Raw genomic sequence first — 57671 nt, forward strand, 5'->3', positions numbered from 1 at the left:
TGTCCTTGAGCCACTGCACGTAGCGTTCCCAGGCGCTCATCTGTGGGTCAAGTTTCAGTGAGGCAAAGTTTGCCTGAATCTGTTCCGGTGTAGGACGCGGAATTTTCTCCTGCTCAAGGAGAGCAGGGTTCATGGTCTGGACGGCGAGGAAGTAACCGGCGCTGGTGACCAAAAAGATCATGACCACGTAGGTCAGGGCGCGTTTGAGGATGTACTTAAACATGTACTTTCTCCTTCAAGCGCGAAGTATTCGTGTACTTTTGCATGTGTGTGATTACCTTTTCAGGTTCAGCCGAGCCACTGCTGTGACTCATGACACTTCGAAACTGGTTGGTCAAATCTTATAACCAATATGTAAGACATACCAAACCGGTTTTATCCCGTGAACACCGCGCAGTCATTCTTCTTCATGTCTAAAATTTCTGCTACATATTTCCTCGTCAGCTTGAAAATAAGCACAAAAATGGCTCTGTGCCGAGTACGGACAGAGCCATTATTGAATTACCGGGGGGTAAAAATGTTCTACTAATTCATCTTGTTACGGTACTCGCCGTGCCCTCCTGCAAAATCTTTCCGTAGCGCTTCAAGATTCTGAGCAATCAGAGATTCAGGGTCCACCGGTCGGCCACCGGCAGCATGAGGGGTAATCACCAGATTTTTCGTGCCCCATAAAGGATGATCGGCAGGCAAGGGCTCCTGCGAAACGACGTCGAGCGCCGCCCCAGCGAGGTTTCCACCGTTGAGAGCTTCCATCAAATCTGGCTCGTTCACGGTGCTCCCGCGCCCCACATTAATCACGAACGCGCGCGCAGGGAGCTGCTTCAACACCTCGGCGTTGAGCACCTGCTCCGTTTTATCGCTCGTCGGAAGAATCATCACCAAAACATCGGTTTCTGGCAAATACTCCCCCATCTGATCTTCGGTAATAACAGGGAAGCCATTTCGGTTGCCCTCGCTACGCGCCACACCGGTTACATGGGAACCAAATGCTTTGAACAGGCGGGCGGTTTCCTTACCAATAGAACCAAAACCCCAAATCAACACATTGGCATCGAGCAAAGTGGTCACCTTGCCCTCAGGATGAAGCTCCTGCGCACCACCCAACTCAGAAGCCCAATGAGAACGATCCTGTTCCTCTGCCAGGACCGGCAAGAAACGAATGAAATTCAAAGTCAACGCAAGAGCATGCTCAGCCACGGTCAGTGAATGAAGACCGCTACCAGAAGCAATAATCGCCTCTTCCCGGAACCCCGCAGCACGTGCCTGATCCGGCCCAGCCAACAATGCCTGCACCAACTTCACCTGATCAAGATGCGCGGCGGCATCTTTCAGCTGCTCATTAGTATTAGCCCAGGCAATCAGGACGTCGGCGTCATAGTGCTCTGGAGCCAGATTCTCCTGTGGGTCATAAGAAACGAGCTGGTCCTCATCCGTCAGCCCTAACTTAGATTCATCCAATGTGATGCTGGTGGGGGTCAAAATCTTCACGGCAGTCTCCTTGGAATATTGATAATCGTAAATTTCTATACCTACTGACTATCTTATGAAGACCCCGCACAGAGTGTAAGCCCCCCATCTCTCATAAGGTATGAAAACTTAGTCCTCGCGTAGCAAATCCCTAAACAAATCCACGCTCTCACGCACCACCTGGTCGCGGGCTTCACCCTCGGGCAAACCCTGCGAAAAATCCATATATCGCAAAATTGCAGAAGCAATGGTTACAGACGCGCGCGCTTTACCCCAGTACTCCTGGTTAACTTCGGCGCCTTCCTCCAAGAATCTAAACGGCCCCCGACGATTATTCGCAGCGAAATCCTGCCAATCAATCGTGCGCAGAAAATCCTCCACCACACGTTCGCACTTGAGCAAATACACCTTAAAACGGGTGCGGAACTCGGGGTACTTCTTGCCCAGCTCTCGATAACGTCGGTGTTCAGTGGCAGGGATTGACTCCACCACCACACCCAAAAGCAGGTGCACTACTCGGTCAAACACATAACTTTGCTGCCGGGCCTGATCCGCCTGAATCATCGCAGGCGTAATTTGCGGTTCCCGCAGGCCTAACACGGCGTCTTCTTTAGTCGCAAAATAGTTGAAAAAGGTACGCGAAGAAATACCCGCACGCTCAGCAATTTCATCGGTAGTTGTTTGCTTCAGACCGTTTTTCTTTACCAGCGCGACGGCAGCCTCATGGATAGCTTTCCACGTCCGCTCCCGGCGTCGCTCTCGAAGCGTAGGTTCACAATTTTGCACCCCTCTACTTTATGCAGTTCTGCAAAATTGCACAACTGCAACTACATACTGGGTCATAAATCACCCTCCGCTTCACCTGCAGACCTCTCAAATAAGCATCTCAGCAAGTCAGCTATGATAAAGAGGTGAACTTCATGAGTAACATGGTGGATTTAGCCAACCTCCCCACTTGGCTGGGTATTACGCTACTGGTCATCGACATTGCCGTGCGTATCATCGCCCTATGCTGGCTCCCCTACAACCGCAAACCCGTGGTCGCCCTCGGCTGGCTCATGGCAATCTTCCTGGTGCCCTACATCGGGTTCATCGCCTTTCTCTTTTTCGGTTCCTCCCACCTGCCCCGGCACCGCCGCGCCCGCCAGAGAGTCATGAACGAAATGATTCGCGAGCGCCTCGACAACGGCGACGGCGACGAGGTCAACCCCGTGCTAGGCACGCACGTCGCGCTACCCGAAAAAGCAAAAGTGGCAGCCCGGCTCAACTACCGGCTGGGTGCGCTCCCCATGGTAGGTGGTAACGAATTTCAGCTCCACACCGATAACCATGAAGCTATGCTGCACATGGCGGAGGAAATTGATAAAGCCACCGACTACGTTCACTTCGAGTTCTACATCACCGCCTACTCTGGTGCTTCGATTCCGCTTTGGGACGCACTCTTTCGCGCCCAGGAACGCGGCGTCAATGTTCGCGTGCTGATTGATCAGATTGGTTCGCGCAAATACCCCTCGTACAAGAGATTGCGCCGCATGTTGAACAAATCAGATATTCAGTGGCACCTGATGCTTCCCATCAATGTTTTTAAGGGCAAGTGGCAACGCCCCGACTTGCGTAACCACCGCAAAATCCTGGTCATTGATGGGCGTATCGCTTATTCCGGTTCACAAAATGCGATTGATGCTTGTTACGACCTCAAGAAGAACGAAAAGAGGGGCCTGCTGTGGAAGGATCTCACGTATTCCGCTAAGGGCCCTATTGTGGATGAGCTCAACGCGGTGTTCATGTCCGACTGGTATTCGGAAACTAAAGAACTACCTCTGGGCGAAATCAACTCGGATATTCAGACTATTAACGACGGTCAGCTAGCTCAGATTGTGCCCTCTGGCCCCGGTTTTGAAACCGAAAATAACCTGCGGCTCATCAACTACCTCATTAATAATGCTGAGGAACGCATCGTCATTTGTTCCCCTTACTTCGTACCCGAGTCAACATTGTTGCAGGCGCTTACCAGTGCCGCGCTCTCGCGAATCGACGTCGAACTTATTGTCTGCGAAAAGGGCGACCAGTTCCTGCCCAATATGGCGCAACGATCCTACTACGAAGAACTGCTCAAAGCTGGCGTGAAGATTCGCCAGTACCCCGGCCCCACCGTGTTGCACTCAAAGTACATGATTATTGACGACTGCTACACCTTCATCGGTTCTTCAAATATGGATCCGCGTTCGTTCGCGTTGAACCTGGAAGTTTCCACGTTCATTGTGAATAAGAAAATGGTGCGCGAACTAGACGACGTTTCGGATACCTATATTTCCCGGTGCAAGACGTTGCGCTATGACGAATGGGTCAACCGCCCCAACCGTGTGAAGATTTTAGAGAACATTTGCCGGTTGTCGTCATCGCTGCTGTAAGACGTCTGGGGTGGGGCGGGGCGGCTCGACCGGGTGATTCTTAACTGATCGCAAGAGTGGCGTTATGAGGTGTAAAACTGCGCCCCAGAACGCTATTTTGACTAGCACTTAATTTTGTAGCCTGTTTCACTTCGCCTCTTGACGGTAGGCTGGAACGATACGAAAAGTTTCGACTCGACGAGACGCCCCGCAAACTGAACTCAGCAAACGAGGTACCCATGTCCGATCCGTTTCCCACCACCCATTCCCCGGCGACCGTCGCTCTCATTCTCGCCGGCGGGAAAGGTAGCAGACTATCTCCGCTGACGGACGCGCGGTCCAAACCCTCGGTGCCTTTTGGCGGGGGTTACCAAATCATTGACGTGGTGCTCTCCAACTTGGCTCATTCACGAATTCGCGACGTATGGATAGCTGAACAGTATCGCCCGTTTACCCTCAATAAGCATCTCGCCGGTGGCCGACCCTGGGATTTAGACGGCACCCGCCACGGCTTGCAAATTCTTCCGCCTGTCGAAGGCCGCGCAGCGGATGGTTTCGCAGAAGGAAACGGGCACGCGCTCTACCAACAAGTTCCGCTCCTCCAATCATTTAGGGCAGATACCGTGGTGGTTCTCAGCGCAGACCATCTCTACCAGATGGACTTCCGGCTTGCCCTGGAACAGCACGAACGGCTGGGTTCAGACCTCACTATTATCACCACTGAAACGGATGAAGATCCATCACGTTTCGGCGTCGTGCAAACAGGAAAGAATCAGAAGGTTACCGGCTACGATTACAAACCCGAGAATCCTCAGGGCAATCTGGTTGCCACTGAAATCTTTATCTTCAAGGTAGAGGCGCTCAGCAAAGCAGTGGACCATCTGGTAAAAGAACTCGACGGATATGAAGACCACGATGAGCCTAAGGGCGCCTCTCTAGGGGATTACGGCGAGACGATTCTGCCCTACTTTGTGGAAAACAAGAAAGTACACGAGTTCCGTCATACCGGCTACTGGCGAGATATCGGGACCATTGATGCCTACTACAAAGCACATATGGAATTGCTGGAGGGCAAGGGCTTAAATCTAGACGACCCCGGCTGGGCAGTTATTACCCACCATGAGCCCCTTGCGCCGGCTCGCTCTTACCAGGATTCCCATGTGAGCCATTCAATGATTGCCCACGGCTGCCATATTCACGGAGATGTCAGCGGGAGCATCATCGGTCCCGGAGTGACCATTGAGGCGGACGCGAAAGTTTCTCGCTCTATTCTGCTCGGTGACCTCACAGTGCCCGCCGGCGCCGTCCTCGAATCCGTGATTGCAGATGTATTTGCAGAGATTCCCGTTGGCCAAACGGGCAAAACAAAGCCTGGCCCGGGAAATATCACCGTTTTGGTGCCCTCTCAACGCGGGGCAGACGTCAACGGACAAGACCAGACACTCGGTGAATAAGTGGGAGAAACATTAGACGCCAGAAATTTTTCCAGCGCCCGCCCTTCAAGTTTTATACCTGAACATTTACCGGTTTTTGTGTACGGAACTTTGCGTGTGGGAGGTTCCAACCATTTTTTGCTAGCTGGCAAAGATGAGCGGCAGGAACCGGCCACCCTGGAAGGCGCCGTGCTCGTCGATAACGGTCGATTCCCCTATTTACTTGATTCGCCAGAAGTCCTCGGTACCTTGGACGACGTCGGGGCGGTGCGTGGCGCGCTCGTTCATGTTGATGGCACAGATTGGGAACGGGTTTCTGCCGTTTTGGACGAGTTAGAAGGTTGCTCGACTGAACACCCCGTAGATAATCGAAACCTTTACAACCGCCTTCAGCGCGAAGTCACTACTGCCTCAGGCAAGCGCGAACTGGCATGGGTATATATCCCGCCGGTCGCGCGTCAAGCTGAATTAGCAGAACTATATCCGATGATCAAATCGGGAGATTGGATGGACCGTGCCTGAAAACATTAGCCTTGAGTCTCTCGAAGAGGGTCACTACGGATCCCCCGGTCCGTTGCGCGACAAACTAGTTGCGGCAATCCTAAGCGGGGAGAAAACCGGCACCTCGTCCCTGGTTCAGCAATATGAAATGGACGGTGATCCTTTACCAGCGGTAGGAGACCGAGAAGCGATTCTTGATTCCGACGGCAACCGAGTCTGCGCTACCGAGAATACGGAAGTCACCGTCGTCCCCTTTGGAGATATCACCCTTCAACAAGCGCTGGATGAAGGCGAAGGATTCGAGAGTATTTCCGATTGGCAGACGGCGCACCGCCAGTTCTGGGAATCGGAACAGTTCCGCGCATCAATGGGCGAAGACTACCGGGGCATCACCGCTGACACCCCCGTAGTCTACGTACGCTTCAAAGTCATCGCCCGAGCCTAAGACTCGCTCCCCCGCTGTACCGGGCTCGCTTGAACAGTTGCTCTTTAGAATTAGCCCTTGTGTGTGATCGATACGTTCTTGCCCATCAGACACCAAGCGATATGATGAGTGCGCCCGTTTAGATTTATGCGCCAAGGAGTGAGCCGTTGCAAGATTGGGATCCCAGCCTACTGTTTCGGATTGTCGACGTCGCGGCAGTTGTTGCCAACGGGCTCTTGGGCGGTGCAGTTGCCCGCGCTTTTCGCTTTGATGTTGTCGGTTTTATTCTTTTAGCCGCGCTCTCTGGCATGGGTGGCGGTTTGATTCGCGATACTCTGCTGGGTATTGGGTTTCCCGTTGCTCTCACCGATTCTGCGTATTGGGCAGGTGTGATTATTGCTTCTGCGCTGGCTTATTTCTTGGATTTGGGGTCACAGTGGGCATCGCGCGTTCTGGTGATTGTGGACTTTCTAGGAATGGGATGCTGGGTAGCCACCGGAACCATCAAGGCGTTGGGCGCTGGTTTAGAGTGGATTCCTGCTATTGCCTTGGGCGTGACGACGGCGGTGGGCGGCGGCGTCCTGCGCGATATTATGGTGAACCGTATTCCTTCTATCTTGGGCGGTAACTCGCTGTATGCCACGGTCGCTTTGGTGGGGGCTACGGAAACCGCTCTTTTGACCGAGGTTTTCCGCCGCCCTAACGTAGCAATGGCGGTTTCGATTGTTTCGTGCTTGGCAATTGGTTTGATTTCTCGTCGTAAGAATTGGAAACTCCCCGCACCCGTTAATTTGAAGGTGCCGCGACCGCAGCTCAAGTTCATTTCTCGTCGGACCGCTGTGGTGTTTGATGAGAATGAGGGATGGACGCCCGGCCAGCCTCTGACGGAGAATTTGCAGATTCTTACACCGGAGGAAATCCGAAAGTATCGCAAACGAGACAGGTTTAAAAATATTTCTAAATTTAGAAAGCGCTAGCCACACGTCAAATATGTATAAAAATACCCTCGAAGTATCATTTACGATACTTCGAGGGTATTTTATTTCTTGATCGGGTTCGCAATCTAATCAAGAGGACTGAATCCCCCAGTGGAGGTTCACTTTGCTAATAATGGCAGAACTAATGCGTTCGCGTATCTTCAACTGTACCAGCGTTATGAGCCTATTTTTCGCTTAATTTAGCCGGAGGAAAGCACTCCGAGATGATGAAAAAGTGCCTCCCCCTCCTGACATGCCCCGACGGCTAAAACCCGTTGCCGAAAACCTCTTTTGTGTTTCCAGCCACTATAATTGCAATAAACAACAAGGGGAATGAGTCTAAAACTCATTCCCCTTGTCAGAGCATTTTATTCATTTTTTAGTAAATATATGCACTCTTAGATTTTATAGGTCACCACGTTGCTCAACGCCAAACCACCACCGACGTCGTTACCGTGGTAGCGACCGAAGTGTACGTGAGGCCCACGGTAAGTAGCATCAGCCACAGGCTGTGAGCGAGTTCCGCCTGCTTCAAAAGTGATAGTGCCGGGGCGAACAATCAACTTGCAAGTAATATTCTGGTCTGCCACGATTTTCGTCTTGGGGACCACGGTTGCCAAAGGCGTGAGCGTAGCACTACCGGCATCGACGCGCAGCAACTGCACAAGGTCACCCTGGCGGTAAACACCCTTCTCATCAACCACAGAAGCGTGCGGGCGCACTGCCAAAATGTAGCCACCGCCGTTGGGGTTGGTGGTATCAAACTTTCCACCAATACCAAACGGCGAGTCATCAGCGCGACCAAATGCCATATATCCGTACTGCCAGTCAGTGTTAGGCAGACGACCTTCCCACTTCATGTCAAAGTACATCACCCAGTTGCCACCGGAGGTTTCCACGCGGTGAGAAATGGGGCCCAAGAGCATAGACTCGTCGTAAATCTCGCGATGGATCAGCGAGTTATTTTCCCACACGGGCATGTTACTGACGTCCTGCTGACCTGCCGGGAGCATACCGTCCAAACGGCGCGCCTGATCCAAGAACAAATCGGGGCTAGTTCCGCCACCTGAAAGCCAGTAGGGGTTAGGGGACATAAAGCCGCGCACGCCGAGAGTGGCGAAATAATCTCGTACAGACCGGCGGTGCACTTCCCAGACAATAACGGGCTTACCCAGTGCAACAATGCTGGTGATCTTCCAGTCGCTCATGGAAGTTGCAGCGCGACCGGTAACAGTCTCAAAGAAAGGCACACCCGCGAGATCCACATAGGGTGACTTCACCAAAGTGGTGATGTTCGCAAGCGAATCCCCAGCATCAAAGTAGCACCAGGTGCGGAAGCCCGCATTTTTGGCGATTTTTACAAAGCCAGATTCGGGGTCAAACCCACCTGCACCGTTGCGGTACATCTTGATAACAACCTGATTCTTCAGGCCGCGAGCCTCCAGCACCTGGAGAAGCTGCGCCTGAGCGCCGGCGTCTTTTACCTCGACGAAAAGTATTGCATTCGCGCCCACCGAGTTGAAAGCTCCGCCAGCGGGGGTTGCGGCAATAACGTCCAGCGCTTCTGCCAGAGTATTGATATTGCGCAGAGGCGTACCCGAACCAAGGAAGGGGCGCATATCCACCATTGCCTGTTTCAAATCAGCAAGGTAGGACGACGATACATACCCTTCAGACAGGGTGGTTGTGCGGCGCAGTGCGTTATCGTGCATGCACACGAGCTCGCCATCTAGCGTGGTGCGTACAGAAATCTCGACGGCGCGCGCGCCACGAATAATCGCCTGCTGGTAAGCGTAAGCGGTGTGCTCGGGATTTACGTCACCGGCACCACGGTGTGCAATAACGAATTGGAGCTGAGCAAGAAATTGGTCAACCAATGTTGCAGAAACGGGCTCAGCAGCCTGCGCTGTTGTTGTTCCACCGGCAAGCGACGCTGCACCCAGTACAGCTCTCCTGCACCGGTAAGTTGCAGAGCATTTCGGCGGTTTAAAACACCAAATGCGTTCTGGTGTTGAGAAATAGACATAAATCCCCTAGATCAGTTCTAAATAATTTTTTTACGTCCTATGTTTCCCCCGTAGGGCATTGGGATTACACACTAGTCATTTCTCAGGGTTATACAACTACGGGTACTTTTGTCGGTTTACTCCAAAGTGATGCAATTTTTCCCCACAAGGGGAAATACTATTTATTCTTTCGTTTTTGGGGGACAAACCGTGATACACATCTATGCTCAAGCTCACTTTTCGACACTCCAGAAAGACCTGAGAATTTGTTCTATCTCCGCATGTCAAACTCTTATTTCACCGCCGAAATAACCTTCTCCATGAGAAAGTGTTTGATTCGCAAAGTTTTCCTATCCACAAGCAGAGCCCGGGAATCGTGAGAAAAATTTTCTAAAAAATTTTTTGGTCCCCATCATGACCCAACAAATGATATTCGGAATGTCGAATAAAATAGGGGTGGCTTACATTTTCAACGCCACAGCAACCCCTTACCCAAGTCAGCCACAATTTTTTTTAAAAAATATTTTCTCCGTAAAGTGCCTTGAGGGGTCAAATTCCACGACACCTCCCCCACAGACTGATGCATAAATACGCCAGAATCCCCTGTCTCCGCCTATCGGATGAGGGCACTCATACTTATAGGTCATAGTGGCTGTCGAATTACTTCCTGTATAGTTCTAGAAGTCAGCCCGCAAGGGTGAGACACCCAGCAATGGGATCGAACGGTGAAAGCCGAGAGAACAGACTAGCCAAAGGTTCGCACCCAAGAGGCAACAGCAGATTGAATGCTGAGACAGTCTTTATGTACAGCGATTTTTTGGGGAAAGAATCGCGCTCTTGTAGCTCACGCGTTCGAATGCCAGCGCAGTTAGTATCTTGGGGAAGATAAAACTAGCTGCTCTGAAGTATGCAAGGCTCGCATCTTTCGGGGGAGAGATGCGAGCCTTTTACTTTAACTTTGCCTTTTCTCCCCGAGACTAAGCTTTTCTCCCATAGACTAAGAATGTGCATATCTAAGATGTAGCGAACTTATAGAGATATCTTCATCACTTACCAGCAGTATTATTTGATAAGACGGCATTCCAAAAGGTAAATTAAATTCAAATTTAAAAATATGGGATTGCTGGTTGCCCTACCCTAAAATTACTTTACGGTCGTCTGCAGACTTATCTACGCTCGGCATCTAATCCTGTGTACACGAGTAAAACTGGCAGCATGTTGGAAAGTAGCCGCCGGAGCTAATTATGAGGGAATTCAGATGATTATCGACGAAGTCAAAAAGCTCTACGCCAAGACTCCCGCCAAATTGCCCGCCTACCGCCGTATTCAGTTGATGATTACTTCGCAGCTTGAATCCGGAGATCTCAAGGCGGGCGATCCCATCCCTTCAGAAAATGATTTCGTCAACGCTCTGGGGATTTCCCGCATGACCGTCAACCGGGCCATGCGCGAGCTCAGCAACGAAGGTCTGCTCAAACGCACCCGCGGTATTGGCACGTTCGTCGCGGAAGAAAAATTTCCCGGTGACTTCATGAGCGTTCACAATATCGCCGATGAGATTAAAGAACGCGGTCATTCCCATTCTCAAAAGCTCCTCAAACTAGAGAAAATTAATAAGGAAGATGACCATGAGTTCTGGGATTCAGGGCAGATTCCGCCGGAAATGGGAGAGACCGCTTTCCATTCGGTGATTGTGCATTTCGATGACGGCGTACCTTTTCAAATTGAAGAACGCTTTGTCAACGACCGCATCGCACCTCGTTACCTGGAACAAAATTTCGAGAACCTCCCCCCCGCTTCCTACCTCAACTCCCTCATATCAGTCACTCATGGCATTCACAAGATTGATGCTATTCTTCCTAACAAGGATCAGCACGAGATACTAGAAATTGAATCGACTGAGCCCTGTCTTCGTATTGAACGTTTTTCTTATTCTGAAGAAGAACTTGTCTCCGCTGCGTGCCTGTTACACCCCGGATTTCGCATTGTGTTGGAGGGCGAGTTCGGAAAGTAGCCATGCCAGCTCCCGAGCTCATTGCAGAACGCTTTACGTTACGCCCTTTGCGCGAAGCTGATATTCCAGAACTCACTTCCGCCTGCCAAGATTCCGAAATTTTACGCTGGTGCATGGGTGTTCCCCTGAATTATTCCGAAGAGACCGCAAGAAACTACATCGAATTCAGTCACGACGCTGCCGATAATGGCAATGAGCTCATCTGGGGAATCGATCTTTCGGGTACTTTTGCTGGTATCGTCAGCCTCTACAACCTGACTGACACCTCAGCGGAGATAGGTTTTTGGCTTGCGCCTGTACTACGGGGTCAGGGTTTGCTCACCGATGCCGCGCGCGTCGTCTTAGGTTTTGCTTTTGACCCGCTGGGTATGGGGCTCGACGAAGTGACCTGGACAGCGATTGCCGGCAACGCCGCTTCCGAGCGGGTTGCTATCAAGCTTGGGTTTAGTGACATCCGGTGTGAAGAAAAGGGCACTCAGGGTCGCCCCACCGAAAACGGCACAGACACCCGTTTGGACGCCCGCACGGCGACCATGACGCGCAAACAGTTCTCGCATATCGGTTTAGATTAGGATATTCCCAGCTCTTTCACAGTGGTTTTAGGTAAAGTTCCAGGTATTTAGCTCTTTTGGCTATACAACTTGAACCATCAATTCGAACCCATATTTATCTGCGCTGTTATTTTATCTACACTGCAGCAGCCATGCGGGAAAGGAAACAATGTTCGATTCGATTATCAACTGGATTATCCACCTCATGGAGATTCTAGGAGCCCCCGGCGTGGGTGTAGCAGTTTTCTTGGAGAACGTGTTTCCGCCAATCCCTTCCGAGGTTGTTCTTCCGCTTGCAGGTTTTACGGCATCCCAAGGCAATATGAATCTCATCGCGGCGTTCCTGTGGGCTACAGCAGGATCAGTAGTCGGAGCGTACCTTCTTTACTGGTTAGGCGCAGTCATTGGTGCTAACCGTCTCCGCCGCATTGCGGATTGGATGTGGCTAGTGGAGGTAGAGGACGTTGATAAGTCCCTGCACTGGTTCGATAAATACGGCAAACTTTCCATTCTTTTTGGTCGTCTCATTCCCGGTGTGCGCTCCCTGATTTCAATTCCTGCGGGCATTGACCGCATGAACGTCCTGTCCTTCGGGCTCTTTACTTTGTTGGGTTCTGCCGTATGGAACGCGCTCCTCATCTACCTGGGCTTTATTCTGGGTGAGAATTGGAGCCAGGTCGCCGATGTGATCGGACAGTTCTCCACCGTTATCAAAATCGTTATTGCCGCCCTAATCATTTGGGTAATTATTAAGCTAATCCGTCGCCAAAAGAAGCGCCAGAAATAAAGCCACTCTCAGCGCTAAGTTAGGTAGACTAAGTTTTATCTAACGTTTCAGCTTGTGCTGACTTTTTGAATTGATAAAACATGACTACATTTTCTCGCCGTCACCTCTTTCTAGGGTCTGCAGCAACCTCTCTGGCGCTTGCGCTCTCTGCTTGTTCTTCAGATTCTCACCTCCAAGAAAGTGCCCAGAACCTTGCTTCTGCGCTGACTAATCTGGACATTTCAGGAATCCAGTTTGCCAACCGGGATGCTGCCCAGGCACAGAAGTCGCTGGAACATGCGTCTTACAATATGACCGGGGCAGAACCCACCGTGTCCGTGGCTGAAGTCAATCAAGGGGGCGACTCTCCCAGAGCCAAGCTCCACTGGGCATGGAAGATTCCCGGTTCTCCTCAGCCCTGGGAATACGATTCCTCGGTTACCTTTACCGCTGAAGGCGAGAATATGACCCCGCAGTGGTCGCCCACCGTCATCCACCCCGATGTGGAGGAATCCGCAGGGTTGCTTCTCGAATCAAAATCCGCCTCCCGAGGTGAGATTCTAGGGCAGGACGACGCCGCGATTGTCACCTCTCGTCCCGTGGTGCAGGTAGGCATCGACAAGACTAAAGTCTCTGGAAATGAAGCACAACAGAAATCTGCACGAGCCCTGGCGGAACTCGTAGATATTGATGCAGATGCTTTTGCGAAACAGGTAAAAAATGCTGGCGAAAGCCAGTTTGTTGAGGCTATCGTATTACGCCAAGAGGCTTTCAATAAGATTAATCAAAGCGACATCGAGAAAATTGAGGGGTTTTTCAGCACAGAAAGTACCCGCTCGCTGGCACCCAGCGCCGATTTTGCCCCGGATATTCTGGGCACGGTGAGCCCTGCGACATCCGACGACATCGAAAAATCTGAAGGAAAGCTTGTTTCAGGGCAGATGATCGGTCACGGCGGTCTGTCCGAACGGTTTGATGAGCATTTGCGAGGCACCGATGGCTACTCAATCTACAGCGTTCAAATCAAAGATGATGGTTCTGTAGATCCAGAACAATTCATTAATCGAGATAACCCTCTCCACCAGGTGGATGTCTCTAACGGCAAGAACCTCAACATTACCCTCGATTCTGCAGCGCAATCTCAAGCGGTAAAGATTCTTGAAGATCAAGATTCCCCCAGCGCTATTGTGGCTATGAGGGTATCCACCGGTGAAATCCTGGTTGCTGCCAACGGTAAGGCTTCTGAGGGGTTCTCTACCGCTCTAATGTCCCAGTACGCTCCCGGATCTACCTTCAAGATTCCTACCTCACTCAGCCTGCTTCGCAAGGGCATGAAGACCGACTCCATTGTCAACTGTTCGGAATCGGTTACCGTAGACGGTCAAACCTTCAAGAACGCTTCCACCTACCCCGCAGATGCTCTGGGCGAGCAAACTCTGGCTGTAGCGGTGGCGCAGTCGAGCAATACCGCTTTTATCAACGAACGCGATAAGGTGACGCAGGCAGATTTGCACGACGCCGCCGCTGCTTTAGGCATCGGTATAGAAGCTGACCTCGGCGTACCGGCATTCTTTGGCACGGTGCCCACCGATGCCAGCGAAGTAGAGCACGCCGCATCCATGATTGGTCAGGGAAAAATCTTGGTTTCACCGATTGCCATGGCAATCGTGGCAGCCAGCGCGTATAAAGGCGAAGTGGTCAAACCTGTTCTGGTGAAAGAGCAGCAGTTAGGCGAAACAAAAGTTTCTAACACCTCACTCACCCAAGACGAATCTAAACAACTCAAAACCCTGATGCGCGGCGTCGTTGCCGAAGGCGGACTACAAAACCTCAAAGAACTCACTCCCGATACCGCCGTGGGTAAAACGGGAACTGCCGAATACGGCAACGACAACCCGCCTAAAACCCACTCCTGGGTCATGGCAGTTCACGAAGATATTGCTGTGGCTCTTGTGGTGGAGGATGGCAATTTGGGTTCTATCACCGGCGCTCCCCTAGCCCTGGAGATGTTCCAGGAATTCAAGAACTAGGCACTAAAGCTTATTCATATAGTAGAGAGGACGCTCGGAACAGCATGAGGCAAGCTGGCTGGGTCTGGCGTGAATCGCTTCAATGAGCGCTAGCGAATCCAAGCGAGAGGGTTTGCTTGCCGATGGCTGTTCCGAGCGTCCGGCTCCATTACTTTATGAATAAGCGATACTACTCGCTAGCTACTGAAGCTGCGGCGTCCGTCGAGATGCCGCCCTCTTTTTCGAGGATTTTCTCCGCACGGTCAATACGAACCTGAGGAATAGGCATGGTTGAAGTATCCAGATTTTCGTTTTCCAACTGAGTTTCAACCAATTCGGCTGCTTCTTCTTCGGTTTCAACCGCAGGCATAGAACCCAGCAAGTTACGGCCAGCGGTCTCCTTGAGGAAGAACATGCCTACCAAACCAACCGCGCAGGCAATCATAATGTAGTAAGCACCTGCGTACTCTGTATTCCACCAAGATTCCAGAACGGTAACAACCGAACCTGTCGTCGATCCTAGAAGAGCCACAGCGATGTTGAACATAACGCCCATTGCAGTGTAACGACTAGCGGTGGGGAACAACGAGGGCAAAGTGGAGGGCTGAATCGCAGCCTGGAACATGAGCAAAATACCCATGAGCATCAAACCCAGGAAGGTTGCGACTGCGGTTCCACGCATCATGAGCCAGAAAGACGGCACGGCCAGAAGAATACCTAAAATAGCACCGGTAATCATCACAGGCTTACGTCCAGTCTTATCTGAAATCCAACCAAAAACTGGAAGAGCAAACGCAACGATGAGCAAAACGGGAATGAGCAAAGCGTTACCGTGAAGAGTGTCGTAACCCAGCGAATCAGTGAGGTAAGTGGGCATGAAGGTGGTCAGTGCATAACCAATCACCTGAGCGCACATCACTAGAGCTGAACCAATAAGAAGCTGAGGCCAAAAACCCTTGAAGATGCTCTTGAAAGAGTCCCATACGGAACGACCTTCGTCATTATTATCGCTATCCATTTCAGCTTCAAAAGCTGCTGACTCGTTGATGTGCGAGCGCATGTACATACCGATAAGGCCAAGAGGCAGCGCAACCCAGAAACAGATACGCCAGCCGAACGCGAGCATCTGTTCGGGAGTAAGCATGAGTTCAATAACGGTAGCTAACGCTGCCGCAGTAGCGAAACCAATGTAGGAACCCATATCCAAGAAGGATGCCCAAAAGCCGCGCTTACGGTCTGGAGCGTACTCGGCGATAAAGGTTGCAGCACCAGCATATTCGCCGCCGGTAGAGAAGCCCTGCACGAATTTCAGCAGAATAAGCGTTATGGGCGCTGCCATGCCCCAGGTGCTATAACCGGGAATGCAGCCAATCAAGAAGGTGCCAAAAGACATCATGATGATAGTGAAAGCTAGGATTTTCTTTCGCCCTAGCTTATCGCCGAGGGGGCCAAGAACAAGGCCGCCGATGGGGCGCACGATGAAAGTTGCAGCAAGCGCGCCGAAGAAAGCGAGCTTGGCCCAGGGATCGCCAAAGGGAAAGAAAACTGCGGTGATAGAGGCAGAGAGATAGGCATACACACCGACGTCAAACCATTCCATGAAATTTCCCAGAATGGTTGCTCGGAGAGCCTTTTTCATCTCTTGCGAGTCGACAACATGAATGTCGTCCTCTTTCAACAGAGGAAAGTTGTTGTGGATTTGCTCAACAGTAGCCATAAGTAAACTTTCTTTTTGCGTGACTTACAAACGATAACGCAGACAACTGGTAGAAACTCAGTGTTTATAGGGGTTGAGTGTAGTTTTAGTGAGCCATATCAAGGACTTAAAAGATGTATATCACTTAAAATTTGGATAGTTTCCCAGATTGCTCCTCCGCTTCTCTGCACTCTTACCCAGGGTCTACTGCTAAAAGATGCGTTAAAAACAAAAGACGCCACCTTGCGGTGGCGCCTTGAACCTGACCTAAGAGGCACTACTTACGACATCAAAGATGTTGAGGAACTGCCGGATGCGCGGCTGATCAGAAGCGAAGAAATCGCCGGCTGGACCGTCAAAAGCCACTCTTCCCTCATCCAAGAAAATAATCTTGTTGGCGACTTTCTGAGCAAACGCCATATTATGAGTCACCACGACCAGCGACCGGTTCTCCCGCGCCAAATCAATGAGCACTCGGATAACCTCTGCCTCAAGCTCTGGATCCAACGCAGAAGTCGGCTCGTCAAACAACAGATAATCGGGGCTCACTGCCAATGCCCGTGCGATAGCTACGCGTTGTTGCTGACCACCGGAGAGCAAATCAGGGTAAGAATCAATGCGGTGCTCCAAACCCACCTTCACCAGCAAGTCCCGTGCAAGTTGCTGGGACTCGCTCTTTGACAGCTTCCCGTTCAAGGTAGGCGCCAACGCCACGTTCTGCAATGCAGTGTAGTTGGGAAACAGATTGAACTGCTGAAACACCATTGCCGAATGCTGACGCATGGTACGCACCTGAGCATCTGACAGCTTCCCGCCGAACTGCAAACGGTCGCCCTCAATCGTCAGAGTACCCTGCTCGGGAGTTTCTAACAGATTGAGACAACGCAACAGAGTAGATTTGCCCGAGCCTGACGGACCCAAGATGACCGTCGTCTCGCCGTCGTTCAACTGAAGATTAATATCCTTCAGAATGTGCTGGTTGCCGAAGCTTTTGGAAAGGCCTTCAACGCTAAGCATGAACACTCCTCATGTATCGGTTGCTTCGTTTTTCCAGGTAGCTCTGAAGAATCGAAAGCACAGTGAAAATCACCAGGTAGACGGCGGCAACCTCTGCATACATCGCCAAAGGCTCGAAAGTTCGGGCAGCAATCTGCTTGCCCGCCTGGAAGAGGTCAATGAGCGAAATAGTGGAAACCAACGAGGTGCCTTTGACCAAGTCAATCAAATCATTACCCAAAGGAGGTAGCGCAATACGCACTGCCTGAGGTATCACCACGTGGCGCAACGTCTGCAACTTGGTGAAGTTCAAAGTCTGTGCAGCCTCAAACTGCCCTCGAGGAATCGAGGCAACCGCAGCACGGAAAGTCTCAGCCACGTATGCACCGGTGTTGAGCGAGAGCGCAACAATCGCCGCCGTCCAACCATCGAGAGTGATTCCTAGCTTAGGCAACCCGTAAAAAATCAAGAACAACTGCACCAGCAGCGGCGTTCCACGGAACAGCCACACATAGATATTCGAAACCCATTGAAGAGGTTTGAACCTACTCGAACGCAACCCCTGCGCCACAATGCCAATCACAATCGAAAGAATAAAAGCAATGATTGAGAGTGGAATAGTGATTTTCAGAGTTGCCATCAGAAGTTGCGGCAACGACTCAGCCCACAGGCTAAGATAACGATCCATCTTTTCGAAAAACCTATCTAGCTTTATGCCTTAGGAGTGAGGTCAAAGCCAACATACTTGGTGTAGATAGCCTTCAAATCACCGTTATCTATATGCTTCTTCAACGAATCATCAATGGCCTGCTTCAGCGATTCTGCGCCCTTAGGCATCAAGATAGCAGCCTCAGATGCCTCACCCAGTTCACCTTCGAGAAGGCGAATCTTAGCGTCGGGGTGCTCCTGTTTGTAAGCCTGGAAGGTCACAGCGTCGTTACCGCAGCAATCTACACGGCCCGAGAGAACCTGCTCGATTGCCTCATCAAAACCCGTAACGGTCACGATGGTTGCACCGTTCTCTTCCAGCAGGGTACGGAAGTTCGAGGTTTCAGAAGCAGCGGCAGTCTTACCGTTGATATCAGATACCTTCTTTAGATCGGACGAATCCAGTACGCCCACCTTGCCTTCAGAAGCTACATAAGTTATCGAGAAATCGTACTTCTGCTTGCGCTCATCCGTGGGCGCCACGTTGTTAATGACGATGTCGTAGCGATCAGCATCCACACCGGCAATCAGCGAATCCCACTGAGTTTCAATATATTCTGCTTCTACGCCCAGGTCCTTAGCAATGAAATCGCCAATTTCCTTCTCCATGCCCACGAGCTTGCCCGAGTCGTCATGGAAACCCCACGGCTTGAAGGTGCCCTCCATGCCGATGCGAATCTTGCCGGCGTCTTTAATTTTCTGCAGCTTATCAGCGTTGTCCTGGGATGAAGAGGACGACGACGAGCACGCAGCGAGGAAACCTGCCAAGCTAACAGCGCCGGTGAGCGCGATAGCGGATCGACGGGTGATAGAGGTGTTATTCATGGTGATGTCTTTCTTCCAAAAAGTAGCTAGGTCTATATCTTACGGTTAGGCGGCGTCTAGAGCGGTCGTGATGTCTTTTTCCAAGTCAGCAATATCTTCGATACCTACGGCAACACGGATAAGACCCTTTTCAACAGCAAATTCTTCCAGGTGCTCTGGAGTATAAGCGCCCTGAGTCATGGTGGCAGGCAGGCAAATCAGGGATTCGATGCCGCCCAGGCTCACGGCAAACCCGAAAACCTTGAGCGAGTCCAAGAATGCTTTGATGTTTTTGCCTTCTTTGAGTGTGAAGGAGAAGAGTGCGCCAATACCTTTTGCCTGGCGTGCCTGAATTTCGGCGTCGCTCTCATTGTAAGAGCCAGCGAAAAGTACCTTTTCTACGGAAGGGTGGTTCTGCACTACTTCAATGATGCGTCGAGCATTTTCTTGCTGGCGATCCATACGCAAAGCGAGAGTCTTGATGTCTTGTAGCAAGCGGTAGGAATCAATTGGTGAGAGCACTCCACCGGAGATAAGCTGCGCCTTCCATAACTGCTCTGCCAGCTCAGGGTTATTGGTGGATGCCACACCGCCCAGAAGATCCCCGTGGCCCGCCAGGTACTTCGTAGCGGACTGAACCGTAATATCTGCACCGAGTTCTAGAGGGCGCTGCAGGTAGGGAGTGAGAAAAGTATTATCTACAACGACGATGGCACCGTTCCGGTGGGCAATTTCGGAAATCTTAGCAATATCCGAGACCTTCAACGTGGGGTTAGCCGGGGTTTCCAAGAAGACCATGGTGGTCTTTTCGTCAAAGTCATCATCAGAAAGAGTAGAAAAATCTCCGATAAACTTTGCGCTTGCCCCACGCTTGGGCAGTTCGATGGTGGCGAAACGGTAATTACCACCGTAATTGGGCATGCCCAAAAGGATGTTCTCCCCTGCCTGGACAAGACCCATAGCTGCTTGGGTGGCAGCCATACCTGTGGCATAGACAAATGAGTGCTCTGCGCCCTCAATGTTCGCTAGGGTCTTCTCCACCTGAGTACGAGTGGGGTTACCTCCACGCTGGTATTCGAATTCTCCCTCGGTGCCGTCGGTCGGCTGGGTGAAAGTCGAGGCAAGGTAGATGGGAGGAACAATAGCGTTCTTCTCTACGTCTTCAATAGAGTGAATTGCAGTGGTGGTAAATCCTGACACTGATGTTTGCTCGCTTTCGAGTGGAGAAAATATCTTTAGAAAACGAGACTATACCCTGCTTTCTGTTTTGGACCCTCTTTTAATTGCTGATAGCGGTACGAGCGAGATTTCAGTAATGAAACGTCATAAACCTCTCTAAAAATACATTACATGTAAAGCAATTAAAGATATTTCCGCCACAGTGAAACTACTTTCTGACGGGGCGACGTCCCCCGCAGATGCAAAAATGGTAAACCAACCTTAGCGAGACACTAGAAAGTACACCGTTGCGGCAAAAATGCAACCTTAAACATGTATTTTTACCGCAACGGTGTACTTTTGTTGGAACCGCTTCACGGCGCCTCAATTTCGCTCCTACAAGATCTAGAGCAAACAAAAAGGGCGCCACCGGTTGGTGACGCCCTCGCCCGCTATACGGGAAGAAATCTATTTAGCCGTTGTATACGCTAGGTGAGATGAAGATGGGGGCTGAGCCAGTAGGCAGGTTCACGGAGAATACCGAGGTGCCCATGCCGTTCCAGCCGCCGTGTACTGCCTGGCCGTTACCGATATACAGTGCAACGTGCGAGGAGCCGAAACCGTTGGACTGGTAGTAAATGATGTCGCCAGGCTGTGCCTGAGACTGGCTCACGATGGTGCCGAGGCTCTGGTAATCTGCGGGCCAGCCGTGGAAGTTTACTCCAATAGCTGCCAATGAGTTAGATACCAATGCGGTGCAGTCAGTCTGAGCGTTTACAGATGCAGCCTGCTTTGCAGCGGCAACAACAGCATTACGCTTGGCGCTGTTGGTTGCAACGCTCAAAGTAGGAGCGCTGTTCTGCTGAGACTTGTGAGCTGCAGGCTTGGACTGGGTAGCAGCTTTGGCAACGGGTGCTACAGGCACTGCAGTGTTTGCTGAGGGTGTTGCAGATGCCGAAGTGCTAGGAGCAGCGGGTGCTGCCTGCTCGGTTGCTACCGACGTAGCAGTCTCAGCTGACTGAGGTGTAGCAGATGCGCTGCTTGCAGGTGCAGGAGCTGATTTTTCAGCCTGAGGAGCCTGAGTAGACTCAACGGTTGCTCCTGCAGTTGAAAGCTTCTGAGCTTCTGCCTTTTCTGCTTTCTGAGCAGTTTCGGCGGCAGCCTTTTCAGCAGCTTGGCGGTCAGCTTCAGCCTTTTCGGCTGCGGCAATTTTTGCTTCTGCTGCATGCTGTTCTGCGGCTGCTTTCTTCGCAGCAGCTTCTGCCTTGAGATCAACAGAAGGAACAACCACCTTGGGCGCACCCAGGGTTGAGATGAGAGAATTCTGAGACAGTTCGAATGCTGCAAGAGTTGCTTCACTCTGAGGAGCGACGGTAGGAGCGCTCTCTGATGAGTTTGCGGTTGCTACGGTTGCTGAGGTCAGGACGACGCCGGAGATAAGTACACCTGCTACGCCAACTGAGAATGAACGCACTTTGAGCCTTTCGAAATGTGTATGAAACAAGCCAGGTTACCCCGGCGATGCTCACCAGTAATTTGGAGAGTTGCTGATGGCACGCTGGTTAGCTTATAACGATTTGGTAACAAAATATATAGATTCGTTATAAACAGACAGCGCAAAACAGCCCACAAATACACTTTCGAAAGGTATCCAGTTATACCCACTTGCCGTTACGCACTTCACTTTTGAAAGAAGGTGGCTGACATTTACCCTAATAATCCCAGGGAAATATTTAAGAAAGTTTACTTATTTTATTTTGGGTTTCATCAGCTGTCGTTATACCCCCATTTCGTCAAAAATTTTTGGGACCGGGCAAAATATCTCATGTCATAAAGTGAGTTACTGTCGCAAAGCCGCGTGTTCAATCTTCACGCACCGATTCATGACTACATTCAGTCCGGCGTCCTGAGCCAAGTAAGCGGCGTCCTCATTCCACAAGCCTAACTGAATCCAGACTGTGCGAGCGCCCACCTCTATAGCTTCTTGCACAACCCCAGGGAGGTCTTCAGAGCGGCGAAAAATATCTACCATGTCTGGCGCCTGAGGTAGGTCAGCCAGCGAGGCATAGACCGTTTGCCCCAGAACCTCTTTACCTTCTGCAGCAAGCAGGGGATTAACAAAGTAAAGGGTGTAGGAAGAAGACTCTTGTAGATAGGACGCGACCCCATAGGACGGGCGAGCGGGTTTGTCGCTCATGCCCACAATGGCGATAGTGCGGGTAGTGCGCAAAATGTCCTGACGCTGTAGGACGGTGGGCGCCACCCAGGTACATTCTTCAGTCACGAAAAGTTCCTACTCCCTAAATATCTAGAGACTTATTCATAAGGTAGTCGCAGATATCCGCCCGCCCAGCACAGCGTGAGGCAGGCTGGCCGGGTCTGGCGTGAATCGCCCCTCTGAGCGCTAGCGAAGCGGACGAGAGGGATCGCTTGCCGAAGCTGTGTTGGGCGGAAGGTACAACTCGTACCTGATGAATAAACCTCCTACTTCCACAGTCTGTTTCTTGTATGAATCACTGAGGGGCGAATCTGCGACCACTCTGGGCAGGGTAAACGTACCGCTTTAGGACAACCTGCCAGCGCAGTGATAATAGATTCGCAACGACGGTTGAATTCCATCACGTTACATTTTTCGACCACTTGGCCCGGGAAATGGCGGTGCATCTTAGACACAGAATCAGAGGATTCTTGGAGACCGTGTCCGGTGTGCCCTGGCACGTGTTTAACGATGACGCGTCGTTCACGAATAGCCTCGGTCAGCTCGGTCATTTCTTCTACAACTTGGAGGTTCTGCGCACCTTCTTCTACCCAGTGTTCAAATGACCAGCGGTTATGCGCCAAACGGAGCACGAACGTCAAAGCACCTAAAGAATCGGTATGGATGATGAGCCGCCGTCCGCCGTGGTAGAAAATGTGGAATGCCGCCAGCATGGCAGAGAGTTCGCCGGTCATAATGTTGGTGGCGTCGTAGTGGGCGTGAAAGTAGAAGCCGTCTTCGCTCACACCGCCAATGCCCATGCGCCCGCCGCGAGCAAACTTTTTATTGTTCGTCGAGCGGTAAGAGCAATCGGTGAATACTCGGTATTCGGTGAGCTTCTCTACCGGGCGCAAAGCCACCTCGGCTTCCATGCGCTGATGGGCTAGTCGGGATGCTTCTTCAATATAGTGCGGAAGAAGATCACCGGCGGGAGTTCCCACTAGTTTCACATGTTGCTCCCCAAGGGAATGTGACTCATAAGGGTTTAATACCTTATCGATGGAGCGGTACTCCATGATGTCTTTCAATGAACCAAACTGGCGGAACAATAATTTGAGATCGTGCCTATCCGCAGCCACGGTAATCAAATTCTGCTTATATTCCTGAGGAATAAGTTCCCAGGCCCGCAAGATTGCACGCCCCAGCATCGCTACGTGAACGTCATCGCACGATTCTAAAAGAGAATGCGCACAGGACTCCGTAATCGGCTGAGTCTCAATCACTTCACGATCGCCGTTTTCACGGGATATGAAAATCATGGCTGACAGTCCGGCGTAACACTTACCTTTTGCTTTCACCGACTCCATCATGACTGCAACCACTGCCACACCGATATCTACGAAACCGGCAGGATAGCTTGACGTGTAGTCGGGAGCCTCCCACGTGAGAGTAGTGCGTTTAATTTGTGCTGGTGTAATACTCATTGTTCTTCCACCTCCTTTTCTCTGTGTAATTGTTTATCCTTAAAAACTATTGAAACTATCTTCAGCTCTTCGAACTGATAGCGCGCGAAGATATTCACGCAAGTGCGGAATGGCGAAAGTGACCTTGCCGTAGGATGCAGAACGAATAATCTGCGACTCCAACAGTCGATTGCGGTACACCCCCGCGTACTGCGGGTTTTTGCCCAAACGAGCGGAAATATCGCTCATTTTAGAGGGGCTCTCATCCTGCGCCATTGCCTCCAAGAAGGCTCGATCCCCTGCTGAGAGTTTAGACAACAGCGGTTCGAGGACGGACGCGCCCAGCTTCTCTTGGGCAGAAGCGATACCGCTGACGACTTCAGCTTCTGAGAGTTCCCCTTGCGCCTGCTGACGTAACGCTTCCGCTACCAGGTACACCATGTAGGGGTGCCCCTTAGTAGCAAGACATGCGCGAGAGAGCAAAGATTCGCTGAGCGAATCATGGCGGATAGCCGGGCATGATTCTAGAGCTTGCCGCAAGACGCTTTCCGTTTGCTCGCGCGTCAAAGCACACACGTCAAAGCGCAGGGGCGAGCCAAGGGGCAACATAACCGACGATTCCAGTATCTCTCGCATCTCCGCCGTCCTACCGGCCATCAGAAGTTGTACCGGTAAGCCCTTTTTCTGGGCGTGTACCAGTGCCTCCACAAGATTTTCTAGGCGAGGTAGGCAAGAGCGGTCTACTGCATCCAAGGTCAAGAGTAACCCCGTGCCCTTTAAGCGCAGAACCTCCGCGAGAGATTCCACCTGTGCTGCGAGGGACTCCTTCCCGAAGGATTCCTGTCCCTGCCCTTGATCCGTCAGCGATTCGTGCAACGCAGGAAAATAAGTGCCCCGCATGCGATCGCTGAGACCTTTCAACGGAATATCTGAAACAACACGCCACCCAGCATTGCGGGCAACACTTTCACACGCTTTCAGCAAAGTGGTCTTTCCAATACCTGCTGAACCAGAAATAACCGTGAAGTTGCTGGAGTTAGTTTCGTGGAGAAGCGACGTAAACGCGGCAAGCTGGGATTCCCTGCCCACCAAGCTGGCGGCGAGAGAACCCTGCTCCTGTTGAGTTTGTTGCGCGTTCGTCATCGCTCTCCTTAAAAAACCTTTATATCTTTTATATCTTTTATATCTTGGGGGTTCAAGGTTAGACGACATTCTTCCCCTCTCAGAGGATTACCACCTGCCCCACAAACACGCCACTGCCCACCCTTTGATACATCTCTCGCCCTTTGATATATTTCTCGCTCTGCTAAACCCTCCAGTGATAGCGTGAACTCGATATATTTTCTAACCATCAAGGAGCACCGTGATAGGCGTATTTGCGCGAGCAACCGTCAAGCCTGGGCACAGTGGGCCGTTCGAAGAACTCTCTCGAAAACTCCACCAAAAATCCCTCTCTGAAGACGGCGTCATCAGCTACAACTTTGGCCCTATGAAGGGTGAAGGCTCGGAGAACGAATTCGCATTCTTAGAACGCTGGGAATCCATCGAAGCACTCGAAGCACACATGGAAACCGAGCATTATAAAGAGGCCGACGAAACCTGCCAGGAACATCTGGCAGAACCTATGCAAATCAGCATTTTTGAGATTTAGGAGTCACTCATGATCGGCGTTATTGCTAAAGCCTCCGTCAACTCTGAAGCCGTTGAAGCGTTCGAAAAATCCGCGCAGCAACTAGTCGACACAACCCGCGCGCAGGATGCCGGGTGCCTTAGCTACGACTTCGGCGCCATCGTCGAAGAAGGGAGCGAAGGCGAGTACGCCTTTTTAGAGCGCTGGGAAAGTCAAGAAGCACTCGATGCACACTCCAACTCAGTTCATTTCAAAGAAGCAATGAGTGAGTGGGAGAAGTACCTCTCTGAGCCTCTTGAGGTACGCACCTACGAATTCTAGGTAGAGCTTATCGGTTCGACGACGAGCCACCGACGTTGAAAACACACAGTCTTCCCGCTGACACAGCTTTTTAACTGTGGTTGTGGGAAGACCGTGTGTTTTTAGTTTCTATGCTGGGCTATCGGGCTACTTATGAATGAGTCTCGACGCGCGGATTGTTCTTCCGCAGCTTCCACCAGGTGAAGTAGTACAGCGCGCCAAGAGCTATATAGATAACCGCTTTGGCAAGATTCCAACCGTTAAAGTTGCTGAGGAGGGAGTTCAACAAGCTGCCCGTCAAAAGCAACCCAATGAAGACCGCGGCCGGAACTAAGAATCCCGCTAAGAAATATAGAGCCAGGATAAACGCCGCCGTGGGACGTCCAGTCATCTGCCACCAAGGTCGCGGTGCAGGAGTTTCACCCTCCGCGCGGAATATGCGTGTGAGACCGTAGATACAAACCGCAACCACGGTTACATAAATAAATTCGGAGATATCTTCTGCCCCATCAGGGAACAGAGTAGAGAGAAGCATATTCAGGATGAGTCCCCCGATAAACCACCCCGCCAGAATGACTCCGCATTTCGCATAAGGATCGTAGATTCGCATGGTTCTCCTCTAGATATTCCCCGGACTCAGACCATAAGTTACTTCTATTTAGTCAGTTGCAAGACGCGCGTAGACTGCCATATCGCGCAGTTCTCCCCGCAGGTTTTCGCCTGCTCGTGCGACACCCTCAAAAGTGCATCCGGCCGATTCAGCAACATGGCGCGATGCCGGGTTAGCCACAGCAGCTTTGACCTCAACTCGATGGACACCCTGATCAAAGGCGTATTGCATTGCCAGCTTCAAAGCGCGCGTCTGCAGTCCTTTACCGCGAGCCCACGGGGAAGTGTTATACCCCACCGACACCGCAGGGATATCCTCGTCAATCAGGCGAAGCTCAATAGAACCGCAATAGCGACCGTCGAACTCCTCACCCGTTATTGCCCAGCGCGTGAGGTCTTCTGGCTTTTGGGCGTAGCTTTCTGCCATGTCGCGAGTGTACTCCAGCGGGACCTGCGTGAACTGGCGCATGCGGGAGTCGGTAGAGCTGGCAAAAATATCGTCTACATCCTCAGCGCGAAAAGGGCGCAGAGTGACAACGCCGTCGGTCAGCTCGGCAACGGGCAGCGGCCAGAAAAGTTCTTCAGCCATAAGGGTTCTCCTAGCGATACTCTTCGGGTAGCACTCGCACGCCGCCTTTGTCCGCCGAAGATGCCATCATCGCGTACGCCTTCAGCGCTTTCGAGACTTCACGTTCCCGGGGCTTAGTGGGCTTCCACGGCAGCGGACCCTTGGCTTCACGGCGGGACTGCAACTCTTCATCGGATACATTGACGCGCAGGATTCGATGGGTTACATCGATCTCGATTTCGTCACCGGTCTGTACCAGCCCAATGGCACCGCCAGATGCCGCCTCGGGGGAAATGTGCCCAATCGAGATACCCGAGGTTCCGCCCGAAAAACGCCCATCGGTAATCAGTGCGCAGGTTTTACCAAGACCCAGACCTTTTAGGTACGAAGTGGGGTAGAGCATCTCCTGCATGCCCGGCCCCCCCTTGGGACCTTCGTACTGGATGACGACGACGTCGCCCTCTTTCACATTCTTCGACAGAATCTCGAACACGGCTTCATCTTGAGATTCCACCACAAATGCCTTGCCCTTGAAGTGGAACAGCTCAGGGTCGATGCCAGCAGATTTGATGATTGCTCCATCTTCAGCAATGTTTCCACGCAAAACCGCCAGACCGCCATCGGCAGTGTAGGCGTGCTTAACAGAGCGGATGCAACCGTTTTCGGCGTCCTTCTCTAATGACTCGTATTTATTGGCGGTAGAGAACGCCTGGGTGGTACGTACCCCGCCGGGTGCTGCTAAGAAGAGTTCTTGCGCTTCTGCACTGGGATTTTCTGAACGAATGTCCCAGGTATTCAACCATTCTTCGAGCGAATTTGAGTGCACTGAATGGACGTTCTTATTCAGCAAACCGGCACGGTCCAACTCACCAAGCAGCGCAGGGATACCGCCTGCGCGGTGGACGTGCTCAATGTGGTATTTGGTGGAGTTGGGAGCGACCTTAGCAAGGCAAGGAACGCGACGGGAAACAGCATCAATATCTTCCAGCGTGAAGTCGCACTCTGCTTCGTTAGCAATTGCCAGAATATGCAAAACGGTATTGGTGGAACCACCCATGGCAACGTCTAAAGCCATTGCGTTTTCGAAGGCTTCTTTAGTGGCGATGGATCGGGGCAACACCGAATCGTCGTCATTCTTGTAATAGCGGTTTGCCAGCTCAACAATGGTACGACCAGCATTTTCGAAGAGGGCTTTACGAGCAATCTGAGTTGCCAGCGTGGTTCCGTTACCCGGCAGAGCTAAACCAATGGCTTCATTGAGGCAGTTCATGGAATTAGCGGTAAACATGCCAGAGCAGGATCCACAGGTGGGGCAAGCATTCTTCTCAATTTGAGCTAGCTGGGCATCAGAGACCGATTCATCCACAGCCATTGCCATAGCATCCACCAGATCTAGGCGATGCTCAACGACACCCTCAATACCTTCACCAGATTCCATAGGTCCGCCGGATACGAAGATAGTAGGAATGTTCAACCGCATAGCCGCCAGCAACATACCGGGGGTAATTTTGTCGCAGTTAGAGATACACACCAGAGCATCAGCCCGGTGAGCGTTGACCATATACTCCACTGAATCTGCAATGAGGTCACGAGAAGGCAAGGAATAGAGCATTCCATCATGCCCCATTGCGATGCCATCATCGACCGCAATCGTATTGAATTCCTTAGCTACACCGCCGGCGTCTGCAATCGCCTGACTCACCAGCTGACCCATATCTTTCAAGTGGACATGGCCGGGCACAAATTGAGTGAACGAGTTAGCCACAGCGATAATCGGCTTACCAAAATCGTCGTCCCCCATACCTGTGGCCCGCCACAGCGCACGAGCTCCTGCCATATTTCGACCGTGAGTAGATGTGCGTGAACGCAGTTCAGGCATGAGTTCCTCCTAGTAGGCGACTTTTCAAGTCAGTTTACGCTTTTGCAACGAGCGTCCCCATATTCAGGTGAGCGGTTCCACGATATGAACAGATTTTCACACTGTCTCACCCTTTTTCTAATTCCTAGAATGTAAATAGACGACGCTCGGGCAGTGCCCGAGTGTCGTCTATTTAGTCTCTAAAGAATCAGAAAAGATTTACTTTTCAGTGTGATTCTGACGGACGCTGCCGCCCTTATTGTCCTTATAGGCAGCAGTTGCAGGACGGTCAGCAATGATGGGGCTAATACCTGTGTAACCCTGGCGTTCAGCCGCAATAGCAAGAACGTTCTTACGCACGACGAACCATCCAATCACCAGCAAAGGAATCACGATAATGAGTGAGCCCAAAGTAAAAGTACCTACGGGGTAATCGAAACCAATCAGCACCAATACGCCTGCAAGGAACACTAGAACAATCCAGTCTGTAAAAGGTGCACCAGGCATTCGGTAAGCAGGTCGGGTGTAAACGCCCTGTTTGCTGAGCGAAACAAACTTCATGTGCGAAAGCACAATAGTTGCCCAGCTAGAAATGATACCCAGCGAAGCAATGTTCAACACGATTTCAAAAGCTTCCTTGGGAACAAAGTAGTTTAGAACGACCCCGAGAAAAGCTACACAAGCAGTCAGCAGAATACCCCCGTAAGGAACACCATTGGTGGACACGCGCTGAGCGAATCGAGGAGCCGAGCCAGCTACGGACATGGAATGCAGGATACGACCAGTGGAGTACAAGCCGGCGTTCAAAGAAGACAGCGCAGCGGTAATAACAACCAGTTCCATGATGGGAGCTGCATAGTCCACCCCAATATGAGAGAAGAAGGTCACGAAAGGTGACTCATCAGCAGAGTAAGCAGTGTAAGGCAACAGAAGGGTCAACAGAAGAACCGAACCAACATAGAAGATAGCGACACGGAAAATTACCGTGTTAATCGCCTTAGGAATTACCTTACGAGCATCCTGGGTTTCGCCGGCAGTAGTGCCGACCAATTCAATAGCTGCGTAGGCAAAGACAACACCCTGCATAATAACAAGAGCTGGAACAATACCGTTGGGGAAGAAACCACCATTATTGGCAATGAGATGGAAGCCGGTTTCTGATCCTGTAGGAGTACCAAAAATAACGAAGTAACAACCCACCAGCAAGAAGATAACCAGTGCGGTGACCTTCACCAAAGCGAACCAGAATTCAAGTTCACCGAACACCTTCACCGAAATCAAGTTCAGGGACACCACCAGGAAAATCACGATAAACGCAATCAGCCACTGGGGAATACCCGCAATAAATTCGCTGTACTGACCAAACCACTTCACGTAAATCGCGATAGCAGTGGAGTCAACAATCGACGTCATTGCCCAGTTAATCCAGTAAAACCAACCCGAAACGTAAGCTGCTTTTTCACCGTAGAACTCACGGGCATACGAGACGAAAGAGCCAGAGGATGGACGGTGGACGACCAGCTCACCCATCGCACGAAGTATGAGGTAGGCGATGATGCCACACAGCAAGTAATCCAAGGCAAGGGCTGGACCTGCTTTTTCAAGACGCCCGCCAGCGCCCAAGAATAAACCAGTACCTATAGAACCGCCAATAGCAATCATCTGAATCTGGCGAGAGCCTAGACCCTTGTGAAATCCGGTTTGTTCTTCTTGAAAAACGCTCGGATCATGCGTGCCTTTAGGCACGTGATTAGTTTTCTCAACCACTCGGAGCCCCCCTGTGTAAGAAAATATGAGAATCATGGATAAAACAGAAAAGAACCAAAGATATTCTCCCGTCAGGAGACGAGCATCTTGAGGTATGGGCGACCGAGGCACATTTCAAACCATCAAGCGCCTTGGACTGATTCACCATGCTCAACGAAGTTGTACGAGGGGAAACGTTACATCAGTTTTTGTTACGCAACCGTTCTATTTTTCGCTGTCACTGAATAATTTTTTTGTGATGTTGGGAAGAACAAATCTGCCGGGCGGCATCATATTTACGTTCCTTCACATGTTCAAATATTTCTTCTTAAGCAATATTTCTACTTCGTATCGACTCAAATTGTCATAGTGCTGAAACACAGAAATATGCGGTGAAAAACCTGGAATAGCTTGGAAGAACATAGGTCGAAGCGGTTTGCTGGAGAGAAGCCTTTAACCCAATGTATTTACTTCAAGGAGATTCCATGGCAGAAAACACTACCTGTATTCAGACCACTCACGTGGGCTCACTCCCCCGCAGCGAACGCCTGCAGAAAGCCAATCGCCAACGGCAAGAAGGAACACTTGCCGAGATTGATTTTCAGAAAATTCTGGCGGAAGAAGTGCAGAACGTTGTGACCCAGCAGGTAGAGGTCGGCATCGACATCGTCAACGACGGTGAGTACGGGCACGCGATGGCCCAAGCCGTTGATTACGGTGCATGGTGGCACTATTCGTTTGCCCGCACAGGAGGACTCGAACTCATTGAAGAAGGTAATCCGGTCAATGAAGTTTTCCGTTCCACCCCCGGCAATCTGAAATACACCACTTTTGGCGATCGTCGGGACTGGACTAAATTCCACGATTTTTATGCCACTGAATTAGATCTCGGAAACGACCCAGATCGGTCGTTCCCTGTAGCAACCTCAGCGATTTCTTATGTTGGGCAGGATGCCGTTGCCTCCGACACCGCCAACCTCAATACAGCCATTCAGGCAGTGGGTGCGCAGGAGGGATTCGTGGCAGCGCTTTCTCCCGGGTCCGCCGCACGCGTAGGAAATAAGCACTACGCCAGCGACAAAGAATTTATCTTCGCTTGGGCGGATGTCTTGAAAGAAGAATACAAGGCGATTATCGACGCCGGTCTAACCGTTCAAATTGATGACCCCTCCATCGCCGAAGGCTGGGACCAGATCAATCCCGAGCCGTCCGTCAGCGACTACCTGAACTTTATTCAGACCTCCGTGGACGCCCTTAACTATGCGCTGGAAGATTTGCCCCAGGACAAAATCCGCTTCCACCTGTGCTGGGGTTCGTGGCACGGCCCCCACACCACAGATCTCGAATTCAAGCACCTGGCAAAGACCCTGCTATCTATCAACGCTTCGGCATATTCGTTTGAGGCGGCCAACGCCCGCCATGCCCACGAGTGGAAAGAATGGGAAAAGATTGAACTCCCTGCCGGCAAAGTTATCCTACCCGGCGTGGTTTCGCACTCCACCAACGTCGTCGAGCACCCCGAACTCGTTGCCCAGCGCATTGAGCAGTTCGCCTCGGTAGTGGGTAAAGAAAATGTGATTGCTTCTACCGACTGCGGTTTGGGTGGGCGTATTCACCCTGATATTGCCTGGGCAAAGCTACGCTCACTCGGTGAGGGCGCTAAAATCGCGTCCGAGCGTCTGTTCTAATTTAAAAATCCCAGTTAAGGGGACAGATTAAAGCGCCTGACTCAGCTTCTTGCGACGTCAGGCGCTTTTCTTCGTTGTATAAAGAATCATCTCCCGTAGAAAACCTGTCCGTACACCCTTATGATTAACCTGTACGGGCATGTCTACTTTTCATTGACGGCCTACAACAACACAAGGAACACAGTGGGCAAATACGAACGCGTCTATCAAGACCTCTCCTCCAAAATCGACGATGGCACCTACCCCGTAGGTTCGCTCCTTCCCAGCGAAAAACAACTCACCGAAAACTACTCCGTTTCGCGTGAAACCGCTCGTAAGGCGCTAGCGCTCCTGACTGACCGCGGATACATTCAAAAAATTATGGGTAAAGGCTCCGTGGTAATCAGCCACTCCCAGTACGCTCTGCCCGTCTCCTCTTTGGTGAGCTACAAAGAGTTTGCTCATGCAGTAGGCGCATCAACCCGTAGCGAACTCATTGATTTTTCGGAAACTTTGCTTCCCTTAGCCTCTTTCAAATCCTTAGCGAAGGATCTTCAGTCCGAAGAAACCATCGCGGTTACCCGTTTGCGTTTCTTCGACAACGAACCAGCAATTATTGACCGGGACTACATTCTCAAATCAGTAGTTCCGTCTATTCCGCAAGAAGCCGCCGAGACCTCACTCTTCGAATACTTCGAAAACACCCTCGGGCTTTCCATTGCTTACTCTTCTAAGCAAATCAAAGTAGAACCAGCTCAGGAAAGCGACCGCAAGCTCATGCATCTTGCCAAAGGTGAATACGTTGCAGTCACCACCTCGGTGACCAGCTTGGAAGACACCACAGCCTTCCTCTTCACCGAATCCCGCCACCGCGCAGATAAATTTATCTACCAAGATTTCGCACGACGCCGCTAGGCGCCGCGCAGCTCACCGGATTCGCACGGTGAGACGAGTTGCAGACCTCTCCGGCCTGTAACTTCTCCTTTTAAAAGTAAAAACTCAACAACCCTACAAAGGATCTTTATGACTTTCCGTGACCAGGTAATTTACCAGGTCTACCCCAAATCGTTCTACGACTCCAACGGAGACGGGCTGGGGGATCTTCGAGGCATCATCGAAAAGATTCCTTACATCGCTTCCCTCGGCGTAGACATGGTTTGGTTCAACCCCTTCTTTGCCTCCCCCCAGCGCGATAACGGCTACGATGTATCCGACTATTACGCCATCAACCCAGATTTGGGCACGATGGAAGACACTGAAGAGTTGATTTCGACCCTCAAAGATCACGGTATCGGAGTCATGTTCGATATGGTCTTCAACCACATCTCCACCGAACACGAGTGGTTCCAGCGGGCACTCGCCGGTGAAGAAAAGTACCAGGACTATTTCTACATCCGCGAACCTAAGCCAGACGGCTCTTTCCCCACCAACTGGGAATCCAAATTCGGTGGCGAAGCCTGGGCACCCTTTGGTGACACCGGCAAATACTTCCTCTGCCTCTACGACAAAACACAGGCAGATTTGAACTGGCACAATGCCGACCTGCGCCAAGAACTCTACAAAGTAGCGAACTTCTGGCTGGAAAAAGGCGTGCGCGGTCTGCGCTTTGACGTACTGAACGTCATCGGCAAAAGCGAATTCCTCGAAGACGCCGCACCCGGCATGATCGACAAGCTGCTCTACACCGACACCCCGCGCGTCCACCCCTGGATTCACGAAATGAACCGGGCAACCTTCGGTAACTACGACGGCGTGCTCACCGTCGGTGAAATGTCTGCCACCACCATCGAAAACTCCATCCGCTATTCGAACCCCGAGAGCGAAGAGTTGGATATGGTTTTCAACTTTCACCACCTCAAAGTGGATTACCAAGACGGTCACAAGTGGACCAAGGCACCTTTCGACTTCCATGTACTAAAGAGCCTGCTCAATGACTGGGCAGTAGGTATGCAAGCAGGAAATGGTTGGAACGCGCTGTTCTGGAACAACCATGACCAGCCACGTGCCATCAATCGTTTTGCCGATCCCGTGAACTTTCACGTCGAATCGGCAACCATGCTGGCAACCGTCATTCACCTGTTGCGCGGTACGCCCTACATTTACCAGGGCGAAGAAATTGGAATGGTCGACCCCCAATATATAGACATTGAGGAATATGTCGACGTCGAGGCGCGCAACGCCTACGTCTCCCTCATCGCCGACGGCAAAACCGAGACTGAAGCATTCGACATCGTCAAATCCAAAGCCCGAGATAACTCACGCACACCCATGCAGTGGGATTCCAGCGCAAACGCAGGCTTTACTACCGGCGAACCCTGGCTACGCCCCACTACTTTCGAAACCATCAACGTAGAGCACGAACAAAAAGAAGGAAAAATCCTTCCCTACTACAAAAAGCTGATTCAGCTCCGCAAAGAAAATCTGCTCATCTCCGAAGGCGAGTACGAGCCGTATGCGCTGGAACACGACGCTGTTTTTGCTTACACTCGAAAGTATCAAGACGAGCAATTGCTCGTGCTCAACAACTTCTACGGGGACGAAGCAAGTATCGAGATCCCCAACGAGTTCCTCAACGGGTACATTCTCATCGGAAACTATCCAGCCCATCAGCTCAGGGAAGATTACACGCTCAGACCGTACGAATCCCTAGCCATCAAGATCTAACCCATATAGGCAAAATGCCACCGCAACGGGTTTTAAACGAACCGGTATTGCCCTAAGAAAAACAGAAATGAGGCACAGTCATGGCTAAGACTGTATCCGTCCTCGCCCCCATGACGGGCGAGGTTATTCCCATGAACGAGATTCCCGATCCGGTATTCGCCGGCGGAAAACTCGGCAAGGGATTCGGTGTTAACCCCACCGATAACACCGTGGTCTCCCCCGTATCGGGCAAGGTCACCATGGTGGCGAGCACTAAGCACGCCGTCGGCATCAAGTCCGAAAGCGGCCTGGAATTTCTGCTCCACCTCGGTGTAGACACCGTTGAGCTCGACGGCGCTCCTCTCGAGATGCTTCTCGAAAAGGGTCAGACCGTTGAAGCAGGCCAGCGCATTGCCAGCATGAACCTCGACGAGGTTCGTGCGGCAGGTAAGGGCATTACCGCGATTCTTGCTATCACCAATACCCCGAAGTTTGTGGAGGACATTGACGTCCACACCGGTTCGGCATCTGCAGGCGACGCTGCCGCAGAAGTAACGTTGAAGGTCAAGGACGCTCCCGCAGCTCAGAACACCGCCAATGGTGCAGACGCTACCGGCGCAGCAGCAACCGGTGCAGCGGCAGGATCAGTAGCAGCAGGTGCAGCAACACGCTCTGAGACCGGTGCACACGCCACCGAACCTATCGAACCCGGCGCCGCTGGCGGCACCGCCGACCCCGCAGTAGCAGAGCGCCCCGCAAACCTCACCGGTTACGATGCCCTCGCTTGGGACATCCTCAACAACATCGGTGGCAAGGAAAACGTCAAAAGTGTTATCCACTGCATCACCCGCGTACGTTTCTACCTCAAAGACAACGACAAGGCGAACGACGAGGCTGTCTCAAACCTCGACGGCGTCATCGACGTAGCTCGCGCAGGCGGCCAGTACCAGGTAGTCATCGGCCCCGCCGTTGAAGACGTATACGACGCCGTCGTCAAGCAGATTGGCGCAGGCAAGGCTGGCGGAGAAACCGAGTCTGCAACAGAACCGGCTGAACGCCCCTCGGGTGTGGGCGGATGGTTCAAGTGGGGCTTCTCCTCGCTTATCGGTGTAATCACCGGTTCCATGATGCCCGTGATCGGTCTTTTGGCTGCATCCGGTGTGCTCAAGGGTCTTTTGACGATTCTGACTCACTACGAACTCGTGAACCCAGAATCCCAAACCTTCACCATCATCAACGCCATGGGCGACGCCGTCTTCTACTTCCTACCCATCTTCGTGGGCTTCACCGCCGCGCGTCGTCTGGGAGCAGACCCGATTATCGTCTCCATCATCGGTGGCGTGTTGGCTTACCCCACTATTGCCGAGCTGGCGAAGGGCGAAGCGACAGGCTCGCTGCTGGGTATCTCTACCAACGCAGAATTCTTCGGAATTCCTTTCCCCATGGCGTCCTACACCTACTCCATCTTCCCGATGATCGTAGCGGCCTGGTTGTGCTCAAAGATTGAACCGGTTCTCAAGAAGTGGATCCCCGCCGTTCTACGTATGATCTTTGTTCCGCTCATTGAAGTTTTCGTGGTTTCCACCCTGATTCTTGTGGTTCTTGGACCCATCATCATGTGGATTTCCAACGGAATCGCAGGCGGCATTCAGTGGGTTTACGACCTCTCCCCTGCAATTTCCGGTCTCGTGATCGGTGCTTTCTACCAGTGCCTGGTCATCTTCGGTCTGCACTGGGCAGTTATCCCAATTGTTGCTAACGACATCGCATCGCAGGGCCACTCCTACCTGAACGCCATCATCTCAGCAACCATGGTTGCTCAGGGTGCAGGCGCTCTGGCAGTATTCGCCAAGACCCGTAACGAGCAGATGAAGGGCCTCTCCGGTTCCGCTGCCATCGCTGGTTTCTGCGGCATTACCGAACCCGCCATGTACGGCATCAACCTCAAGTACGGTCGCGTTTTCGCGATGGCTTCTGTAGGTGCGGCTGTAGGCGGTTTCATTACCGGCCTGATGCACGTGAACATGTGGGGCTTCACCGGTTCACTCATTGGCTTCTTCAGCTTCGTGAACCCCGATGGTGGTTTCGATCAGTCCTGGACTGGTTTCTGGATTGCATCTATCGCTACTGTGATAGTTTCCTTCACCCTGGTTTACTTCTTCGGATTCAAGGACGCTGATCTAGACAAGCAGCGCACCGTTGAGAAGAAACGCCTGGGCAACCGCGAGCCTGTGGCGTAAGGTTTCCGGCCGGCGCCAAATAAATACACAGTTTCAGCAAAAATACATGCTCACGCTTGTACTTTTACTGGAGCTGTGTATTTTTTGGCTCTTTTTCCTGCCGAATTTTCTCCGCGACGTCGCGAATCTGATACATCGTACGGTATGGGTTACGCCAGACGTCGTTCCAATCCACCCGAAAGATACGGTACCCAGATTTGAGCAATTCCCGCTCTCTCAAACGCTCCCCTACGATGATTGCTTCGCGAGGTCCAAACACTTCGTATTTGATATCGCCATCGAATTCGATAATGAGATTCAACTCTTCAACGAAAAAGTCCGTGCGGTACCTGTGCTGATTATGGGTGAACCAATGCTGTTCCTGGTAAGAGAGCTTTAATTGATTCAGAATCAATCGTGTTAACGATTCACCAGCGGATTCCGCACACGCACTCATCGCACGGGCAACTGCATGGACTCTTTCACGGTGAACTCCACGATAGTTAAGCATTGCTTCTCGCAGTATTTCCTGCGGTATTTTGTGTACCCGCAATGCTGAATCAGCTAAAACTACGCCCTCTTCAAAAGAGAGCTGAGTACAGCAATCTATAACGGTAGTCAGCAACGAAGTGAGCTGAGAATTAGATCCATAAAGATTATTCGCTAAAGAGGTGTGTTCTGTGAGAAAAGGATGCTTCACGACATCTTTGCTCGAACCGCGTGAATCCGTTGGACAATAAGTATGGATTTTAGTTGGAACTGTAATGAGAGCCAACGAGTGAAAAACTGCCGCCGACTGATGAGAGAAAACAGGGTTCTTAGCAGTGCGTGAATATGCAATCAGGTGAGCGGCGTATTTTCCCCACGGTGGAAGACTCTGATATTTTTGGGCGTTTATATACAGACCGCGGCGGATATTAAAAAGCTCGCCGTCTCTACGCATCCGGGTTATTTTACTACGCGTGAGGTTGTGCCAACAGTGAAGGTCTTCAATAGTGTTAATCATGGAATGAATCTCAAATAAATCTGCCATACCCATAGTGTGAAGGATGGAAAAATTCTCCGGATTCATCACCATTGAATGTCTGTGGATAACTAGGATGTTTTTCCTTAATCCACAGACGCTGGTACCTGATGATGCTCAATGAAAGAGCTTTCTTCAAAATCTGAGGGTCTGAAGCAAAGCCCCCCCATAGAAAAATACACAGTTTCAGTAAAAATACATGCTCGCGCTTGTACTAATGCTGAAACTGTGTATTTTTTGAAGAACCTTACCAGCGAAGCCTCCTACGTAAGCTTCTGGTCCACCCAATCCTTGGCCGCGGTCGTCGGGTTAGCCTTTTCTTCCCCGGACACCCTGTCATTCAAAGCAATGAGATCTTCGGTTTTGAGCAGGGCAGACACCTCATTGAGCACATCCGCAGCAGCCACCGAAACCTGCTTGGCATTCACCACGGGAACAACCTGCTGAGCCAAGAAGTTATTCTTCGGATCCTCCAGCACCACAAAGTTATTCTTCACAATCGCAGGATCGGTAGAGAAAAGATCTGCCGTCTGCACCTGATCGTCGATGAGCGCCTGCACGGTCAGCGGGCCACCGCCGTCGTTAATCGGCGAGAATTTAGCCGGCTCAAAACCGTAATTCTTTTTCAGCCCCGGCAAACCGTAGGAACGCTCGGCGAACTCAGGAGGGCCGCCAAGAGTAATCTCAGAGCTATGCGCGGCGAGGTCTGCAATAGACTTCAGCCCAAACTTCTGCGCAACCTCAGAGGTAACAACCAGTGAGTCCTTATTCTCCGCAGGAGAAGGATCAAGCACCGAAAGCTGATCGGAAAGAGCGGAAGGAAGAGCTTTCATAATCTCTTCGGGAGTCTGCGCCTTGGTCTGCGCATCAAAGTAGAGCAGCAAGTTACCGCTGTAATCAGGCACAACCCCCACTGTACCTTCCTGCAGCGCCCCAATATACGCCTCACGTGCGCCAATGGCGGGGCGGGTTTCTGCCGTCAACCCTCGTTTGTTCAATGCCGCCGCATAAATTTCCGCAATAATCTGAGACTCCGTAAAGTCTGCCGAACCAATGATCACAGTATCGCCGGTTGAGCCAGAACCAAACGCTGTCTCCCCTGAGAGCCCACACGCCGAAAGCGCAAGGGTTCCAGCACCAATACCTGCCAACCCCAAGAGGTGGCGACGATTTATATTCACAGTCATGGGTTTTCCTATCGGGTTCCAGGAGAAGTCAGGGCGCGCTGAATGAGCGCAAGAAGAGCATCGACGACGAGCGCCAGCACAGCTACTAGCACCACGGCGGCAACCATGCGGGGGTAGTCACGCACAGCAAGACCATCAATGAGATAGCGGCCAAGACCGCCGAGGTTGATATAAGCCATGATGGTGACCGTAGCGATAACCTGCAGCGTAGCGTTACGAAGACCGCCAAAAATCAGAGGTGCGGCGAGAGGCAGTTCCACGCGAGTGAGAATTTGCCACTCGGTCATACCCTGGGCACGAGCAGCGTCCACGGTAATAGGATCAACCGCAGCGATACCCGAGTAAACACCCGCCAGGAGCGGAGAAATAGCGAGAATCACCAGTGCGATGACCGGCGCGGTAAGCCCCAATCCCATCCAGAGGGCAAAGAGGGTGAGCAAACCCAGGGTGGGCAGAGCACGCAGCGCGCCGGTCACGCCGACCACAATGTTCTCGCCCTTTCCGGTATGCCCTACCCAGAGCCCAATGGGGATAGCAATCAAAGCGGCAAAGAAAAGAATCAGACCGGAGTAACCCAGGTGTTCTAACAAGCGCTGGAAGATACCGCCGGAGTCAGTCCACGCGCCGTCGGCAGTGAACCATGCCCATGTTTTGTCAAAGATGTTCATGCGGTCCTCCAGCGGGTGAGGAAAGAGCCCAGTAGAGCAAGAAGTCGGTCAAGCACCAGCGCCAGCAGCACTGTTGCCACGATGCCGGTGATAATTTCTGCAGGGAGGTCGCGGCGAAGGCCATCGGTAAACAGGGTACCTAGCGACTGGATACCAATCACAGCACCTACCGAGACCATCGAGATGTTAGACACCAGTGCCACTCGCAAACCCGCAATCATGACGGGGACGGCGAGCGGTAGCTCCACTGCCCAGAAGCGGCGGGTGGTGCGGTACCCCATGGCGGTTGCCGCCTCAAGAGTCACCGGAGAAACCGAGTCAAAAGCATCTACCGCCGAGCGCACCATCATAGCGATGACGTAGAGAGTCAGCGCCACGTAGACGTTGAGTAACGAGGTAATCGAGGTACCCAGCACCAACGGCATGAGCACAAAGAGCGCTAGCGAAGGGATGGTGTAGAGCAGCGCCGCCGAGTTAATAACCAGACCACGGCGTAGCTTGCCTGCGCTGGTGGTGCGCTCGGTGGAACGACCGTCTCTACGGCGTCCCATAGCAAAACGGGCAATGGGAACCGCAATAATAGTGCCAATAATGACCGGGATGATTGACTGCAACAGGTGTAGCGCAGTCAACTCCCCCACATGTTGAAGATTAGATTGGAGCCAATTCACGCCGAGACTCCGTAACGGTTGAGGCGCTCTCGTTCGGTGGCTTCGAGAACGTCATCAGATTTCAACAACCCCAGAACCTGTCCTTGTTCATTGACAACCACGCCCCAGCCCGAGGGTGAAGAGAGAACCGAATCGAGGGCATCACGTAAGGTTCCGCCCGCTACGAAGAGCGAACCTCCGGGGATGACGCGGTCGTCAATGCGCCAACCCGCCGGGCGTCCGTCTTCAACGTTGAGTTGCCACTGCTGCCAGGGGGTTTGTTGGGCGTCCAGAGGGTGAATAGGAACGTCTGCGCCAGATGCAAAGGTCAGACGACGCATACCGCGGTCCCGCCCGACGAACGACGCCACGAAATCATCGGCAGGTTCACGCAGAATTTCTTCGGGTGTTCCGAACTGGGCGATACGGCCGCCACGAGCAAAAACAGCAACGTAATCCCCCAGCAGGATTGCTTCGTCCATATCGTGAGTCACGAAGATGATGGTGCGACCCAGCGTACTCTGCAAACGCAACAGCTCTTTCTGAAGATCGGCTCGCACCACGGGGTCAACGGCGGAGAAAGGCTCGTCCATGAGCAGAATCGACGACTCAGATGCCAGCGCACGCGCTACACCCACACGCTGCGCCTGACCGCCCGAAAGCTGAGAGGGGTAACGCTTAGCGAACGACTCATCAAGACCGACGGTATTCAGCAATTCCAACGCCTGGGATTTCGCCTGACGTGCAGAAACACCATTCAGGCGGGGAACCGTGGAGATGTTATCAACGATCGTGCGGTGCGGCATCAAACCCGCCTGCTGCAAAACATAACCCATAGAACGGCGAAGCTCATGGGCAGGACGCGCCGTGTTGTCTTCACCATTGACCAAAATAGTGCCACTGGTGTACTCGACCATGCGGTTAATCATGCGCAAAGAAGTAGTTTTACCGCAGCCCGATGGACCCACGAAAACAGTAATTTTTCCCTCAGGAATACTCAAATTTAGGTTATCCACGACGGTATTATCACCGTACGTTTTGAAAACCGATTTAAACTCAATCGCGTTGTTGAGAACTGACACGGGGATCCTAACGTTCTGTTCAGTATTGCACTAAGAGTAAAGGGTGAATCTGAGAAGTAAAAGAAAGACGACTTATAAAGAAACAAACTTCATATGAAGTACATTCCCGAACGAGTTGATTGTCCCAGCTCAATCGCCTGGTCAACCGCCTGGGCAACTTTTCCGCTTCTGACCAGCTAGGTTACCGTTTCTAAATCTCCGACGAGCGCGCGGTCTTCTTCGAGTAGCGGTATCGCGCGTCGAACCTTGGCATACACTTTGGCAGAGCCAGCGCCTAGGTGCAGCCCCTCCATAATCTTGTAGAGCAGAAAGATTCCCTGTGCAGACATCAGCAGAAGGATAGCCAGTAGCGAGTCCAGACGCCGCCGACCCCCAATTCGCTTCCTGCTGAGAAACCCCGCAGGAGGCGGCCAATGTACTGCCACGTAGCGGCAGTGATCCCGCACCAGATGGTCTTGCCCTCTTTGAAAAGTTCATAGAATTTGTTTTCGTTCGCCCAAACTTCCACTGTGTTGTTGACGGCAGACATCACCATGGGCGCTACCGGGTGAGTGTCCAAGACGGCAACGGGGCGGCCCGTCTGCAGAATCAAAGTCTGGTCTTCGCAAATAGTCTTGAGTGCATCCACAACCTGGTGGAAAGCGTCCCAGTCTTTCACTGCCTTGCCGATAGAGGCATAGATGACGAAGCCAAAGTGGCGTTCTGGGGTGCATTTTTACACCTCAGAACGCCACTTTTACCGTGCCTTAGAGCTCTACTTCACGGCGTCCTTGATGGTATTAACCACTCCGCGCGCCGCGGTGATTCCGGCGTTGATGTAGAACATTTCATCATCTACCTGAATTGCCTTCTTATCAGCAACGGGCGCCAGGGTTTCCCACAGTGCCTCACCTGTGAGAGTGGAGGCGTCACCGCCCTGCACGCCATAGAAAAGCCAGTCGCCGTTTGCCTGGTCCAGCTGTTCGGAGCTGATATCCTGCGAGGTCTTAGCGAACTGCTGGGTTTCGGGGCGAGCCAACCCAGCGTCTTCACAGATTGATCCCACGAAAGAGGAAATACCCCAGATACGAATGCGATCTGCGCTCTGGCGCAAGAAGGAGAAAGTAGTGGAATCTTCCACAGAATCCCCCAGCTCCTGAGCAGCTTTCTGATAGTCACCCATCGCCTGCTGAGCGCGGTCGGTATCGCCAATGGCAGCGGCTACTAGCTGAAAATCCTGCTTCCAGTTCACACCGGTTCCCTCGGTTACCACAATCGGGGCGATAGCAGAGAGGGACTCATAAATGGACTCATCATCTTGGGTGTTGTTGAGCAAAATGAGATCAGGTTGAAGATTTGCAATGGCCTCTGTATCGGGAGCGGTGCGCTTGCCTACGGTTTTGATGGCGTCCAGTTCTTTAACCTGATTGGAGTAGGCGTCACGAAGGTATTGGGGCACGACGTCGGCGTCTTTTGCTGTAGTTGCCGCCACAGGTACAACGCCAAGAGCCAGGACGTCATCTAGCTGACCAGTTGCGATAACCACAATTTTCTCTGGTTTTTTATCCAGCTTTGCTTCGCCCCGGAAGTGCTTGACGGTGCGGGGGAATTCTCCCGACGCCGCAGTGGTGCCCATGCCATCTGGAAGGGCAGAGGGGGCGGGAGCTGCCGGGGTATTCTCCGCGGTGGAAGAAGAATTGTTAGAGGAGGCAGAATCGGTGGAGGAACCGCACGCTGTCAAAGCTAGGGAGGCAACTCCACCTAGGAACGCTCCGCCTAGAGTGCGGCGGGACATTGAAGCTGAGGAAATCTTTTCGAACGAATACATAAACATAGGTTAGCCTAGCCTAAGTATATAATTGTAGTTCGGTTTCATTTTTCTCAATTTTTCTTACCAGTGTGGAGGCAGTCCCATTCAACCATGAGTTCTTCACTTTCTGCCCCTCGCACCCGAATTATTCTCACGTTTCTTTTAGGAATAGCCTGCCTACTCCTTCTCACCGTAGTTTCTCTGGCAGTAGGCTCTCGCATGATGAGTTTGCCCCATGCCTGGCAAGGGTTTTGGGCGCACAATCATTCCTCGGACTCATTAGTTGTGTGGAAATTACGACTCCCACGTACACTCGCCGCCCTTCTCGTGGGCATGGCACTGGCAACAGCGGGCGTATTAATGCAGGCCCTCACCCGCAATCCACTGGCAGAACCAGGGCTCTTAGGCATCAACAGCGGGGCGTCACTGGCAGTAGTAACGGGAATCACCACGCTGGGAACCGCCGCTCCCCTTCACCAAATGTGGTTAGCATTAGCCGGTGCGATGGTGGCAACAACCATAGTTTTCCTCCTGGGCATACCACGCTCCTCCACACGGTTTAACCACATATCTCAGTTACTCCTTGCCGGCGTAGCCTTAAACGCGTGCTTGAGCGCGTTGACCGGCATTATCACTATGTTCAACTCCCAGGCGTTCGATTCTTACAGATTTTGGGTAGTAGGGGCATTCGAGGGTCGCCCTCTTGAAGTATCGCTAACCGCCCTGCCGTTCATGGGGGTAGGCATTCTGCTGGCGTTACTAGTTATCCGTCCGTTGGAAGCGCTGGCTTTAGGTGACGACGCCGCCACCGCACTAGGAGCGCCGGTGACCTTAGTTCGAGTAGGTACGCTGGCAGCTATCGCTCTTCTATGCGGGTCGGCAACCGCAGTAGCTGGACCTATATCCTTTATTGGCCTAATGATCCCTCATTTTTTGCGACTTTTAGTAGGAATTCGCCTCTCAGCAATTTTGCCGCTTTCACTGGTTTTTGGACCGCTACTTATGCTGACCGCCGATATCATCGGCCGAGTAATTGCCATTCCTTCGGAAATTGAAGCGGGGATTGTGACCGCATTTATTGGAGCGCCTTTGCTGCTCACTTTGATTATGCGGTTCAATTCCGCCCCTGCACGCCCAAGAAGAAAAGCTCAAAACATCACGCAGACTGGTGGAGAAATCGTATGAGCACGCAATCAGCACTCCTCCCCCGTATGCATCGACGCCGCGCAGTGACCGCCATAGTAATCGGGTTGCTCATCGCCATGCTCGCGCTGACCATCACCGTAGGAACTTTCGAGATTTCGCCACAGGGCGTCTGGCAAGTTCTTACCGGCGGCGGAAATGAAATGGACCGCTACATTGTACTCAACCAACGGCTACCTCGAGTGGTGGCAGCTCTGGCGGTGGGAGCCTCCCTCGGTCTAGCAGGGTCTATATTCCAATCGGTCTCCCGAAACCCTCTTGGTTCACCCGATATCATCGGCTTCACCACCGGTTCAGCCACCGGGGCGCTGGTGGTTTTACTCTTGCACTCCCATGTCAGCGATGCCGCCCCAGGGGCAAACTCTGTACTGGGGGTAGGGGCAGGAGCAATCATGGGAGGATTTTTCACCGCCGCTTTAGTGCTTCTTTTTGCAGGAAAATCAGGTCAAAAATCTATGGGTCAATCACTGATTCTGATTGGTATCGCAATGGGTGCCATGCTCTCAGCTATCAACGATTTCCTGTTGACGCGAGCCGACCTTGATCAAGCAGAATCTGCAAAAACATGGCTGTTTGGCTCTCTTAACGCAATGACGTGGAATGCTTCGCACGCCGCGCTCCTTGGGGTTATTATCGCGATTCCGCTGGTTCTGAGCTTCTCACGCGTAGTACGAGTGCTAGAACTGGGAGATGATTTAGCGGCAGGTTTGGGGCTACCCGTGCGTGCCGCCACCTATTGGCTCATAGGCGGCGCCGTCGTCCTTACGTCCCTCTCTATCGTGATTGCTGGGCCGATTGGGTTTTTGGCATTAATGGCACCTCAATTAGCCCATCGACTCTGGAAAACTCCCGGTGCGGCTCTGTGGCAGTCTGCGCTCATGGGCGCACTTATGTTAGTTATTGCAGATTTCATAGCCGCACGTGCGCTAGCTCCCTTCCAAATTCCCGTAGGGCTCGTCACGGGCGCAATAGGCGGGCTCTACATGCTTTGGTTTATAGTGCGCAACCGCTAACAGTGCCTGTTCGCTCATCAAAAAACACCTAGACATTCTGCGTTACTAAGTGGTCTGATAGTTCCATGAGCACATATGCATTAACAAACGCAAGCACTGGAAAAGTAGAAGAAGAATTTGACTCCATTAAAAGCGAGCAGATTCCAGAAATCATTGAAAACGCCCATGCGGCGTACCTCAAGTGGAGTTCAGCCAGCATGGCAGAGCGCGCCGAGGTTCTTCATAAGTTCGCCGATATTGTCGATCAGAACACCGATGAACTAGCGGACATCATCGGTCGCGAGATGGGTAAGCCCCTCAAGCAGGGCAAGGCAGAGGTCACCAAGGTTGCCAAGACCGCCCGCTGGTTCGCAGATAACGCGCCCGAATTCCTCGAAGACACCGTGCTCCCCGCAGAAGGTGCTGAGAAGACCTACGTTAAGCACGATCCGCTGGGTGTGCTCTTCGGCATCATGCCTTGGAACTTCCCCTACAACCAAATCGCCCGTTTTGCACTGCCTAACCTGATGGTGGGTAACGCTATTTTGATGAAGCAGGCGGCAATTTGTCCCGTCTCATCCCAGCGATTCCAGACCATGCTCGAAGAAGCTGGTCTACCCGTTGGCGCTTACCAGAACCTCTACCTCGATACCTCAGACGCCGAGAAAATCATTGAAGACTTCCGCGTCAAGGGTGTTTCGCTCACTGGTTCTGAAGCAGCCGGTGCATCTGTTGCCGGTCACGCTGCAAAGAACCTCAAGCGTTCGGTGCTCGAACTCGGTGGCAATGACCCCTTCGTAGTTTTGGACACCTCAGATGTGAAAGCTCTTGCCAAGAAGGCTGTTACCTACCGCATCGCTAACGCCGGTCAGGTCTGCACATCCCCCAAGCGCATGATTGTGCTAGAGGATCTCTACGACGATTTCGTTGCCGGCGCCAAGGAAGCACTGGAAAACGTGAAGGTTGGTCCTTACGACGGCGAAGATACCGACATGGGTCCGCTCTCTTCAGAGGGTGCTCGCGACGAAGCCGTGGAGCGTGTCGCTCAGGCAGTCAAGGACGGCGCAACCCTGCATTTCGGCGGCGAGAAGCTCGACCGCGACGGCTGGTTCATGTCACCCGCGCTGCTCACCGACGTAGATCTCAACTCAGACATGGGTTGCAACGAACTCTTCGGACCCGTCGTCATGGTTTTCAAGGCGAAGGACGAAGAGGACGCGCTGCGTATCGCTAACCACAGCGAATACGGCCTGATGTCTTCGGTATGGTCTGAGGACTTAGAGAAGGCTCAGAAGTTCGGTGCGCGCATCAACGCCGGCATGGTGCTGATTAACGCTCACATGGAGTCCGACCCCGCATTCCCCTTCGGCGGTATCAACAAGTCCGGTTACGGCCGCGAAAACGCCCAGTGGGCTTTGCGCGAGTTCACCAACGAACGTATGGTGCGTGTGCACGAGCAGGAGCTATAAGGCTTTAGCGACTGCTAGTCGCGAGTTTCCGCGCTAATTTTTCCTCCGCCGTCCTGGGCTATAGCCCAGGACGGCGGATTTTTTGTGGGTGGGGTGGATCCAGCCTAAAGTAACGGAGGCTCTTAGCTGGTGTAGAAACCAGTATCCTTGGTCAGGTTCCCCTTAGCTGTAGGTACGGTGAGAACATAGCGCCCCAGGCGGTTAAAGGTATCTAAATCAGCCTGGGTGTTATTTGAATCGAAGGGCATACAGTCGGAGAAGAAGCTCATAGCAGCACCTGCTGTTTTAGTTAGCTTCAGGCTGACCCCTCCTTTTCCATCAGAAACCATGTACTTTCGGGCGTCCGCTAGAGAGAGGGTCGTTTTGTATTCGTACATTTTTACTCCAGCCCAGGCTCCGCCAAACGGTGTAGCTACTGCCCCCGTAGATGTTGGAACCGTCCAGAGCCCCGAATCATTCGCGCCGCGGTACCAGGTACGAATATCGTTCGTGGTATCGAGATTTTCTGGGCGCCAGAAGGTGAGAGTAACGGGGCCGGTCAACTGAGCAGCGGTGAGGTTGGTGATGTCAATCTTTGAGTCACGAACGCAGCTACCAGCGTCGCTGTAGACCGCGTCATCTGTGGCATAAAACTGAAAGCGGTTGCGCCAGGGCCAGGCGCTGGTGGTAGCTCCACAGGCGCCGGTGGCGGAGGTCATTTCGGGTACGGAGCAGGTAGAGGTGTAGTTAGTGGTAGCGCCGCGACCGCTAAACCAAATAACGGAGGAAAGAACCGGGATTGGGCTAGCTGCGTAGGCTGGAATAGCTGCGGAGGCAACCACAGCGGGTGCCGCCCATGCGGCACCTTTCACTAAAGTACGGCGAGTTGTTTTCACTATATTCCCTATATGTTGGAGGTGCGCTGTTTGCTCAGAAACATTCAGCGCGGGGGGGCTTCTAGATTGTCATTATCCGAGCGCATGATGGCTAATCACTTCTCGAATTTATTACGATACTGAACTAGTTGTGAAAGAAATATAGCCAAAAGTACAAAACAATTCGCCGGATTTAGATAAGTGGTTCATGCAATCTGAATACAGCTCCGCCGTCCTGAGTGAGAACCCAGGACGGCGGAGTTTTGTGCGGAGAACTAAGCGAATCTAGGACGCCGCTACCGAGGAAACAGCTACGTCACGCTCTGCGTTGTGCAAATACTCCAGGTTGATTTCCTGCTCGCCGTCAAAGAGTGAGACGCGGGTGGGAGCAATGCGTATCTGATCACCCACTTCGATAGCCCGCATCTCGGCGAGGCGCTCTAAGCGTACGGCGATCCGGCTCCCACGAGCCTTAATAGTGGAATTATCGAGTAGCTCCACATACGCGAAAGCTTCTGCGCCGAGCTGCTCAATGTGCGCGACGTCCACCTTCAGCCCTTCTACGGCGCCGTCAGCGCCGGGGAAAGAAATCTTCCAGTCTTCGGGCCGCACACCCACAATCACGCCGTGTTCTACCCGACTAGCAACCCGTTCAGGAACAGGAACCTGGCACAAGTCACCCAGGTGAACCTCAGAACCATTCACGGTAGCGCCCTCAAACAGGGTCATTGCAGGAGAGCCAATAAATCCTGCCACAAAGGTATTTCCCGGGTAGCGGTAAAGGTGCATGGGCTCATCAACCTGCTGCAACACGCCGTCCTTGAGTACCGCCACACGATCACCCATAGTCATTGCTTCTGTCTGATCGTGAGTCACATACACAGTGGTCACGCCCAGCTCCCGCTGAAGAGAAGCAATTTGCGCACGGGTTGAAACACGCAGGCGAGCGTCAAGGTTAGACAGCGGTTCATCCATGAGAAAGACCTTGGGCTTGCGCACAATAGCCCGACCCATGGACACGCGCTGACGCTGACCGCCGGACATATTCGCCGGTTTCTTATCCAGCAGGTCAGTGAGTTCAAGCATTTCAGCGGCCTGCTCCACCCGCTCATTAACTTCCGCCTTACCCATCCCGGCGTTTTCCAAAGCGAAAGCCATGTTTTGACGCGCGGTCATGTTCGGGTAGAGCGCGTAGGACTGAAAGACCATCGCCACGTCGCGCTGGGAGGGGCGCAACTCAGTGACGTCCTGCCCGTCAATTATGACGGTTCCCTCATTGACCGGTTCCAATCCAGCAATCATGCGCAAGCACGTAGATTTGCCAGAACCAGAGGGGCCAACCAGCGTGATGAATTCGCCATCACGCACGTCAATATTGACACGGTTCACTGCCGGGCGCTTGCCGGCATCATAAATACGTGAAATGTGCTGGAGTGAAACTTCAACCATGGTTATCTATTCTTCTCTTCTTGAAATGGTTCAGGACGCGCGGGTTTAAAGATTGGGCTTGATATCGCGGTCGATAACCTTCTGCAAATCCTCTTGGAGAGCTTTGAAGGTTTCTTCAACGTCCTGACCAGCCACAATCTTGTCGAGGGCGCCACCAATCTTCTGCCCACCACCGTTGACGAACACGCGGGCGTAATCCTGCGACTTCGTGTTTTCTTCCAACTGCTTGATGGCGGTGGTCGCGTTCGGATTCTCTTTCATGTACTTCTTCTGCTCAGGGTTGTCGGCAGCATCCGTGCGGACGGGCATATAACCGGTTTCCTGGGTGAAGGTAATGGTGTTCTCAGTATTGGTTATGAAGTCGATGAACTTCACCGCTACCTTCTTGCGCTCATCGGAAATACCGGCAGGAATCGCTAGACCAGCACCACCGGTAGTGGTTCCAGGCTTAGGGCCAGGCAAGTAGCTGGTTACGAAATCGCCCTTAGCGCTCTCTTTCAAACCACCCAAAGAACCGGTGGATTCCAACAGACCTGCAGTGTTACCGATGCCGAATTCATTCGCCGAATCCTTGACAACCTTCACGAACCCCTCGTCCACAATCTTCTGCAAGAACTTGCCGGCCTCAATGGTCTTAGGATCGGTGAACTTGAGATCCCACTCATCGGAGTAAGCGCCACCGAAAGTCCAGAAAGCACCTTCGAAGTACCAATCTAAGTAGTTCGAACCATCTGCCACAGCCAATGCAGGCTTGCCGGTAGCTTCCTTCAACTTCGGTCCCCACTCGTTAAGAAATTCATCCCAGGTTTCAGGGCCGCGATCAGTAGGCAAACCTGCCTTCTTAAGATCCTCAACGTACCAATACATCAGCGGAGTCGAACGGGAATAAGGCACACCATAGTGCTTATCTTCGTACTTGTAGTCCTCCAACAAAGTCTTCACATAGGTGGAAGTATCGATGTTGTTGTCCTTCCACAGGTCATCCAACGGAGTGGTTGCCTCAGTGAACGCGAAGTTGAACCAAGTGACGTCCGACGCCACGATGACGTCGGGAAGGTCGCCGCCTGAGAGCGCCGCATTGAACTTCTGACCGAGCTCTTCATAGTTCGCACCGCCATCAATCAGCTGCGCAGGGGTGTCAGGATTATCCTTGTTCCACTTATCGATCAGCTTCTGCTCAATATCGCGAGAAGAACCGGGATGGTTCGACCAGAACTGTAGCGTGCCATTGCCCTTATCCTCTGACGAGGACGAGCTACCGGTGCCAGCACACGCCGATAATGCAGCAGTAGAAATAGTGAGACCGGCAAGCGAGAGGATGCAGCGACGGGAAATATTCATGAGGTTTTCTCCTTAGTTGTTGAAAGTTGTATTGATGAAGTTGTGACTATGGCTGGCAGCGGGAACACTAATATTCGCTCCAGCTCAGGATGCCTTGCGGACTTTGCCAATGAACACTCCAGCTCGAACAATGCTCCGCTTCGCTCCGCATAACTCGCGAGTCGTGTTCATCGGCTTCGTCCGCGCGTCACCCGGTATAGCTCGGGGCGAGGAGGCTACTGACGTTTGCGACTTGCGAGTTTTGCGAGCGCCAGCGAGCAATGTCTGAGCTGAAGCAAATGTCAGAGCCACCGAGACTCCTGAGCTAAACGGGTACTGGAGTGTTTATCGGCAAAGTCCGGAAAAATGGCTGGCGCTGCCCCATTCGGTTGCCTCTTATGTGCTCGCGCGCTCGCACCCGGCCATTCGCCTCGATTTTTCTTTCCTCGCTCGCTCGGAAAAATGGCTGGCGCTGCCCCATTCGGTTGCCTCTTATGTGCTCGCGCGCTCGCACCCGGCAACCTCATCCCTTCACCGCTCCGGCAGTCAGGCCCTTAATCATGGACTTCTGCAAAAAACAGGAACACAATCACCATGGGAATCGACGCCAGCACCGTACCCGCCATGACGGGGCCCCAGTTGGTGAGTCCTTCGACGTCCTGCAACTGGGTTAGTCCAATCTGAAGAGGTGCCGCGCGTCCGGTGTCGTTGACGAGGAAGGGCCAAAGGTACTGGTTCCACTCGGCGACGGCGGTAATCATAACGAACGCCATCAGGGTTGGCCAGCTCATGGGTAGCACTACCTTGAAGAGGGTACGGAAGAATCCTGCGCCGTCCATGGTGGCGGCTTCGAGGATTTCTTTGGGCAGGGAACGGAAGTGGTTGCGCATGAGGAAAGTACCGAATGCGGTGCCGGCGAGTGGGACGATGATGCCGGTGAAGGTATCTCGCCAGCCGAGCTGCGCAGTGAGTGCGTAATTGGAGATGATGGTGATTTCGTTGGGAACCATCAGCGTGCCAATCACGAGGAAGAACAGGATGCCGGAGCCGGGGAACTTGATGAACGCGAAGGCGTAGGCAGAGAGCACCCCGAATGCTACTTTGACGACTACCAGCACCAAGGTGATGATGATCGAGTTAATCATGTAGCGGGAAAAGTTGAGGTTGTTCCACACGTAGGAATAGTTTTCCGGTGCCCAGGGGCTGGGAATCCAGCTGATGGGGTTGGAGTAGATGTCGCCGTGCGTCTTAAAACTTGTAATTACAACGAAGTAGAGGGGCACTGCAATCACTAGACCGGCAAGCACGATACCGATGTAACCCCAGATTTTTGATTTCTGAGATTCGCCGGGAATCATGCCTTTGCGCTTTTTCACCTCGGCGGTTTGCGCTGAGGATACGGGGCGGACGTCGTCCCCCACATTCTGCGGCACCGCAGGGATTTGGTAGTCGAATGCCATTTACTGCTCCTTATCCTGCATACGAACTTGCACGACGGTGATAACGAGGACGGCGAGGAACATGATTGTTGCTACCGCAGCACCGTAGCCTGCGCGGGAGTTGACGAAGGTTTCTTGGTAGACCTGGTACACCATGGTGGTGGTGGAGGTTTCGAGGGGTCCGCCGCCGGTCATGACGTTGATGATGTCGAAGACCTGGAAGGAGTTCAGCAGCACCGTAATGGAGAGGAAAAACGTGGTCGGACGTAGTTGCGGCAGGGTTACGCGGAAGAATTTGCGGGCACGCGGAGTGCGGTCAATTTCGGCGGCTTCGTCTAAGTCTTTGCGCAGACCTTGCAACGCTGCCAGATAAATCACGAAGGTGTACCCGAGGTTTTTCCACACGTAAGTAGCGGTAATCATGAATAGCGCCCAGTGGGGATCGGTGTAGAACTGCGGTGATTCAATGCCGATTCGCCCTAGGAGGTCTTGAATCAGGCCGTAACCGGGGTCAAAAACGAATTGAAAAGCTACGCCGATTGCTGCACCTGAGATGACGTAGGGAGCGAAGACGAGCGAGCGCACCAGATTGCGCCCTTTGAGGTTGCGGTCAAGCAACAGGGCAAGACCTAGCCCTAGCACCATGGAACCAGCAACTGCTACGAAGGTGAAAATGATCGTTTGCCATACGATTGCCCAGCTGGTGGGGTCTGTTGCCCATTCGATGTAGTTATCGAATCCGATAAATTTCGCGGCTCGTGTGGAAGAGATATTCCAGTTGTAGAAAGAGAGGCGAATGTTGTCGATGAGCGGGCGGTAGGTAAAGACGATAAGCAGGATGATATTGGGTATCACCAAGATTGCTGCCAGGAACAGGCGCTTGAGGCTCTTTTTCGCTTTACGCTGTGGTGGTTCTCGAAGGGGCTGAGAGTTTTCGAGCCCTGGAATAGTTGGTGCAGTCACAACATTCAAGAATGAAGTGTGAATGTGAACAGCGAGTGATGACGATATTGCAAGGGGGTGGAATGAGAGAAAATTTATTTACCCTTATCAGTGAACGAAAATCAAACGGACACTGAACGGCGGTCTAGTAATTTACCGAGCGTTCGGTAAATTAATTTCTCGTTCAATCTATTTATTTCTCCACCTCTCGTATAGGATTCTTCTCAAAGCAAATGTGAGCTGTATTACATTCACACCGTTGAGTTTCACCTGGGAGACCCCATGACATCCTCCGTCGCTGCAGCGCCACCCCACAAAATGTCCACCGAAGAACGAAAAGTTCTCACAGGAACCCTCGTGGGCACCACCATCGAATGGTACGACTTTTTTATCTACGCCCAAGCAGCAGGTCTCATCCTCGCCACCCATTACTTCAACCCGGCAGGCAACGAATCTGCAGCTCTCGCTCAGATTGTGGCTTGGGCTTCCCTCGGAATTAGCTTCATCTTCCGCCCCCTCGGCGCAATAGTGGCCGGGCATATTGGCGACCGCTACGGACGTCGCATCACGCTGGTTCTCACACTCATTGCTATGGGAGTAGCAACAGTGGGCGTGGGACTAGTACCCACCTACCAAAGCATCGGAATCGCCGCGCCCATCCTGGTAGTAGCCCTTCGAATTCTCCAAGGATTCTCCGCCGGAGGCGAATGGGGCGGAGCCGCCCTCATGTCTGTCGAACACGCCCCCATCGGTAAACGAGGTCTTTTCGGCGCCTTTCCACAAATTGGCGTACCCCTTGGCATGATTTTGGCAACCGCCGTCGTCCTGCTCATCAACCTTACAATTGGACCAGAAGCTTACCTGGCGTACGGCTGGCGCATTCCTTTCTTGCTATCTATTGTGCTGATTGGTGTGGGTTTTTATATTCGACGCTCGGTGGATGAATCTCCCGTATTTCTTGAAATGCAGGAACTAAAGTCTGAAGAATCCGCTCCACTCAAAGAACTCTTTCGGACGAACACCAAAGAAGTTATACTTGCCGCACTCATCTTTATCGCTAATAACGCCGCAGGCTACCTCGTGATTGCCTTCTTCGCAGCCTACGGCGTGAAGGCGCTGGGCATGAGCCGCAATGAAACACTAACGGCATCGCTCATTGGCGGGTTCGGCTGGTTCGTCTTTACCCTCCTCGGCGGTTGGATGTCAGATAAATTCGGCAGAGTACGCACTTTTCAACTGGGTTATATCGCGATGATTATTTGGGCTGTTCCCATGTGGTTCATGATTGATACGGGAAATATCGTTCTCTTCACCCTGGCAATCTTTATCCTCACAATGACGTTGGGGCCCTCATACGGTCCCCAGTCAGCGCTTTACGCTGAGATGTTCCCCGCTCGCGTGCGTTTTTCAGGAATCTCGATTGGTTACGCCATTGGGTCGATTTTTGGCGGCGCATTTGCCCCCATGATCGCCGAGATGCTTCTGACCGAGACAGGAAAATCCTGGTCAATCGGTGCATATATCGCCATCGCCGCCGTTATCTCACTGGTAGCTGTCAGCATGGTTCCTCGATCGATTCAGGACATCAATCTTCACCCCGAGAAGGCACGCTAGCAACTCCCTGCCCCCACAAAGTACACCGTTTCCGCAAAAGTACAACCTAGAGCATGTATTTTTGCGGAGACGGTGTACTTTTCTTACCCTCACCCCAAGATATTGACTCACATCACATTTATTTGAGATTATTTATTGAACGACCATTCAGTAAATCAGCGTAGTCACTCGGCGAAAGCATGTGAGCTGCATTCCAACAAAGGAGTTTGGATGAGTACCCCTGAAGCATTCCTCATCGGCGGATCACGCACCCCCGTTGGGCGGTACGGCGGAGCTCTCTCCTCGGTACGACCCGACGATCTTGCAGCGCTCTGCATCAAAGACGTCATCGAGAAAAGCGGACTCGACCCCGCGGTAGTAGACGAAGTCATTCTGGGCAATGCTAACGGTGCCGGTGAAGAAAACCGCAACGTAGCCCGTATGGCGTGGTTACTCAATGACTACCCCGACACCGTTCCCGGCATCACGGTCAACCGCCTGTGCGCTTCAGGTATGTCCGCTATTACCCTGGCAGCACAAATGGTTAAATCCGACGCAGCAGATATCGTGATTGCAGGCGGCGTGGAATCCATGTCACGCGCCCCCTGGGTGACCGAAAAACCCACCAAAGCATTCGCCAAGCCCGGGGAAACTTTTGACACCTCTATCGGCTGGCGCTTTGTAAACCCCGAATTTAAAAAGCGCGACAAGTTCACCTACTCCATGCCTGAAACCGCTGAGGAAGTAGCAAAGCTAGACGGCATCACCCGTGAAGACGCCGACGCCTTCGCCGTCCGCTCACACGAACTAGCATTGGCGGCTATCGAGGCAGGCAGGTTCAAAGATGAAATCGTGCCGGTCACCATTCGAGACCGCAAGGGTAACGAGACCGTGGTGGACACCGATGAAGGCCCCCGACCCGGAACTACCACAGAAGTTCTCGCTAAGCTGCGCCCCGTCGTCGGCGGAGGTTCGGTAGTAACGGCGGGTAATTCGTCGTCGCTCAATGACGGCGCCTCGGCAATCATTGTCGCTTCAGACGCTGCAGTGAAGAAATACGGACTAAAAGCCCGTGCACGATTTGTGGATGGCGCTTCCGCCGGTCTTGCCCCTGAGATTATGGGCTTAGGCCCGGTTCCTGCAACCGAGAAAGTGCTAGAACGCTCCGGCTGGTCAATAGATGACATTGGCGCGGTAGAACTCAACGAAGCCTTTGCCACCCAGTCGCTGGCGTCCATGCGGCGTTTGGGAATTAACCCGGACATCGTGAACCGCGACGGCGGCGCGATTGCTTTGGGTCACCCGCTCGGTTCGTCGGGCTCCCGCCTCTTGATTACCCTCCTTGGTCGCATGGAACGCGAAAACGTAGATAAAGGTCTAGCTACCATGTGCGTTGGTGTGGGTCAGGGCGCGGCAACCCTGGTGGAGCTTGTCTAATGCTCACCACCGACCACTTTCAAGCCTTAACCGTAGACGAGCGCGAAGACCGACTGCTGGTGCGCATGAACCGGCCCGAGGTGCGCAACGCCATCGACGCCGCCATGGTGAGTGAACTACACGAGGTATGCCACTATCTAGAACGCACTCCTAAAATCATGATTTTGACCGGGTGCGAGACTAATGGGCGCGGTATTTTTGCCTCCGGCGCCAATATAGCCCAGTTGCGTGAACGTCGTCGAGAAGATGCCCTCCTCGGCGTCAATTCGCAGATTTTTGACCGCATCCATAAGTTGCCCATGCCGGTGATTGCGGCGATTGACGGGTATGCCCTCGGCGGAGGCGCCGAACTTGCCTACGCCGCAGATTTTCGGCTGGGAACCCCTTATATCAAGATGGGTCAGCCCGAAACCGGGTTAGGTATTATTGCCGCAGCCGGCGCACTGTGGAGGCTTAAAGAGCTGGTGGGTGAACCCGTAGCGCTGGAAATTCTCATGGCGGGGCGCATTCTCAACGCCGAGGAAGCGTTGGAACTCAGACTCGTCACCGAAATTCACGATCCGGCAGAGCTACTTGACGCCGCCCACGCATTAGCAGACCGCGTTGGCAAACAGGATCCGCTCGCCGTGCGCATTACCAAGCGCGTGTTCTCGGCACCGCCGTCGGCACATCCTCATATTGACGAGCTTGCCCAGGCAATTCTGTTTGAATCAGAAGCTAAGTTCGATCGCATGCAAGCATTTCTTGACCGCAAAAAGAAGTAGGTAAAACTTATGACTGAAAAGACGGCTCTTCCCTCCACAGTAGGTGTACTGGGCGGCGGACGCATGGGCGCAGGTATAGCCCATGCCTTCCTCATTTCGGGGTCGCAAGTGACCGTGGTGGAACGCGATGCCCAGTCGGCTCAAGCTGCCCGCGAGCGCGTGGAATCTGATTTAGCAAAGTCCCTAGAACGCGGAAAGATTGATGGAAATCTGGACGTATGGGTAGAACACCTGAAGGTGACTACTAGCTACTCCGATTTTGCGGGGTGCGAGTTAGTGGTTGAGGCAGTTCCTGAGATATGGGATGTAAAGGTTGAGGCACTCACCGCAGTAGAAGCTGAACTCGGCGAGGAAGCCTGGTTAGCTTCAAATACGTCCTCGCTTTCTATTGACGGGCTGGCAGAGGAACTTCAGCGGCCCGAGCGCTTCTTGGGGCTGCACTTTTTCAACCCGGTTCCGGCGTCCAAACTGGTGGAAGTCGTTCAATCGAAGCATACGGGCGAGGAGCTTCGTGCCCTAGCACCACAGTGGGTTGAGGGTCTCGGCAAGACGCCGGTAGTGGTCAATGATGCCCCGGGCTTCGCGTCGTCCCGCTTAGGTGTGGCAATTGCCCTTGAGGCTATTCGCATGGTGGAGGAAGGTGTAGCTTCGCCTCAGGATATTGATAACGCGATGGTGCTGGGCTACAAGTTCCCTATCGGCCCTCTGGCTCTGACCGACGTTGTGGGGCTGGATGTGCGTCTGGGAATTGCTGAATATTTGGAGTCCCAACTAGGCGAGCGATTCGCTCCTCCCCAGCTGATGCGCGAGATGGTAGAGCGCGGTGAGCTCGGCAGAAAGTCGGGCAAGGGTTTCTACGACTACAGCTAAGGTTTCAGCAGGGTATACGAAAAGGGCGGTTGGATTGAATCATTTCGTTCCAATCGCCCTTTCCCGTTTCTCAGTTAACGAGTTATCAACTTAATATTTTGAAGATTTTAGAGCAGATCAGCCTCTTTAAGGAGCTTAA

54 protein-coding genes (2 of these 54 cut by a window edge) are annotated in these 57671 nt (G+C 52.5%); 22 read left to right on the forward strand and 32 right to left on the reverse strand.

Annotated elements, in window-relative coordinates:
• The 3 genes from IDM48_RS09970 to IDM48_RS09980 all read right to left on the reverse strand — a co-directional run.
• Positions 1–223: the beginning of an ABC transporter permease gene (locus tag IDM48_RS09970; protein WP_068172928.1), read on the reverse strand. 761 nt of this gene lie to the left of the window's left edge; 223 of the gene's 984 nt are visible here — the first part of the coding sequence; its start codon is at positions 221–223; its stop codon lies beyond the left edge, outside the window.
• 302 nt (positions 224–525) lie between these two features.
• Positions 526–1488 carry an NAD(P)-dependent oxidoreductase gene (locus IDM48_RS09975; protein WP_190617221.1) on the reverse strand — a complete coding sequence of 321 codons (963 nt, stop codon included), beginning with the start codon at positions 1486–1488 and terminating at the stop codon, positions 526–528.
• A gap of 108 nt (positions 1489–1596) precedes the next feature.
• Positions 1597–2253 (reverse strand): TetR/AcrR family transcriptional regulator, encoded by a 657-nt coding sequence (locus tag IDM48_RS09980; protein ID WP_190617223.1) that lies wholly within the window; start codon positions 2251–2253, stop codon positions 1597–1599.
• Between the two features lie 134 nt (positions 2254–2387).
• On the opposite strand from IDM48_RS09980, the gene cls reads away from it, so the two are divergent.
• The 5 genes from cls (at position 2388) to IDM48_RS10005 (ending at position 7192) form a co-directional block, all read left to right on the forward strand.
• Entirely contained in the window at positions 2388–3878 is a 1491-nt protein-coding gene (gene cls / locus IDM48_RS09985) for a cardiolipin synthase (protein ID WP_190617225.1), read from the forward strand.
• A gap of 218 nt (positions 3879–4096) precedes the next feature.
• Entirely contained in the window at positions 4097–5311 is a 1215-nt protein-coding gene (locus IDM48_RS09990; protein ID WP_190617227.1) for a glucose-1-phosphate adenylyltransferase family protein, read from the forward strand.
• A 96-nt stretch (positions 5312–5407) separates the two neighbouring features.
• A complete protein-coding gene (locus IDM48_RS09995; protein ID WP_202939874.1) occupies positions 5408–5812 on the forward strand; it encodes a gamma-glutamylcyclotransferase family protein in 405 nt (134 codons plus the stop codon).
• Positions 5805–6236: an ASCH domain-containing protein gene (locus IDM48_RS10000; RefSeq protein ID WP_238397973.1), complete on the forward strand. Its 432-nt coding sequence runs from the start codon at positions 5805–5807 to the stop codon at positions 6234–6236. Before IDM48_RS09995 ends, IDM48_RS10000 begins: the two co-directional genes overlap by 8 nt.
• A 146-nt stretch (positions 6237–6382) precedes the next feature.
• The gene (locus tag IDM48_RS10005) at positions 6383–7192 is read left to right on the forward strand and encodes a trimeric intracellular cation channel family protein (protein ID WP_190617231.1); all 810 of its coding nucleotides are present in this window, start codon (positions 6383–6385) and stop codon (positions 7190–7192) included.
• A 398-nt stretch (positions 7193–7590) separates the two neighbouring features.
• Here the strand turns inward: IDM48_RS10005 and IDM48_RS10010 are convergent, their stop codons facing one another.
• Both IDM48_RS10010 and IDM48_RS10015 read right to left on the reverse strand, forming a co-directional pair.
• Positions 7591–9069 (reverse strand): glycerophosphodiester phosphodiesterase, encoded by a 1479-nt coding sequence (locus IDM48_RS10010; RefSeq protein ID WP_190617233.1) that lies wholly within the window; start codon positions 9067–9069, stop codon positions 7591–7593.
• Positions 9006–9218, reverse strand: a complete 213-nt coding sequence (locus tag IDM48_RS10015) for a hypothetical protein (RefSeq protein ID WP_190617235.1) — start codon at positions 9216–9218, stop codon at positions 9006–9008. The genes IDM48_RS10010 and IDM48_RS10015 overlap by 64 nt, the downstream gene beginning before the upstream one ends.
• A gap of 1238 nt (positions 9219–10456) precedes the next feature.
• Between IDM48_RS10015 and IDM48_RS10020 the strand changes: the two genes are divergently transcribed.
• From IDM48_RS10020 to IDM48_RS10035, 4 genes are all read left to right on the forward strand, one after another.
• On the forward strand, positions 10457–11212 hold the full coding sequence (locus tag IDM48_RS10020) for a UTRA domain-containing protein (protein ID WP_190617237.1): 756 nt from the start codon (positions 10457–10459) through the stop codon (positions 11210–11212).
• A 2-nt stretch (positions 11213–11214) separates the two neighbouring features.
• Positions 11215–11784, forward strand: coding sequence for a GNAT family N-acetyltransferase (locus IDM48_RS10025; protein ID WP_145175276.1), 570 nt, complete (start codon positions 11215–11217; stop codon positions 11782–11784).
• Positions 11785–11932: 148 nt separating this feature from the next.
• The gene (locus IDM48_RS10030) at positions 11933–12550 is read left to right on the forward strand and encodes a DedA family protein (RefSeq protein WP_190617239.1); all 618 of its coding nucleotides are present in this window, start codon (positions 11933–11935) and stop codon (positions 12548–12550) included.
• An 80-nt stretch (positions 12551–12630) separates the two neighbouring features.
• The gene (locus IDM48_RS10035; RefSeq protein WP_068172586.1) at positions 12631–14559 is read left to right on the forward strand and encodes a penicillin-binding transpeptidase domain-containing protein; all 1929 of its coding nucleotides are present in this window, start codon (positions 12631–12633) and stop codon (positions 14557–14559) included.
• 169 nt (positions 14560–14728) lie between these two features.
• Here the strand turns inward: IDM48_RS10035 and IDM48_RS10040 are convergent, their stop codons facing one another.
• The 9 genes from IDM48_RS10040 to IDM48_RS10080 form a co-directional block, all read right to left on the reverse strand.
• Positions 14729–16255, reverse strand: coding sequence for an MFS transporter (locus tag IDM48_RS10040; RefSeq protein WP_190617241.1), 1527 nt, complete (start codon positions 16253–16255; stop codon positions 14729–14731).
• Between the two features lie 246 nt (positions 16256–16501).
• A complete protein-coding gene (locus IDM48_RS10045) occupies positions 16502–17251 on the reverse strand; it encodes an amino acid ABC transporter ATP-binding protein (protein WP_190617244.1) in 750 nt (249 codons plus the stop codon).
• Positions 17244–17918 carry an amino acid ABC transporter permease gene (locus tag IDM48_RS10050; protein ID WP_190617246.1) on the reverse strand — a complete coding sequence of 225 codons (675 nt, stop codon included), beginning with the start codon at positions 17916–17918 and terminating at the stop codon, positions 17244–17246. Before IDM48_RS10050 ends, IDM48_RS10045 begins: the two co-directional genes overlap by 8 nt.
• A 23-nt stretch (positions 17919–17941) precedes the next feature.
• Positions 17942–18763 (reverse strand): transporter substrate-binding domain-containing protein, encoded by an 822-nt coding sequence (locus IDM48_RS10055; RefSeq protein WP_068172596.1) that lies wholly within the window; start codon positions 18761–18763, stop codon positions 17942–17944.
• A 45-nt stretch (positions 18764–18808) separates the two neighbouring features.
• Positions 18809–19942, reverse strand: coding sequence for a trans-sulfuration enzyme family protein (locus tag IDM48_RS10060; protein WP_068172600.1), 1134 nt, complete (start codon positions 19940–19942; stop codon positions 18809–18811).
• Between the two features lie 430 nt (positions 19943–20372).
• The gene (locus tag IDM48_RS10065; protein WP_068172603.1) at positions 20373–21374 is read right to left on the reverse strand and encodes an NlpC/P60 family protein; all 1002 of its coding nucleotides are present in this window, start codon (positions 21372–21374) and stop codon (positions 20373–20375) included.
• 366 nt (positions 21375–21740) lie between these two features.
• Entirely contained in the window at positions 21741–22184 is a 444-nt protein-coding gene (locus IDM48_RS10070) for a CoA-binding protein (protein WP_190617247.1), read from the reverse strand.
• Between the two features lie 200 nt (positions 22185–22384).
• A complete protein-coding gene (locus IDM48_RS10075; protein ID WP_068172605.1) occupies positions 22385–23581 on the reverse strand; it encodes an RNase H family protein in 1197 nt (398 codons plus the stop codon).
• Between the two features lie 39 nt (positions 23582–23620).
• A complete protein-coding gene (locus tag IDM48_RS10080; RefSeq protein WP_190617249.1) occupies positions 23621–24703 on the reverse strand; it encodes an ATP-binding protein in 1083 nt (360 codons plus the stop codon).
• Between the two features lie 220 nt (positions 24704–24923).
• Between IDM48_RS10080 and IDM48_RS10085 the strand changes: the two genes are divergently transcribed.
• Together IDM48_RS10085 and IDM48_RS10090 are read left to right on the forward strand one after the other, a co-directional pair.
• Positions 24924–25211: a putative quinol monooxygenase gene (locus tag IDM48_RS10085; protein ID WP_068172611.1), complete on the forward strand. Its 288-nt coding sequence runs from the start codon at positions 24924–24926 to the stop codon at positions 25209–25211.
• A 9-nt stretch (positions 25212–25220) separates the two neighbouring features.
• A complete protein-coding gene (locus tag IDM48_RS10090) occupies positions 25221–25511 on the forward strand; it encodes a putative quinol monooxygenase (RefSeq protein ID WP_190617250.1) in 291 nt (96 codons plus the stop codon).
• Positions 25512–25641: 130 nt separating this feature from the next.
• On the opposite strand, the gene IDM48_RS10095 is transcribed toward IDM48_RS10090, so the two are convergent.
• The 4 genes from IDM48_RS10095 to IDM48_RS10110 all read right to left on the reverse strand — a co-directional run bounded on the left by IDM48_RS10095 (position 25642) and on the right by IDM48_RS10110 (position 30292).
• The gene (locus IDM48_RS10095; protein ID WP_190617251.1) at positions 25642–26100 is read right to left on the reverse strand and encodes a hypothetical protein; all 459 of its coding nucleotides are present in this window, start codon (positions 26098–26100) and stop codon (positions 25642–25644) included.
• Positions 26101–26148: 48 nt separating this feature from the next.
• On the reverse strand, positions 26149–26688 hold the full coding sequence (locus tag IDM48_RS10100; RefSeq protein ID WP_190617252.1) for a GNAT family N-acetyltransferase: 540 nt from the start codon (positions 26686–26688) through the stop codon (positions 26149–26151).
• 10 nt (positions 26689–26698) lie between these two features.
• Positions 26699–28546 carry a dihydroxy-acid dehydratase gene (gene ilvD, locus IDM48_RS10105; protein ID WP_190617253.1) on the reverse strand — a complete coding sequence of 616 codons (1848 nt, stop codon included), beginning with the start codon at positions 28544–28546 and terminating at the stop codon, positions 26699–26701.
• A gap of 198 nt (positions 28547–28744) precedes the next feature.
• Positions 28745–30292 carry an amino acid permease gene (locus IDM48_RS10110; protein WP_420803874.1) on the reverse strand — a complete coding sequence of 516 codons (1548 nt, stop codon included), beginning with the start codon at positions 30290–30292 and terminating at the stop codon, positions 28745–28747.
• A gap of 464 nt (positions 30293–30756) precedes the next feature.
• Between IDM48_RS10110 and IDM48_RS10115 the strand changes: the two genes are divergently transcribed.
• The 4 genes from IDM48_RS10115 to IDM48_RS10130 all read left to right on the forward strand — a co-directional run bounded on the left by IDM48_RS10115 (position 30757) and on the right by IDM48_RS10130 (position 36821).
• Positions 30757–31959 carry a cobalamin-independent methionine synthase II family protein gene (locus IDM48_RS10115; protein ID WP_190617254.1) on the forward strand — a complete coding sequence of 401 codons (1203 nt, stop codon included), beginning with the start codon at positions 30757–30759 and terminating at the stop codon, positions 31957–31959.
• Positions 31960–32142: 183 nt separating this feature from the next.
• Complete coding sequence (gene treR / locus IDM48_RS10120) at positions 32143–32853, forward strand: trehalose operon repressor (protein WP_202939875.1); 711 nt, start codon at positions 32143–32145, stop codon at positions 32851–32853.
• A gap of 108 nt (positions 32854–32961) precedes the next feature.
• Positions 32962–34602, forward strand: a complete 1641-nt coding sequence (gene treC / locus IDM48_RS10125) for an alpha,alpha-phosphotrehalase (protein WP_190617256.1) — start codon at positions 32962–32964, stop codon at positions 34600–34602.
• A gap of 80 nt (positions 34603–34682) precedes the next feature.
• Positions 34683–36821 (forward strand): PTS sugar transporter subunit IIABC, encoded by a 2139-nt coding sequence (locus IDM48_RS10130; protein WP_190617257.1) that lies wholly within the window; start codon positions 34683–34685, stop codon positions 36819–36821.
• Between the two features lie 64 nt (positions 36822–36885).
• On the opposite strand, the gene IDM48_RS10135 is transcribed toward IDM48_RS10130, so the two are convergent.
• The 8 genes from IDM48_RS10135 to IDM48_RS10170 all read right to left on the reverse strand — a co-directional run bounded on the left by IDM48_RS10135 (position 36886) and on the right by IDM48_RS10170 (position 43185).
• On the reverse strand, positions 36886–37833 hold the full coding sequence (locus IDM48_RS10135; RefSeq protein ID WP_186303185.1) for a hypothetical protein: 948 nt from the start codon (positions 37831–37833) through the stop codon (positions 36886–36888).
• Positions 37834–38087: 254 nt separating this feature from the next.
• Positions 38088–39011 (reverse strand): ABC transporter substrate-binding protein, encoded by a 924-nt coding sequence (locus IDM48_RS10140; RefSeq protein WP_190617260.1) that lies wholly within the window; start codon positions 39009–39011, stop codon positions 38088–38090.
• Positions 39012–39019: 8 nt separating this feature from the next.
• Entirely contained in the window at positions 39020–39679 is a 660-nt protein-coding gene (locus IDM48_RS10145; RefSeq protein WP_068170820.1) for an ABC transporter permease, read from the reverse strand.
• Positions 39676–40350 (reverse strand): ABC transporter permease, encoded by a 675-nt coding sequence (locus IDM48_RS10150; RefSeq protein ID WP_190617262.1) that lies wholly within the window; start codon positions 40348–40350, stop codon positions 39676–39678. The genes IDM48_RS10145 and IDM48_RS10150 overlap by 4 nt, the downstream gene beginning before the upstream one ends.
• The gene (locus IDM48_RS10155; protein WP_238397974.1) at positions 40347–41411 is read right to left on the reverse strand and encodes an ABC transporter ATP-binding protein; all 1065 of its coding nucleotides are present in this window, start codon (positions 41409–41411) and stop codon (positions 40347–40349) included. Before IDM48_RS10155 ends, IDM48_RS10150 begins: the two co-directional genes overlap by 4 nt.
• Positions 41412–41587: 176 nt before the next feature.
• A complete protein-coding gene (locus IDM48_RS10160) occupies positions 41588–41740 on the reverse strand; it encodes a hypothetical protein (RefSeq protein ID WP_190617264.1) in 153 nt (50 codons plus the stop codon).
• A complete protein-coding gene (locus IDM48_RS10165) occupies positions 41740–42069 on the reverse strand; it encodes a hypothetical protein (protein WP_202939876.1) in 330 nt (109 codons plus the stop codon). The genes IDM48_RS10160 and IDM48_RS10165 overlap by 1 nt, the downstream gene beginning before the upstream one ends.
• 96 nt (positions 42070–42165) lie before the next feature.
• Positions 42166–43185, reverse strand: a complete 1020-nt coding sequence (locus tag IDM48_RS10170) for an ABC transporter substrate-binding protein (RefSeq protein ID WP_068170950.1) — start codon at positions 43183–43185, stop codon at positions 42166–42168.
• Positions 43186–43311: 126 nt separating this feature from the next.
• Here IDM48_RS10170 and IDM48_RS10175 point away from each other — a divergent pair, with 126 nt between their 5' ends.
• From IDM48_RS10175 to IDM48_RS10185, 3 genes are all read left to right on the forward strand, one after another.
• Positions 43312–44385 carry a FecCD family ABC transporter permease gene (locus IDM48_RS10175; protein WP_083147233.1) on the forward strand — a complete coding sequence of 358 codons (1074 nt, stop codon included), beginning with the start codon at positions 43312–43314 and terminating at the stop codon, positions 44383–44385.
• A complete protein-coding gene (locus IDM48_RS10180) occupies positions 44382–45416 on the forward strand; it encodes a FecCD family ABC transporter permease (RefSeq protein ID WP_068170832.1) in 1035 nt (344 codons plus the stop codon). The genes IDM48_RS10175 and IDM48_RS10180 overlap by 4 nt, the downstream gene beginning before the upstream one ends.
• A gap of 65 nt (positions 45417–45481) precedes the next feature.
• Positions 45482–46864 (forward strand): NAD-dependent succinate-semialdehyde dehydrogenase, encoded by a 1383-nt coding sequence (locus IDM48_RS10185; protein ID WP_068170834.1) that lies wholly within the window; start codon positions 45482–45484, stop codon positions 46862–46864.
• Positions 46865–46986: 122 nt separating this feature from the next.
• On the opposite strand, the gene IDM48_RS10190 is transcribed toward IDM48_RS10185, so the two are convergent.
• The 5 genes from IDM48_RS10190 to IDM48_RS10210 form a co-directional block, all read right to left on the reverse strand.
• Positions 46987–47739: a hypothetical protein gene (locus IDM48_RS10190; protein ID WP_190617266.1), complete on the reverse strand. Its 753-nt coding sequence runs from the start codon at positions 47737–47739 to the stop codon at positions 46987–46989.
• Between the two features lie 264 nt (positions 47740–48003).
• Positions 48004–49167, reverse strand: coding sequence for an ABC transporter ATP-binding protein (locus IDM48_RS10195; protein WP_190617268.1), 1164 nt, complete (start codon positions 49165–49167; stop codon positions 48004–48006).
• A gap of 45 nt (positions 49168–49212) precedes the next feature.
• The gene (locus tag IDM48_RS10200; protein WP_190617270.1) at positions 49213–50508 is read right to left on the reverse strand and encodes an ABC transporter substrate-binding protein; all 1296 of its coding nucleotides are present in this window, start codon (positions 50506–50508) and stop codon (positions 49213–49215) included.
• A gap of 533 nt (positions 50509–51041) precedes the next feature.
• Positions 51042–51947 (reverse strand): carbohydrate ABC transporter permease, encoded by a 906-nt coding sequence (locus IDM48_RS10205; RefSeq protein ID WP_238397975.1) that lies wholly within the window; start codon positions 51945–51947, stop codon positions 51042–51044.
• The gene (locus IDM48_RS10210; RefSeq protein ID WP_190617271.1) at positions 51948–52889 is read right to left on the reverse strand and encodes a carbohydrate ABC transporter permease; all 942 of its coding nucleotides are present in this window, start codon (positions 52887–52889) and stop codon (positions 51948–51950) included.
• A gap of 261 nt (positions 52890–53150) precedes the next feature.
• Between IDM48_RS10210 and IDM48_RS10215 the strand changes: the two genes are divergently transcribed.
• From IDM48_RS10215 to IDM48_RS10230, 4 genes are all read left to right on the forward strand, one after another.
• Entirely contained in the window at positions 53151–54482 is a 1332-nt protein-coding gene (locus tag IDM48_RS10215) for an MFS transporter (RefSeq protein ID WP_190617272.1), read from the forward strand.
• Between the two features lie 210 nt (positions 54483–54692).
• A complete protein-coding gene (locus IDM48_RS10220; protein ID WP_190617273.1) occupies positions 54693–55898 on the forward strand; it encodes a thiolase family protein in 1206 nt (401 codons plus the stop codon).
• Positions 55898–56662, forward strand: coding sequence for an enoyl-CoA hydratase/isomerase family protein (locus tag IDM48_RS10225; RefSeq protein ID WP_190617274.1), 765 nt, complete (start codon positions 55898–55900; stop codon positions 56660–56662). Before IDM48_RS10220 ends, IDM48_RS10225 begins: the two co-directional genes overlap by 1 nt.
• Positions 56663–56671: 9 nt before the next feature.
• The gene (locus IDM48_RS10230) at positions 56672–57532 is read left to right on the forward strand and encodes a 3-hydroxyacyl-CoA dehydrogenase family protein (RefSeq protein WP_145176680.1); all 861 of its coding nucleotides are present in this window, start codon (positions 56672–56674) and stop codon (positions 57530–57532) included.
• 107 nt (positions 57533–57639) lie between these two features.
• Here the strand turns inward: IDM48_RS10230 and IDM48_RS10235 are convergent, their stop codons facing one another.
• Positions 57640–57671, reverse strand: partial view of an oleate hydratase gene (locus tag IDM48_RS10235; RefSeq protein WP_190617275.1) — the 3' end only. The gene runs 1735 nt beyond the window's last position; 32 of the gene's 1767 nt are visible here — the last part of the coding sequence; its start codon lies beyond the right edge, outside the window — the gene reads right to left on this strand; the stop codon is at positions 57640–57642.

It is taken from the genome of Rothia amarae, from assembly GCF_014705945.2.
Lineage (GTDB): Bacteria > Actinomycetota > Actinomycetes > Actinomycetales > Micrococcaceae > Rothia > Rothia amarae.

Excerpts from the sequence above, each read along its gene's own strand:
- IDM48_RS10220 (WP_190617273.1), top strand. The coding sequence starts at position 54,693 with ATGAGTACCCCTGAAGCATTCCTCATCGGCGGATCACGCACCCCCGTT.
- IDM48_RS09990 (WP_190617227.1), top strand. The coding sequence starts at position 4,097 with ATGTCCGATCCGTTTCCCACCACCCATTCCCCGGCGACCGTCGCTCTC.
- IDM48_RS10025 (WP_145175276.1), top strand. The coding sequence starts at position 11,215 with ATGCCAGCTCCCGAGCTCATTGCAGAACGCTTTACGTTACGCCCTTTG.
- IDM48_RS10095 (WP_190617251.1), bottom strand. The coding sequence starts at position 26,100 with ATGCGAATCTACGATCCTTATGCGAAATGCGGAGTCATTCTGGCGGGG.
- IDM48_RS10040 (WP_190617241.1), bottom strand. The coding sequence starts at position 16,255 with ATGGCTACTGTTGAGCAAATCCACAACAACTTTCCTCTGTTGAAAGAG.
- IDM48_RS10145 (WP_068170820.1), bottom strand. The coding sequence starts at position 39,679 with ATGAACATCTTTGACAAAACATGGGCATGGTTCACTGCCGACGGCGCG.
- IDM48_RS10175 (WP_083147233.1), top strand. The coding sequence starts at position 43,312 with ATGAGTTCTTCACTTTCTGCCCCTCGCACCCGAATTATTCTCACGTTT.
- IDM48_RS10195 (WP_190617268.1), bottom strand. The coding sequence starts at position 49,167 with ATGGTTGAAGTTTCACTCCAGCACATTTCACGTATTTATGATGCCGGC.
- IDM48_RS10130 (WP_190617257.1), top strand. The coding sequence starts at position 34,683 with ATGGCTAAGACTGTATCCGTCCTCGCCCCCATGACGGGCGAGGTTATT.
- IDM48_RS10020 (WP_190617237.1), top strand. The coding sequence starts at position 10,457 with ATGATTATCGACGAAGTCAAAAAGCTCTACGCCAAGACTCCCGCCAAA.
- IDM48_RS10080 (WP_190617249.1), bottom strand. The coding sequence starts at position 24,703 with ATGACGAACGCGCAACAAACTCAACAGGAGCAGGGTTCTCTCGCCGCC.
- IDM48_RS10140 (WP_190617260.1), bottom strand. The coding sequence starts at position 39,011 with ATGACTGTGAATATAAATCGTCGCCACCTCTTGGGGTTGGCAGGTATT.
- IDM48_RS10090 (WP_190617250.1), top strand. The coding sequence starts at position 25,221 with ATGATCGGCGTTATTGCTAAAGCCTCCGTCAACTCTGAAGCCGTTGAA.
- IDM48_RS10205 (WP_238397975.1), bottom strand. The coding sequence starts at position 51,947 with ATGGCATTCGACTACCAAATCCCTGCGGTGCCGCAGAATGTGGGGGAC.
- IDM48_RS10115 (WP_190617254.1), top strand. The coding sequence starts at position 30,757 with ATGGCAGAAAACACTACCTGTATTCAGACCACTCACGTGGGCTCACTC.
- IDM48_RS10170 (WP_068170950.1), bottom strand. The coding sequence starts at position 43,185 with ATGTCCCGCCGCACTCTAGGCGGAGCGTTCCTAGGTGGAGTTGCCTCC.
- IDM48_RS10160 (WP_190617264.1), bottom strand. The coding sequence starts at position 41,740 with ATGTCTGCACAGGGAATCTTTCTGCTCTACAAGATTATGGAGGGGCTG.
- cls (WP_190617225.1), top strand. The coding sequence starts at position 2,388 with ATGAGTAACATGGTGGATTTAGCCAACCTCCCCACTTGGCTGGGTATT.
- IDM48_RS10050 (WP_190617246.1), bottom strand. The coding sequence starts at position 17,918 with ATGGATCGTTATCTTAGCCTGTGGGCTGAGTCGTTGCCGCAACTTCTG.
- IDM48_RS10225 (WP_190617274.1), top strand. The coding sequence starts at position 55,898 with ATGCTCACCACCGACCACTTTCAAGCCTTAACCGTAGACGAGCGCGAA.
- IDM48_RS10180 (WP_068170832.1), top strand. The coding sequence starts at position 44,382 with ATGAGCACGCAATCAGCACTCCTCCCCCGTATGCATCGACGCCGCGCA.
- IDM48_RS10100 (WP_190617252.1), bottom strand. The coding sequence starts at position 26,688 with ATGGCTGAAGAACTTTTCTGGCCGCTGCCCGTTGCCGAGCTGACCGAC.
- IDM48_RS10200 (WP_190617270.1), bottom strand. The coding sequence starts at position 50,508 with ATGAATATTTCCCGTCGCTGCATCCTCTCGCTTGCCGGTCTCACTATT.
- IDM48_RS10215 (WP_190617272.1), top strand. The coding sequence starts at position 53,151 with ATGACATCCTCCGTCGCTGCAGCGCCACCCCACAAAATGTCCACCGAA.
- IDM48_RS10230 (WP_145176680.1), top strand. The coding sequence starts at position 56,672 with ATGACTGAAAAGACGGCTCTTCCCTCCACAGTAGGTGTACTGGGCGGC.
- IDM48_RS10185 (WP_068170834.1), top strand. The coding sequence starts at position 45,482 with ATGAGCACATATGCATTAACAAACGCAAGCACTGGAAAAGTAGAAGAA.
- IDM48_RS10135 (WP_186303185.1), bottom strand. The coding sequence starts at position 37,833 with ATGGCAGATTTATTTGAGATTCATTCCATGATTAACACTATTGAAGAC.
- ilvD (WP_190617253.1), bottom strand. The coding sequence starts at position 28,546 with ATGCCTGAACTGCGTTCACGCACATCTACTCACGGTCGAAATATGGCA.
- treC (WP_190617256.1), top strand. The coding sequence starts at position 32,962 with ATGACTTTCCGTGACCAGGTAATTTACCAGGTCTACCCCAAATCGTTC.
- IDM48_RS10045 (WP_190617244.1), bottom strand. The coding sequence starts at position 17,251 with ATGCTTAGCGTTGAAGGCCTTTCCAAAAGCTTCGGCAACCAGCACATT.
- IDM48_RS10055 (WP_068172596.1), bottom strand. The coding sequence starts at position 18,763 with ATGAATAACACCTCTATCACCCGTCGATCCGCTATCGCGCTCACCGGC.
- IDM48_RS10075 (WP_068172605.1), bottom strand. The coding sequence starts at position 23,581 with ATGAGTATTACACCAGCACAAATTAAACGCACTACTCTCACGTGGGAG.
- IDM48_RS10030 (WP_190617239.1), top strand. The coding sequence starts at position 11,933 with ATGTTCGATTCGATTATCAACTGGATTATCCACCTCATGGAGATTCTA.
- IDM48_RS10015 (WP_190617235.1), bottom strand. The coding sequence starts at position 9,218 with ATGTCTATTTCTCAACACCAGAACGCATTTGGTGTTTTAAACCGCCGA.
- IDM48_RS10035 (WP_068172586.1), top strand. The coding sequence starts at position 12,631 with ATGACTACATTTTCTCGCCGTCACCTCTTTCTAGGGTCTGCAGCAACC.